The 54,182-nt window shown below is 64.0% G+C and carries 59 protein-coding genes (2 of these 59 only partly in view); 53 read left to right on the forward strand and 6 right to left on the reverse strand.

Annotated elements, in window-relative coordinates:
- The 14 genes from ACODS5_RS13510 to ispD all read left to right on the forward strand — a co-directional run.
- Positions 1–310 carry the 3' portion of an OmpH/Skp family outer membrane protein gene (locus ACODS5_RS13510; RefSeq protein ID WP_023629834.1) on the forward strand. It extends 194 nt beyond the left edge of the window, so only the last 310 of its 504 coding nucleotides appear in the window; the start codon falls outside the window, past its left edge; it ends in the stop codon at positions 308–310.
- A 1-nt stretch (position 311) separates the two neighbouring features.
- Positions 312–1,367: a UDP-3-O-(3-hydroxymyristoyl)glucosamine N-acyltransferase gene (lpxD, locus tag ACODS5_RS13515; protein ID WP_134689528.1), complete on the forward strand. Its 1,056-nt coding sequence runs from the start codon at positions 312–314 to the stop codon at positions 1,365–1,367.
- A gap of 114 nt (positions 1,368–1,481) precedes the next feature.
- Positions 1,482–1,922 carry a 3-hydroxyacyl-ACP dehydratase FabZ gene (gene fabZ, locus ACODS5_RS13520; protein ID WP_003252314.1) on the forward strand — a complete coding sequence of 147 codons (441 nt, stop codon included), beginning with the start codon at positions 1,482–1,484 and terminating at the stop codon, positions 1,920–1,922.
- Positions 1,919–2,695 carry an acyl-ACP--UDP-N-acetylglucosamine O-acyltransferase gene (lpxA, locus tag ACODS5_RS13525; RefSeq protein WP_134689527.1) on the forward strand — a complete coding sequence of 259 codons (777 nt, stop codon included), beginning with the start codon at positions 1,919–1,921 and terminating at the stop codon, positions 2,693–2,695. Before fabZ ends, lpxA begins: the two co-directional genes overlap by 4 nt.
- 1 nt (position 2,696) lies before the next feature.
- Positions 2,697–3,824: a lipid-A-disaccharide synthase gene (gene lpxB / locus ACODS5_RS13530; RefSeq protein WP_489108910.1), complete on the forward strand. Its 1,128-nt coding sequence runs from the start codon at positions 2,697–2,699 to the stop codon at positions 3,822–3,824.
- Position 3,825: 1 nt separating this feature from the next.
- Positions 3,826–4,449: a ribonuclease HII gene (gene rnhB, locus ACODS5_RS13535; protein ID WP_134689525.1), complete on the forward strand. Its 624-nt coding sequence runs from the start codon at positions 3,826–3,828 to the stop codon at positions 4,447–4,449.
- Positions 4,450–4,598: 149 nt separating this feature from the next.
- Complete coding sequence (gene dnaE / locus ACODS5_RS13540; protein ID WP_489108911.1) at positions 4,599–8,123, forward strand: DNA polymerase III subunit alpha; 3,525 nt, start codon at positions 4,599–4,601, stop codon at positions 8,121–8,123.
- Positions 8,124–8,228: 105 nt separating this feature from the next.
- Complete coding sequence (locus ACODS5_RS13545) at positions 8,229–9,176, forward strand: acetyl-CoA carboxylase carboxyltransferase subunit alpha (protein ID WP_489108912.1); 948 nt, start codon at positions 8,229–8,231, stop codon at positions 9,174–9,176.
- Between the two features lie 139 nt (positions 9,177–9,315).
- Positions 9,316–10,599 carry a tRNA lysidine(34) synthetase TilS gene (gene tilS / locus ACODS5_RS13550; protein WP_489108913.1) on the forward strand — a complete coding sequence of 428 codons (1,284 nt, stop codon included), beginning with the start codon at positions 9,316–9,318 and terminating at the stop codon, positions 10,597–10,599.
- 270 nt (positions 10,600–10,869) lie between these two features.
- Entirely contained in the window at positions 10,870–12,498 is a 1,629-nt protein-coding gene (gene pyrG / locus ACODS5_RS13555) for a CTP synthase (RefSeq protein WP_023630712.1), read from the forward strand.
- Positions 12,499–12,501: 3 nt separating this feature from the next.
- Positions 12,502–13,347 carry a 3-deoxy-8-phosphooctulonate synthase gene (gene kdsA, locus ACODS5_RS13560; RefSeq protein ID WP_134689521.1) on the forward strand — a complete coding sequence of 282 codons (846 nt, stop codon included), beginning with the start codon at positions 12,502–12,504 and terminating at the stop codon, positions 13,345–13,347.
- 155 nt (positions 13,348–13,502) lie between these two features.
- Entirely contained in the window at positions 13,503–14,792 is a 1,290-nt protein-coding gene (eno, locus tag ACODS5_RS13565) for a phosphopyruvate hydratase (RefSeq protein WP_003252333.1), read from the forward strand.
- Positions 14,793–14,950: 158 nt separating this feature from the next.
- Entirely contained in the window at positions 14,951–15,232 is a 282-nt protein-coding gene (gene ftsB, locus ACODS5_RS13570; protein ID WP_011535259.1) for a cell division protein FtsB, read from the forward strand.
- Positions 15,229–15,936 carry a 2-C-methyl-D-erythritol 4-phosphate cytidylyltransferase gene (gene ispD, locus ACODS5_RS13575; protein ID WP_489108914.1) on the forward strand — a complete coding sequence of 236 codons (708 nt, stop codon included), beginning with the start codon at positions 15,229–15,231 and terminating at the stop codon, positions 15,934–15,936. Before ftsB ends, ispD begins: the two co-directional genes overlap by 4 nt.
- A 104-nt stretch (positions 15,937–16,040) precedes the next feature.
- On the opposite strand, the gene ACODS5_RS13580 is transcribed toward ispD, so the two are convergent.
- Positions 16,041–16,943 (reverse strand): LysR substrate-binding domain-containing protein, encoded by a 903-nt coding sequence (locus ACODS5_RS13580; RefSeq protein ID WP_489108915.1) that lies wholly within the window; start codon positions 16,941–16,943, stop codon positions 16,041–16,043.
- Positions 16,944–17,052: 109 nt separating this feature from the next.
- On the opposite strand from ACODS5_RS13580, the gene ACODS5_RS13585 reads away from it, so the two are divergent.
- From ACODS5_RS13585 to rpoS, 8 genes are all read left to right on the forward strand, one after another.
- The gene (locus ACODS5_RS13585) at positions 17,053–18,165 is read left to right on the forward strand and encodes an S-(hydroxymethyl)glutathione dehydrogenase/class III alcohol dehydrogenase (protein ID WP_134689517.1); all 1,113 of its coding nucleotides are present in this window, start codon (positions 17,053–17,055) and stop codon (positions 18,163–18,165) included.
- Between the two features lie 9 nt (positions 18,166–18,174).
- Positions 18,175–19,029, forward strand: coding sequence for an S-formylglutathione hydrolase (gene fghA, locus ACODS5_RS13590; protein WP_489108916.1), 855 nt, complete (start codon positions 18,175–18,177; stop codon positions 19,027–19,029).
- Positions 19,030–19,183: 154 nt separating this feature from the next.
- Positions 19,184–19,657, forward strand: a complete 474-nt coding sequence (gene ispF, locus ACODS5_RS13595; RefSeq protein ID WP_134689515.1) for a 2-C-methyl-D-erythritol 2,4-cyclodiphosphate synthase — start codon at positions 19,184–19,186, stop codon at positions 19,655–19,657.
- Positions 19,654–20,712: a tRNA pseudouridine(13) synthase TruD gene (gene truD, locus ACODS5_RS13600; RefSeq protein WP_489108917.1), complete on the forward strand. Its 1,059-nt coding sequence runs from the start codon at positions 19,654–19,656 to the stop codon at positions 20,710–20,712. Before ispF ends, truD begins: the two co-directional genes overlap by 4 nt.
- Positions 20,700–21,449 (forward strand): 5'/3'-nucleotidase SurE, encoded by a 750-nt coding sequence (gene surE / locus ACODS5_RS13605; protein ID WP_134689513.1) that lies wholly within the window; start codon positions 20,700–20,702, stop codon positions 21,447–21,449. Before truD ends, surE begins: the two co-directional genes overlap by 13 nt.
- Before the next feature lie 38 nt (positions 21,450–21,487).
- Positions 21,488–22,126, forward strand: coding sequence for a protein-L-isoaspartate(D-aspartate) O-methyltransferase (locus ACODS5_RS13610; protein ID WP_217854058.1), 639 nt, complete (start codon positions 21,488–21,490; stop codon positions 22,124–22,126).
- 178 nt (positions 22,127–22,304) lie between these two features.
- A complete protein-coding gene (locus ACODS5_RS13615) occupies positions 22,305–23,159 on the forward strand; it encodes a peptidoglycan DD-metalloendopeptidase family protein (protein WP_134689511.1) in 855 nt (284 codons plus the stop codon).
- A gap of 105 nt (positions 23,160–23,264) precedes the next feature.
- On the forward strand, positions 23,265–24,272 hold the full coding sequence (gene rpoS / locus ACODS5_RS13620) for an RNA polymerase sigma factor RpoS (RefSeq protein WP_011535249.1): 1,008 nt from the start codon (positions 23,265–23,267) through the stop codon (positions 24,270–24,272).
- A 547-nt stretch (positions 24,273–24,819) separates the two neighbouring features.
- Here the strand turns inward: rpoS and fdxA are convergent.
- Together fdxA and mutS are read right to left on the reverse strand one after the other, a co-directional pair.
- Positions 24,820–25,143, reverse strand: coding sequence for a ferredoxin FdxA (gene fdxA / locus ACODS5_RS13625; protein WP_134689510.1), 324 nt, complete (start codon positions 25,141–25,143; stop codon positions 24,820–24,822).
- A gap of 139 nt (positions 25,144–25,282) precedes the next feature.
- Positions 25,283–27,865 carry a DNA mismatch repair protein MutS gene (gene mutS, locus ACODS5_RS13630; RefSeq protein WP_134689509.1) on the reverse strand — a complete coding sequence of 861 codons (2,583 nt, stop codon included), beginning with the start codon at positions 27,863–27,865 and terminating at the stop codon, positions 25,283–25,285.
- Positions 27,866–28,069: 204 nt separating this feature from the next.
- On the opposite strand from mutS, the gene ACODS5_RS13635 reads away from it, so the two are divergent.
- From ACODS5_RS13635 to recX, 27 genes are all read left to right on the forward strand, one after another.
- On the forward strand, positions 28,070–28,816 hold the full coding sequence (locus tag ACODS5_RS13635) for a LexA family transcriptional regulator (protein ID WP_134689508.1): 747 nt from the start codon (positions 28,070–28,072) through the stop codon (positions 28,814–28,816).
- Between the two features lie 465 nt (positions 28,817–29,281).
- Positions 29,282–29,638 (forward strand): phage holin family protein, encoded by a 357-nt coding sequence (locus ACODS5_RS13640; RefSeq protein WP_134689507.1) that lies wholly within the window; start codon positions 29,282–29,284, stop codon positions 29,636–29,638.
- Between the two features lie 16 nt (positions 29,639–29,654).
- A complete protein-coding gene (locus ACODS5_RS13645; protein WP_134689506.1) occupies positions 29,655–29,843 on the forward strand; it encodes a Com family DNA-binding transcriptional regulator in 189 nt (62 codons plus the stop codon).
- A gap of 11 nt (positions 29,844–29,854) precedes the next feature.
- Positions 29,855–30,685, forward strand: coding sequence for a putidacin L1 family lectin-like bacteriocin (locus ACODS5_RS13650; protein ID WP_134689505.1), 831 nt, complete (start codon positions 29,855–29,857; stop codon positions 30,683–30,685).
- Positions 30,686–30,747: 62 nt separating this feature from the next.
- Complete coding sequence (locus ACODS5_RS13655) at positions 30,748–31,245, forward strand: hypothetical protein (protein WP_134689504.1); 498 nt, start codon at positions 30,748–30,750, stop codon at positions 31,243–31,245.
- On the forward strand, positions 31,242–31,802 hold the full coding sequence (locus tag ACODS5_RS13660; RefSeq protein WP_134689503.1) for a phage baseplate assembly protein V: 561 nt from the start codon (positions 31,242–31,244) through the stop codon (positions 31,800–31,802). The genes ACODS5_RS13655 and ACODS5_RS13660 overlap by 4 nt, the downstream gene beginning before the upstream one ends.
- A 106-nt stretch (positions 31,803–31,908) precedes the next feature.
- A complete protein-coding gene (locus ACODS5_RS13665; RefSeq protein ID WP_489108918.1) occupies positions 31,909–33,057 on the forward strand; it encodes a lysozyme family protein in 1,149 nt (382 codons plus the stop codon).
- A 127-nt stretch (positions 33,058–33,184) separates the two neighbouring features.
- On the forward strand, positions 33,185–33,511 hold the full coding sequence (locus ACODS5_RS13670; RefSeq protein ID WP_134689501.1) for a GPW/gp25 family protein: 327 nt from the start codon (positions 33,185–33,187) through the stop codon (positions 33,509–33,511).
- Positions 33,508–34,389 carry a baseplate assembly protein gene (locus tag ACODS5_RS13675; RefSeq protein WP_489108919.1) on the forward strand — a complete coding sequence of 294 codons (882 nt, stop codon included), beginning with the start codon at positions 33,508–33,510 and terminating at the stop codon, positions 34,387–34,389. The genes ACODS5_RS13670 and ACODS5_RS13675 overlap by 4 nt, the downstream gene beginning before the upstream one ends.
- A gap of 1 nt (position 34,390) precedes the next feature.
- Positions 34,391–35,002 carry a phage tail protein I gene (locus ACODS5_RS13680; RefSeq protein ID WP_489108920.1) on the forward strand — a complete coding sequence of 204 codons (612 nt, stop codon included), beginning with the start codon at positions 34,391–34,393 and terminating at the stop codon, positions 35,000–35,002.
- Positions 34,995–37,373, forward strand: coding sequence for a phage tail-collar fiber domain-containing protein (locus ACODS5_RS13685; protein WP_489108921.1), 2,379 nt, complete (start codon positions 34,995–34,997; stop codon positions 37,371–37,373). The genes ACODS5_RS13680 and ACODS5_RS13685 overlap by 8 nt, the downstream gene beginning before the upstream one ends.
- Positions 37,370–37,765, forward strand: coding sequence for a phage tail assembly chaperone (locus tag ACODS5_RS13690; RefSeq protein WP_489108922.1), 396 nt, complete (start codon positions 37,370–37,372; stop codon positions 37,763–37,765). The genes ACODS5_RS13685 and ACODS5_RS13690 overlap by 4 nt, the downstream gene beginning before the upstream one ends.
- Positions 37,762–38,646, forward strand: coding sequence for a phage tail protein (locus ACODS5_RS13695; protein WP_489108923.1), 885 nt, complete (start codon positions 37,762–37,764; stop codon positions 38,644–38,646). Before ACODS5_RS13690 ends, ACODS5_RS13695 begins: the two co-directional genes overlap by 4 nt.
- 119 nt (positions 38,647–38,765) lie before the next feature.
- Positions 38,766–39,932, forward strand: a complete 1,167-nt coding sequence (locus tag ACODS5_RS13700) for a phage tail sheath subtilisin-like domain-containing protein (RefSeq protein WP_489108924.1) — start codon at positions 38,766–38,768, stop codon at positions 39,930–39,932.
- A 13-nt stretch (positions 39,933–39,945) separates the two neighbouring features.
- Positions 39,946–40,455: a phage major tail tube protein gene (locus ACODS5_RS13705; protein ID WP_134689495.1), complete on the forward strand. Its 510-nt coding sequence runs from the start codon at positions 39,946–39,948 to the stop codon at positions 40,453–40,455.
- Between the two features lie 12 nt (positions 40,456–40,467).
- Positions 40,468–40,770: a phage tail assembly protein gene (locus ACODS5_RS13710; RefSeq protein ID WP_134689494.1), complete on the forward strand. Its 303-nt coding sequence runs from the start codon at positions 40,468–40,470 to the stop codon at positions 40,768–40,770.
- Between the two features lie 125 nt (positions 40,771–40,895).
- Positions 40,896–43,163: a hypothetical protein gene (locus tag ACODS5_RS13715; protein WP_489108925.1), complete on the forward strand. Its 2,268-nt coding sequence runs from the start codon at positions 40,896–40,898 to the stop codon at positions 43,161–43,163.
- Between the two features lie 9 nt (positions 43,164–43,172).
- Positions 43,173–44,018: a phage tail protein gene (locus ACODS5_RS13720; RefSeq protein WP_489108926.1), complete on the forward strand. Its 846-nt coding sequence runs from the start codon at positions 43,173–43,175 to the stop codon at positions 44,016–44,018.
- Complete coding sequence (locus tag ACODS5_RS13725) at positions 43,993–44,199, forward strand: tail protein X (protein ID WP_489108927.1); 207 nt, start codon at positions 43,993–43,995, stop codon at positions 44,197–44,199. Before ACODS5_RS13720 ends, ACODS5_RS13725 begins: the two co-directional genes overlap by 26 nt.
- A 38-nt stretch (positions 44,200–44,237) precedes the next feature.
- Complete coding sequence (locus ACODS5_RS13730; protein WP_489108928.1) at positions 44,238–45,272, forward strand: phage late control D family protein; 1,035 nt, start codon at positions 44,238–44,240, stop codon at positions 45,270–45,272.
- 320 nt (positions 45,273–45,592) lie between these two features.
- Positions 45,593–46,141, forward strand: a complete 549-nt coding sequence (locus ACODS5_RS13735) for a hypothetical protein (RefSeq protein WP_489108929.1) — start codon at positions 45,593–45,595, stop codon at positions 46,139–46,141.
- 61 nt (positions 46,142–46,202) lie between these two features.
- Positions 46,203–46,412: a Com family DNA-binding transcriptional regulator gene (locus ACODS5_RS13740; RefSeq protein WP_134689488.1), complete on the forward strand. Its 210-nt coding sequence runs from the start codon at positions 46,203–46,205 to the stop codon at positions 46,410–46,412.
- A complete protein-coding gene (locus ACODS5_RS13745; protein WP_134689487.1) occupies positions 46,399–46,950 on the forward strand; it encodes a glycoside hydrolase family 19 protein in 552 nt (183 codons plus the stop codon). The genes ACODS5_RS13740 and ACODS5_RS13745 overlap by 14 nt, the downstream gene beginning before the upstream one ends.
- Entirely contained in the window at positions 46,944–47,444 is a 501-nt protein-coding gene (locus ACODS5_RS13750) for a lysis system i-spanin subunit Rz (protein WP_489108930.1), read from the forward strand. Before ACODS5_RS13745 ends, ACODS5_RS13750 begins: the two co-directional genes overlap by 7 nt.
- Positions 47,445–47,503: 59 nt before the next feature.
- Positions 47,504–47,986 carry a CinA family protein gene (locus ACODS5_RS13755; protein ID WP_489108931.1) on the forward strand — a complete coding sequence of 161 codons (483 nt, stop codon included), beginning with the start codon at positions 47,504–47,506 and terminating at the stop codon, positions 47,984–47,986.
- A gap of 103 nt (positions 47,987–48,089) precedes the next feature.
- Positions 48,090–49,157, forward strand: a complete 1,068-nt coding sequence (recA, locus tag ACODS5_RS13760) for a recombinase RecA (protein WP_134689483.1) — start codon at positions 48,090–48,092, stop codon at positions 49,155–49,157.
- Positions 49,158–49,165: 8 nt separating this feature from the next.
- Positions 49,166–49,636 carry a recombination regulator RecX gene (recX, locus tag ACODS5_RS13765; protein WP_489108932.1) on the forward strand — a complete coding sequence of 157 codons (471 nt, stop codon included), beginning with the start codon at positions 49,166–49,168 and terminating at the stop codon, positions 49,634–49,636.
- A gap of 50 nt (positions 49,637–49,686) precedes the next feature.
- On the opposite strand, the gene ACODS5_RS13770 is transcribed toward recX, so the two are convergent.
- Complete coding sequence (locus ACODS5_RS13770; RefSeq protein WP_489108933.1) at positions 49,687–50,805, reverse strand: LOG family protein; 1,119 nt, start codon at positions 50,803–50,805, stop codon at positions 49,687–49,689.
- 288 nt (positions 50,806–51,093) lie between these two features.
- Between ACODS5_RS13770 and ACODS5_RS13775 the strand changes: the two genes are divergently transcribed.
- Positions 51,094–51,300: a hypothetical protein gene (locus ACODS5_RS13775; protein WP_489108934.1), complete on the forward strand. Its 207-nt coding sequence runs from the start codon at positions 51,094–51,096 to the stop codon at positions 51,298–51,300.
- A 2-nt stretch (positions 51,301–51,302) separates the two neighbouring features.
- Here the strand turns inward: ACODS5_RS13775 and ACODS5_RS13780 are convergent, their stop codons facing one another.
- On the reverse strand, positions 51,303–51,722 hold the full coding sequence (locus ACODS5_RS13780) for a quorum-sensing-regulated virulence factor family protein (RefSeq protein ID WP_489108935.1): 420 nt from the start codon (positions 51,720–51,722) through the stop codon (positions 51,303–51,305).
- A 213-nt stretch (positions 51,723–51,935) separates the two neighbouring features.
- Here ACODS5_RS13780 and ACODS5_RS13785 point away from each other — a divergent pair, with 213 nt between their 5' ends.
- The 3 genes from ACODS5_RS13785 (at position 51,936) to ACODS5_RS13795 (ending at position 53,988) form a co-directional block, all read left to right on the forward strand.
- Positions 51,936–52,646, forward strand: coding sequence for a tRNA-uridine aminocarboxypropyltransferase (locus ACODS5_RS13785; RefSeq protein WP_134689474.1), 711 nt, complete (start codon positions 51,936–51,938; stop codon positions 52,644–52,646).
- Positions 52,647–52,894: 248 nt separating this feature from the next.
- Positions 52,895–53,545 carry a response regulator transcription factor ErdR gene (gene erdR, locus ACODS5_RS13790; RefSeq protein WP_134689472.1) on the forward strand — a complete coding sequence of 217 codons (651 nt, stop codon included), beginning with the start codon at positions 52,895–52,897 and terminating at the stop codon, positions 53,543–53,545.
- A gap of 77 nt (positions 53,546–53,622) precedes the next feature.
- On the forward strand, positions 53,623–53,988 hold the full coding sequence (locus ACODS5_RS13795; RefSeq protein ID WP_134689470.1) for a diacylglycerol kinase: 366 nt from the start codon (positions 53,623–53,625) through the stop codon (positions 53,986–53,988).
- Between the two features lie 3 nt (positions 53,989–53,991).
- On the opposite strand, the gene ACODS5_RS13800 is transcribed toward ACODS5_RS13795, so the two are convergent.
- On the reverse strand, positions 53,992–54,182 hold the final stretch of the coding sequence (locus tag ACODS5_RS13800) for a LysR family transcriptional regulator (protein ID WP_489108936.1). Its footprint extends 736 nt past the window's final position; only the last 191 of its 927 coding nucleotides appear in the window; the start codon falls outside the window, past its right edge; it ends in the stop codon at positions 53,992–53,994.

Raw genomic sequence — 54,182 nt, forward strand, 5'->3', positions numbered from 1 at the left:
CAAGGGCATCCAGGATCGTCTGATCAAGGGCGGCGACAAGATGCCTCAGCCAGAGCGCGAGCGTCTGGAGCTCGAATTCAAGCAGAAGGCCCGTGACTTCCAGTTCCAGTCCAAGGAGCTGAACGAAGCCAAGGCCGTGGCCGACCGCGACATGCTCAAGCAGCTCAAGCCCAAGCTCGATGGCGCCGTCGAGGAAGTGATCAAGAAGGGTGGCTTCGACCTGGTGCTCGAGCGTGGCGCGGTCATCGACGTCAAACCGCAGTACGACATCACCCGTCAGGTGATCGAGCGTATGAACCAAGCGCGTTGATATGACCGTGACAATGACACTCGGCCAATTGGCCGAGGCCCTTGGGGCCAGCCTCAACGGCCCCGAGGCACTGGAAATCACCGGGCTGGCCACCTTGCAGGAGGCCGGCCAGGGTCAGTTGAGCTTCCTGGCCAACAAGCAGTACCGCAAGTTCCTGGACGAGAGCCAGGCCAGCGCGGTGCTGCTCAAGGCCGAGGATGCCGAAGGCTTTGCCGGCAATGCCCTGATCGTGCCCGATCCTTACCTGGCGTATGCGCGCATTTCGCACCTGTTCGATCCAAAGCCCAAGGCTGTGGCGGGAGTTCATCCCAGCGCCGTGGTAGCGGATGACGCACAGGTCGACGCCAGTGCCAGTATCGGTCCGTTCGCGGTCATCGAGAGCGGCGCGCGTATCGGCGCCAACGTGACGGTCGGTGCCCACTGTTTCATCGGTGCTCGTTGCGTGATCGGTGAAGGCGGCTGGCTCGCCCCGCGAGTGACGCTTTACCATGACGTGAGCATCGGCAAGCGCGTGGTGATTCAGTCGGGCGCGGTGATCGGCGGCGAGGGCTTCGGCTTCGCCAACGAGAAAGGCATCTGGCGCAAGATCGCCCAGATCGGCGGCGTCACCCTGGGCGACGACGTCGAGATCGGCGTGAACACCGCGGTGGACCGCGGCGCCCTGTCGGATACGCGCATCGGTGATGGCGTCAAGCTCGACAATCAGATTCAGATCGCCCACAACGTCCAGGTCGGCGACCATACGGCGATGGCCGCCTGTGTCGGTATCTCTGGCAGCACCAAGATCGGCAAGCACTGCATGATCGCCGGTGGCGTCGGAATGGTCGGTCACATCGACGTTTGCGATAACGTATTCGTCTCCGGAATGACCATGGTGACCCGCTCGATTACCGAGCCGGGTGGCTACTCGTCCGGTACGGCCATGCAACCGCTGGCTGATTGGCGCAAGAGCGCCGCGCGTATTCGCCAATTGGACGAGATGGCCAAGCGTCTCGGACAGTTGGAAAAACGTGTCGACACCGTGACCTCGGATGGCCAGCCGACATCAGAAGGCTGATACCTTTTTCCGAGCGAGCGTGAGCAGTCGCTGGCCGGTGTCTCTGTGGATCTGCACGAGACGCCCGTGGCCAGCACCTGCGCTCCCTATTCTTATTACAGGCTTCCCCCCGAAATGATGGACATCAACGAGATTCGCGAATACCTGCCTCACCGTTACCCGTTCCTGCTGGTGGACCGGGTCACGGATCTGGACTTCGAGGCTCAAAGCATTCGTGCCTACAAGAATGTCAGCATCAACGAGCCGTTCTTCAATGGCCACTTCCCGGCGCATCCGATCATGCCGGGCGTGCTGATCATCGAGGCGATGGCTCAGGCGGCCGGGATTCTCGGATTCAAGATGCTCGACGCCAAACCGGCCGACGGCACCCTCTACTACTTCGTCGGCTCCGACAAGCTGCGCTTCCGTCAGCCGGTGCTGCCGGGCGACCAGCTGGTTCTGGAGGCCAAGTTCCTCAGCCGCAAGAGCATGATCTGGAAGTTCGAGTGCCGCGCCCTGGTAGACGGCAAGCCGGTCTGCTCGGCAGAAATCACCTGCGCGGAACGTTCCCTATGAGTTCGATTGACCCTCGGGCGATCATCGACCCCTCGGCCAAGCTGGCCGCGGGTGTCGAGGTCGGTCCCTGGTCGATCGTAGGCCCCGATGTAGAAATCGGGGAAGGCACCGTCATCGGTCCGCACGTGGTGCTCAAGGGGCCGACCCGCATCGGCAAGCACAACCGTATCTACCAGTTCTCGTCGATTGGCGAAGACACCCCTGACCTGAAGTACAAGGGGGAGCCGACGCGCTTGGTGATCGGTGACCACAACGTGATCCGCGAGGGTGTCACCATCCACCGGGGCACTATCCAGGATCGTGCGGAGACCACCCTGGGCGATCACAACCTGATCATGGCCTATGCCCACATCGGCCACGACAGCGTGATCGGCAATCACTGCATCCTGGTCAACAACACGGCCCTGGCCGGCCATGTACATGTCGGCGATTGGGCTATCCTGTCCGGCTACACCCTGGTGCACCAGTATTGCCACATCGGCGCCCACGCCTTCTCGGGCATGGGCACGGCGATCGGCAAGGACGTACCGGCCTACGTCACCGTGTTCGGCAGCCCCGCCGAAGCGCGTAGCATGAACTTCGAAGGCCTGCGTCGCCGCGGTTTCAGCGATGAAGTGCTGCATGCGCTGCGCCGCGCCTACAAGATCGTCTACCGTCAGGGGCTGACCGTCGAAGAGGCATTGAAGGAGCTGGACGAGTTGGTCAGCCAGTTCCCTGAAGTCGACGTATTCCGCCAGTCGATTGCCAACTCCGCCCGCGGCATCACCCGCTGACATGGGCCAGCTTTGTGTTGCGTTGGTCGCGGGCGAGGCCAGCGGCGACATACTCGGCTCCGGCCTGATGCGTGCCATCAAGGCCCGCCACCCTGATGTGCGCTTCATCGGTGTTGGTGGCCCCTTGATGGAAGCCGAGGGCATGACCTCTTACTTCCCCATGGAGCGCCTGGCGGTCATGGGCCTGGTGGAAGTGCTCGGTCGTCTGCGCGAACTGCTCAAGCGCCGCAAGTTGCTGATCCAGACGCTGATCGACGAACGGCCCGATGTGTTCATCGGCATTGACGCTCCCGACTTCACCCTCAATATCGAACTCAAACTGCGCCAGGCCGGGATCAAGACCGTGCACTACGTCAGCCCTTCGGTCTGGGCCTGGCGGCAGAAGCGTGTGTTGAAGATTCGCGAGGGTTGCGACCTGATGCTGACCCTGCTGCCATTCGAGGCGCGCTTCTATGAAGAGCAGGGCGTGCCGGTGCGATTCGTCGGCCACCCGCTGGCCGATACCATTCCCCTCGAGGCTGACCGTGGCGCGGCGCGTGCCGGGTTGGGCCTGGGCGATGGCCCGGTCATCGCGCTGATGCCTGGTAGCCGGGGCGGCGAAGTAGGGCGCCTGGGGGCCCTGTTCCTCGATGCTGCCCAGCGCCTGTGTGAGTTGGTGCCGGGTGTGCGTTTCGTGTTGCCCTGTGCCAACGCTGCACGCCGTGCCCAGGTCGAGCAGATGCTCGCAGGGCGCGACTTGCCGCTGAGCCTGCTCGACGGTCAATCGCACAAGGCCCTGGCGGCCTGTGACGCGGTGTTGATCGCCTCGGGGACCGCCACCTTGGAAGCGATGCTGTACAAGCGACCGATGGTGGTGGCCTACCGCCTGGCACCGTTGACGTACTGGGTCCTCAAGCGCATGGTCAAGAGCCCCTACGTTTCGCTGCCCAACCTGCTGGCCCAGCGCTTGCTGGTGCCCGAGCTATTGCAGGAGGCCGCCACCAGCGAAGCGCTGGCGCAAACCTTGGCACCCTTGCTCAAGGACGGCGCGCAGCAGACCGACAGCTTCGATCAGATTCACCGCACCCTGCGCCGCGACGCCTCCAACCAGGCGGCTGACGCGGTGCTCGCCCTGCTGAAGGACCGCTGACATGCAGATGGGACTGGATTTCAACCTGGTCGAGGACCTGGTCGCCGGTGTCGACGAGGTCGGCCGTGGCCCGCTGTGCGGCGCGGTGGTCACCGCCGCGGTGATTCTCGACCCGACCCGGCCGATCCTTGGCCTGAACGACTCGAAGAAACTCACCGAGGCCAGGCGCGAGGCGCTGTTCGACGAAATCTGCGAAAAGGCCCTGAGTTTCTGCATTGCCCGCGCCGAGGTCGAGGAAATCGACCGGCTGAATATCCTGCAGGCCACCATGCTGGCCATGCAGCGCGCGGTCGAGGGGCTGCATGTCACGCCGAAGCTGGCGTTGATCGATGGTAACCGCTGCCCGAAGCTGGCAGTGCCGGCGGCCCCGGTGGTCAAGGGCGACTCCCAGGTGCCGGCCATCGCCGCGGCCTCGATCCTGGCCAAGGTCACCCGTGACCGCGAGATGAGCGCCTTCGAGCTGATCTACCCCGGCTACGGGATCGGTGGGCACAAGGGTTATCCGACGCCGGTGCATCTCGAGGCCTTGGCCCGGCTTGGGCCTACGCCCATCCATCGGCGCTCGTTCGCGCCGGTGCGAGCGGCATGGGAGGCCCGTGAGGGCGTCTCCAGCTCGTTGATTTGATTGGTTTGCCGCCCATCGCGGGGCAAGGCCGCTCCCACGCTTGATCATCCGGCGTTGGGGGCGGGCTTGCCCCGCGATGCTTTCGATCCCCCTGCGCCATTTACGCTACAATCGCGCCCTTGTCGTTCAGCTCTGCTACAGGATCCTCCATGTCGGTCTCCTTCGTTCACCTTCGCGTGCATTCCGAATTCTCCCTGGTCGATGGCCTGGTGCGGATCAAGCCGCTGGCCAAGGCTCTGGCGGGGATGAACATGCCGGCGGTGGCGATCACCGACCAGAGCAACATGTGTTCGCTGGTGAAGTTCTACAAGACCGCCATGGGCGCCGGCATCAAGCCGATCTGTGGCGCCGACCTGTGGCTTGCCGGGGCCGACCCCGAGGCGCCGCTGTCGCGCATCTGCTTCCTGGCGATGAACCCCAAGGGCTACCGCAACCTCACCGAACTGATTTCGCGCGGCTGGACCGATGGCCAGCGCAACGGCCTGGTGATCATTCAGCGTGACTGGATCGCCCCGGCCACCGAGGGGTTGATCGCCCTGTCGGCAGGCAAGGAAGGCGATATCGGCATGGCCTTGATGTCCGGTCGCCAAGGTGAGGCCGAAGTCCTGCTCGCCGATTGGATGGGCATGTTCCCCGAGCGCTTCTACGTCGAGCTGCAGCGCACCAACCGCGCCGGTGACGAGGAGTACGTGCATGCCGCCGTGGCCCTGGCCGACAAGCTCGGCGCACCGCTGGTGGCGACCAACGACGTGCGGTTCGTCAAGCAATCGGACTTCGATGCCCACGAGACCCGCGTGTGCATCGGCGAGGGCTGGACCCTCGACGACCCACGCCGCCCGCGCGGCTACAGCGACCAGCAGTACCTCAAGTCCGCCGAGGAAATGGCCGAGCTGTTCAGCGACCTGCCGGACGCTATCGCCAACACCGTGGAAATCGCCAAGCGCTGCAACATTACCGTGCAGTTGGGCAAGTACTTCCTGCCTGACTTCCCGACGCCCAACGGCATGGGCATCGATGACTACCTGCGCCACGTTTCCCACGAAGGCCTGGAGGAGCGCCTGGCGGTGCTGTGGCCGAAGGAGACCACGCCCAACTACGAAGAAAAGCGCCAGGTCTACCTGGACCGCCTGAAGTTCGAGCTGGACATCATCATCCAGATGGGCTTCCCCGGTTACTTCCTGATCGTTATGGACTTCATCAAGTGGGCCAAGAACAACGACGTCCCGGTTGGCCCTGGTCGGGGCTCGGGCGCCGGCTCGCTGGTGGCCTACGTGCTGAAGATCACCGACCTCGACCCGTTGGCCTACGACCTGCTGTTCGAACGTTTCCTCAACCCTGAACGTATTTCCATGCCCGACTTCGACGTCGACTTCTGCATGGATGGCCGCGACCGGGTGATCGACTACGTGGCCGAGGCCTACGGGCGCAACGCGGTAAGCCAGATCATCACCTTCGGCACCATGGCCGCCAAGGCGGTGGTGCGCGACGTGGCGCGGGTGCAGGGCAAGTCCTACGGCCTGGCAGACCGCCTGTCGAAGATGATCCCGTTCGAAGTGGGCATGACCCTGGAGAAGGCCTACGAGCAGGAAGAGATCCTGCGCGACTTCCTCAAGGGCGATGAGGATGCCCGCGAGATCTGGGACATGGCCCTGAAGCTCGAAGGTGTCACCCGTGGTACCGGCAAGCACGCCGGTGGCGTGGTGATCGCGCCGACCAAACTCACCGATTTCTCGCCGATTGCCTGTGACGAAGAGGGCGGCGGCCTGGTGACCCAGTTCGACAAGGACGATGTCGAGGCCGCGGGCCTGGTGAAGTTCGACTTCCTCGGCCTGCGTACCCTGACCATCATCAAGTGGGCGATGGAGATCATCAACCGCGAGCAGGCCAAGAAGAACCTGCCCGACGTCAACATCGACTTCATCCCGCTGGACGATCGCAAGACCTACGAGCTGCTGCAAAAAGCCGAGACCACGGCGGTGTTCCAGCTCGAATCGCGCGGCATGAAAGAGCTGATCAAGAAGCTCAAGCCCGACTGCCTGGAAGACCTCATCGCACTGGTGGCGCTGTTCCGCCCCGGCCCGTTGCAGTCGGGCATGGTGGACGACTTCATCAACCGCAAGCACGGTCGCGCGGAGCTGGCCTACCCGCACTCGGACTACCAGTACGAAGGCCTCAAGCCGGTACTGGCGCCCACCTACGGCATCATCCTGTACCAGGAACAGGTAATGCAGATCGCCCAGGTAATGGCCGGCTACACCCTCGGCGGCGCCGACATGCTGCGCCGGGCCATGGGTAAGAAAAAGCCCGAGGAAATGGCCAAGCAGCGCGGCGGTTTCATCGAAGGCTGCGTCGCCAACAATATCGATGCCGATCTTGCCGGTAACATCTTCGACCTGGTAGAAAAATTCGCCGGCTACGGCTTCAACAAATCCCACTCCGCCGCCTACGGCCTGGTGTCGTACCAGACCGCCTGGCTGAAGACCCATCACCCGGCGCCATTCATGGCCGCGGTGCTGTCTGCGGATATGCACAACACCGACAAGGTCGTGGTGCTGGTCGAGGAAGTGCGCAGCATGAAGCTGCGCCTGGACGCGCCGGACGTGAACTTCTCCGACTTCAAGTTCACCGTCAACAACGACGGCCGTATCGTCTATGGCCTGGGTGCGATCAAGGGCGTGGGCGAAGGCCCGGTGGAGGCGATCGTCGAGGCGCGCGCCGAAGGCGGTCCGTTCAAGGACCTGTTCGATTTCTGCGAGCGTATCGACCTCAAGCGGGTCAACAAGCGTACCCTGGACGCGCTGATCCGCAGCGGCGCGCTGGACCGCCTGGGCCCGCATTTCCATGACGAGATCAAGGCCTACCAGGCCAACATCGACATCAACCGCGCAACCTTGCTGTCGGCGCTGGGCGAGGCGGTGAAGGCCGCCGAGCAGGCCGCGCACACCGCCGACAGCGGCCACGTCGACCTGTTCGGCGGCATGTTCGACGCCGCCGACGTGGACGTCTATGCCAACCACCGCAAGGTGCGCGAGCTGACCCTCAAAGAGCGCCTGAAAGGCGAAAAGGACACCCTTGGCCTCTACCTCACCGGTCACCCGATCGACGAGTACGAGACCGAAATTCGCCGCTTCGCCCGCCAGCGCATTGTCGACCTGAAGCCCGCGCGGGATACCCAGACCATCGCCGGGATGATCATTGCCCTTCGGGTGATGAAGAACAAGAAGGGCGACAAGATGGGCTTCGTCACCCTCGATGACCGCTCAGGGCGCATCGAGGCCTCGCTGTTCGCCGACGCCTTCATGGCCGCCCAGGCCCTGCTGCAGACCGACGCCATGGTGGTGGTGGAAGGGGAGGTGAGCAACGATGACTTCTCCGGCGGCCTGCGCCTGCGGGTCAAGACCGTGATGACCATGGAGGACGCGCGGACCAAGCTGGCCGAGAGCCTGCGCCTGAAGATCAGCCATGACGCGCTCAAGGGCGACCGCCTGAGCTGGCTGGGCGAACTGATCACCCGCCATCGCGGTGGCTGCCCGATCACCCTGGAGTACACCGGCAGCGACGCCAAGGCCATGCTGCAATTCGGCGACCAGTGGTGCATCGACCCCGCCGATGGGCTGATTCAGGCACTGCGTGACCAGTTCGGGCGTGAGAACGTCTTCCTGCAATACCGTTGAAACGACGCATTTTAATCTCGACCTTTATGCGCCTGATCCCTTAAGGTAGGGCGCCAAACGGATCCACCGGCCGGCCGCCTGGCCGTAGACCCAAGACGGAAGCCTATGAACCCGAATTTCCTCGATTTCGAACAGCCGATTGCCGACCTGCAAGCCAAGATCGAAGAGCTGCGCCTGGTGGGCAACGACAACTCGCTGAACATCAGCGATGAAATTGCCCGTCTGCAAGACAAGAGCAGCACCCTGACCGAGAGCATCTTCGGCAACCTGACCAGCTGGCAGATCGCCCGCCTGGCCCGTCACCCGCGCCGTCCGTACACGCTCGACTACATCGACCACATCTTCACCGAGTTCGAAGAGCTGCACGGCGACCGTCACTTCTCCGACGACGCCGCGATCGTCGGCGGTACCGCGCGCCTGAACGACAAGCCGGTCATGGTCATCGGCCACCAGAAGGGCCGCGAAGTGCGCGAGAAGGTCCGCCGTAACTTCGGCATGCCGCGCCCGGAAGGCTACCGCAAGGCCTGCCGCCTGATGGAAATGGCCGAGCGCTTCAAGATGCCGATCCTGACCTTCATCGACACCCCGGGTGCCTATCCGGGCATCGACGCCGAAGAGCGCAACCAGAGCGAGGCCATTGCCTGGAACCTGCGCGTGATGGCGCGCCTGAAGACCCCGATCATCGCCACCGTGATCGGTGAGGGTGGTTCCGGCGGCGCGCTGGCCATTGGCGTGTGCGACCAGCTGAACATGCTGCAGTATTCCACCTACTCGGTGATCTCGCCGGAAGGCTGCGCCTCGATCCTGTGGAAGACCGCCGACAAGGCTGCCGACGCCGCCGAGGCCATGGGTATCACCGCCGAGCGCCTGAAGAGCCTGAACATCGTCGACAAGGTCATCAGCGAGCCCCTGGGTGGCGCCCACCGCGACCCGGCCGCGATGGCCGCGAGCATCCGTGGCGACCTGGTCGAACAGCTGGACATGCTCGGCAAGCTCGACAACGACGCGCTGCTCAAGCGCCGTTACGATCGCCTGATGAGCTACGGCCTCTGATGCATTGCGGGGTCGCTTCGCGGCCCTTTCGCGACACAAGGCCGCTCCTACAGGCGACCGCGATCCCTTGTAGGAGCGGCCTTGTGTCGCGAAAGGGGGGCAAAGCGACCCCGGCGATCTCAAGCCCTGTGAGGCCCTGATGTTCAACCTCACCCCTTGGCTCAATGCTCCCGCCTGGTACGTCGCCTTCTCTGGCGGCCTGGACTCCACTGTCCTCCTGCACCAGCTCGCTGATTACTCTCGCAACCATTCAACGCCGCCCCTGCGCGCCATCCATATCCATCACGGCCTGCAAGCCGCCGCCGACGCCTGGCCCGATCACTGCCGAGCGGTGTGTGCCACCCTGGGTGTCGAGCTTGAGGTAATCCCTGTCCGGGTCGCCCCCGGCGCCAGCCTCGAGCAGGCGGCCCGCAATGCCCGCTATGAAGCCTTTGTAAAGCGACTGGGCGCTGGCGCGGTGTTGTTCACGGGGCAGCACCGTGACGATCAGGCTGAGACCCTGCTTTTTCGCCTGCTGCGCGGTGCCGGCCTGCGTGGATTGTCCGCCATGCCGGAGCATCGGGTTCTGGGGCAGGGTAGCCTGGTGCGGCCGATGCTGGGGCTGTCGCGCCAGCAGTTGCAGGCCTACGCCGACACTCACGGGCTGGTATGGGTCGATGACCCGTCCAATGACGACACGGCCTTTGCCCGCAACTTCCTCCGTGGCGAGGCCCTGCCGCTGTTGCGCGGTCGCTGGCCGCAAGTGGACGCCAATCTGGCGCGCAGTGCCGAGCACCTGGGCGAGGCGCTGGGCTTGCTCGACGAGCTGGCCGCCAGCGACCTGGCCCCGGCCTGCGACAATGCGCCGCTGCCCTGGCTCGGCCTGGCCTCTCTTGACCTCGCCGTGCTCAAGGCCCTGTCGCCGGCGCGCCAGCGCAATGCCCTGCAATCCTGGCTCAGCCACCGTACCCGCCTGCCGGACAGTCGCCACTGGGCTGGCTGGAACGACCTGCGTGACGCCGCCGGCGATGCCTGTCCGCTCTGGCGTCTGACCGACGGTCAAGTGCAGCGCGGCCATGGGCGCATCTGGTGGCTGGACGGACAATGGCTGGTAGCGCCGATTGGCGAGCAGGCCTGGCCGAATCCATCGCAACCGCTGGTGCTGCCGGGTAACGGCCAGGTCTGGCTTGCAGCTCGCGCCGAGGGCGCCGGCCTGCGCATCGCCTATCGCAAAGGTGGCGAAGTGCTGGATATTCCAGGGCGCGGCCGGCGCGATCTCAAGCGCTTGCTCAACGAGGCGCAGATCCCGCACTTCGTGCGCTCGCGCCTGCCGCTGCTGTATCGCGGCGAGCAGTTGCTGGCGGTGGCCAACCTGCCCGAGCTGGCATTGGCAGATTGCCAACTGCACTGGCAGCCACCGACGAACGTGCAAGGTTTGAGCTGAAGGGTACATTCAGGTAGACTACCCTCCCTTCTTGATACAGCTTCTGTGGGTTCCGCGAAAACACAGAGGTTGCCGATTACCAAGCAGTTTTTTGCTGGGCTGATTTCTTAAAATGACGAGCGAGCTCCATGCCGGGGATACCCCCGGTCTGTACAGACGCGGCAGTTTTTCGAGATGCACTGTGATTGACGCAGGTGATCGGGGGCTTCGGCCTTCCTTCGCTTTCTCCGGCGGCGCTGACCGCCTTAACGCAGACTTCTAGGGTTTTTCATGACGCGCTACATATTCGTCACGGGCGGTGTTGTTTCTTCATTGGGGAAAGGCATTGCCTCGGCTTCCCTGGCGGCCATCCTGGAAGCGCGGGGCCTGAAGGTCACCATGCTCAAGCTGGACCCGTACATCAACGTCGACCCGGGCACCATGAGCCCGTTCCAGCACGGCGAAGTGTTCGTCACCCATGACGGCGCCGAGACCGACCTCGACCTGGGCCACTACGAGCGGTTCATCCGCACCACGATGACCCAGAACAACAACTTCACCACCGGCCGCATCTACGAGCACGTGCTGCGTAAAGAGCGCCGTGGCGACTACCTGGGCGCGACCATCCAGGTCATCCCGCACATCACCGACGAAATCAAGCGCCGCATCATCAAGGGCGCCGGCGATGCCGACGTCGCGCTGGTCGAGATCGGCGGCACCGTGGGCGACATCGAGTCGCAGCCGTTCCTCGAGGCCATCCGCCAGCTGCGCGTCGAAGTGGGCTCCAAGCGCGCCATGCTGATGCACCTGACCCTGGTCCCGTACATCGCCACCGCCGGCGAGACCAAGACCAAGCCAACCCAGCACTCGGTCAAGGAGTTGCGCTCCATCGGTCTGCAGCCTGACGTGCTGATCTGCCGCTCCGACCACCCGGTCGACGCCTCGTCGCGCCGCAAGATCGCGCTGTTCACCAACGTCGAAGAGCGTGCGGTGATTTCGCTGGAAGACGTCGACACCATCTACAAGATCCCAGGCGTGCTGCATGCCCAGGGCCTGGACGACTTCGTCGTCGAGCGCTTCGGCCTGCAGTGCAACAGCGCCGACCTGTCCGAGTGGGACAAGGTGGTCGATGCCAAGCTCAACCCTGAGCAGGAAGTGACCATCGCCATGGTCGGCAAGTACATGGAGCTGCTGGACGCGTACAAGTCGCTGATCGAAGCGATGAGCCACGCCGGCATCACCAACCGCACCAAGGTCAACCTGCGCTACATCGACTCCGAAGACATCGAGAACCAGGGCACCAGCCTGCTCGAAGGCGCCGATGCCATCCTGGTGCCGGGTGGTTTCGGCCTGCGCGGCGTCGAAGGCAAGATCACCGCGGTGCAGTACGCCCGTGAGAACAAGGTCCCGTACCTGGGCATCTGCCTGGGCATGCAGGTTGCCGTGATCGAATTCGCCCGTAACGTGATGGGCTGGAAAGACGCCAACTCCACCGAGTTCGACCGCAACAGCGGCCACCCGGTAGTCGGCCTGATCACCGAGTGGGCCGATGCCACCGGCGCGGTCGAAACCCGTACCGAAGCGTCCGACCTGGGTGGCACCATGCGCCTGGGCGCGCAGGATTGCCAGCTGGCGGCCGGCTCCAAGGTCCATGACTGCTACGGCAAGGACATCATCACCGAGCGTCACCGTCACCGCTACGAAGTCAACAACGTGCTGCTGCCGCAGTTGGTCGAGGCTGGCCTGCAGGTATCCGGCCGCTCCGAAGACGGCGCGCTGGTCGAAGTGGTCGAGTCGAAGGACCACCCATGGTTCGTCGCCTGCCAGTTCCACCCGGAGTTCACCTCCACCCCGCGTGACGGTCACCCGCTGTTCAGCGGCTTCGTCAAGGCGGCCCTGGCACAGAAGAACAAGGCCTGATCCATGACTCAGAAGATCATTCGCGTCGGTAACATCGAGATCGCCAACGACAAGCCGTTCGTCCTGTTCGGCGGCATGAACGTCCTGGAGTCCCGTGACCTGGCCCTGAAGGTCTGCGAGGAATACGTGCGGGTCACCGAAAAACTCGGCATCCCGTACGTGTTCAAGGCCAGCTTCGACAAGGCCAACCGCTCGTCGGTCAATTCGTACCGCGGCCCGGGCATGGAAGAAGGCCTGAAAATCTTCGAGGAGATCAAACGCACCTTCAATGTGCCGGTGATCACCGACGTGCACGAGCCCTACCAGTGCGAACCGGTGGCCAAGGTGTGCGACATCATCCAGCTGCCGGCCTTCCTGTCGCGCCAGACCGACCTGGTCGTGGCGATGGCCAAGACCGGCGCTGTGATCAACATCAAGAAGGCGCAGTTCCTCGCGCCCCACGAGATGAAGCATATCCTCGCCAAGTGCGTCGAGGCCGGCAACGACCAGCTGATCCTCTGCGAGCGTGGTTCGAGCTTCGGCTACAACAACCTCGTTGTGGACATGCTCGGCTTCGGCATCATGAAGGAGTTCGAGTACCCGGTGTTCTTCGACGTGACCCACTCGCTGCAGACCCCGGGTGGTCGCGCCGACTCCGCCGGTGGCCGCCGCGCCCAGGTCACCGACCTGGCCAAGGCCGGCATGAGCCAGGGCCTGGCCGGGTTGTTCCTCGAGGCCCACCCGGACCCGGACAACGCCAAGTGCGACGGCCCGTGCGCCTTGCGCCTGGACAAGCTGGAGCCGTTCCTGGCCCAGCTCAAGCAACTGGACGACCTGGTGAAAAGTTTTCCGACGGTAGAAACCGCGTAAAGCTCATTTCTCGGGTAAAGTACCGCCCGTTCCACCCCCTGACCTATCGGTCAGGGGGCTCCCTTCCCCAGGCCTGCCCGTGCCATGTCGCCTGGTGAACGGCAAGAATTCCCAAAAGCTGCGTTGTTTTCGTCAATTCTGGAGTGCTTACAACAATGGCAAAGATCGTCGACATCAAAGGTCGTGAAGTTCTCGATTCGCGTGGCAACCCCACCGTGGAAGCCGATGTCCTGCTCGACAACGGCATCATCGGCAGCGCTTGCGCGCCGTCGGGTGCTTCCACTGGCTCGCGCGAAGCGCTGGAGCTGCGTGATGGCGACAAGAGCCGTTACCTGGGCAAGGGCGTGCTGAAGGCTGTCGCCAACATCAACGGCCCGATCCGTGACCTGCTGCTGGGCAAGGACCCATCGGACCAGAAAGCCCTGGACCGCGCCATGATCGAGCTGGACGGCACCGAGAACAAAGCCAAGCTGGGCGCCAACGCCATCCTCGCCGTCTCGCTGGCCGCCGCCAAGGCCGCCGCCCAGGACCAGGACCTGCCGCTGTACGCGCACATCGCCAACCTCAACGGTACCCCGGGCCAGTACTCCATGCCGGTGCCGATGATGAACATCATCAACGGCGGCGAGCACGCCGACAACAACGTCGATATCCAGGAGTTCATGGTGCAGCCGGTTGGCGCCAAGACCTTCTCCGACGGCCTGCGCATGGGCACCGAAATCTTCCACCACCTCAAAGCCGTGCTCAAGGCCCGTGGCCTGAACACCGCCGTGGGTGACGAAGGTGGTTTCGCGCCGAACCTGGCTTCCAACGAAGACGCCCTGGGCGCCATCGCCGAAGCCGTGGAAAAAGCCGGCTACAAGCTGGGTACCGACGTGACCCTGGCGCTGGACTGCGCAGCCTCCGAGTTCTATGAAGACGGCAAGTACAACCTGTCCGGCGAAGGCAAGTCGTTCGACGCCGAAGGCTTCGCCGACTACCTGAAGGGCCTGACCGAGCGCTTCCCGATCATCTCGATCGAAGACGGCCTGGACGAGTCGGACTGGGCTGGCTGGAAGATCCTCACCGACAAGATCGGCGAGAAGGTGCAACTGGTCGGCGATGACCTGTTCGTCACCAACACCAAGATCCTCAAGGAAGGCATCGAGAAGGGCATCGGCAACTCGATCCTGATCAAGTTCAACCAGATCGGCTCGCTGACCGAAACCCTGGAAGCCATCCAGATGGCCAAGGCCGCTGGTTACACCGCGGTGATCTCGCACCGTTCCGGTGAAACCGAAGACTCGACCATCGCCGACCTGGCCGTGGGTACCGCCGCCGGCCAGATCAAGACCGGCTCGCTGTGCCGCTCCGACCGCGTCAGCAAGTACAACCAGCTGCTGCGCATCGAAGAGCAACTGGGTGCCAAGGCCGTCTATCGCGGTCGCGCCGAGTTTCGCGGCTGAGCAAGAGATGGTAAAAAGGCAGCAGCCGGGGCAGCCTGAAAGTTCATACTGAATTTCCAGGCGTTTCCCACGGGTTTCTGTCGACGAAGCCTGGCCTTGGCCAGGCTTCGTGCTATCGGAAGCTCGCTGCGGCGGCCTTTTTTACCCTGGATATCTTCATGCGCAGTCCCTATTGGTTGTTCCTCGTCCTGCTCCTGTTGCTCGGTGGCCTGCAATATCGCCTTTGGGTCGGTAATGGCAGCCTGGCGCAAGTGACCGAGCTCAAGCAGCAGATTGCCGACCAGCATGCGGAAAACGAACGTTTGCTGGAGCGCAACCGCGTGCTCGACGCCGAGGTACTGGAGTTGAAGAAAGGTATGGAGACCGTGGAAGAACGGGCTCGTCATGAGTTGGGGATGGTCAAGGAGGGCGAAACCCTCTACCAGTTGCCGCAGAAATGACCCACGTATTGCCGGCCTTCTGGGCCGTGATTCCCGCCGCGGGCGTAGGTGCCCGCATGGCTGCCGACCGCCCCAAGCAGTACCTGCAGTTAGGCGGGCAGACCATTCTCGAGCATAGCCTCGACTGTTTCCTCGACCATCCCATGCTCAAGGGCGTGGTGGTCAGCATTGCCGAAGATGACCCTTACTGGCCCGGCCTGCGTAGCGCCAGCGATTCGCGCATCCAGCGCGCGCCGGGCGGTCACGAGCGTGCAGATTCGGTGCTCAATGCGCTATTGCTGCTGCATGCCCAGGGCGCGTCGGATGACGACTGGGTGCTGGTGCACGACGCCGCGCGGCCGAATCTGGCGCGTGGCGATCTGGACAAGTTGCTGTCAGCCCTGGCTGAAGATCCCGTCGGTGGATTGCTCGCCGTACCCGCTCGGGACACGCTCAAGCGTGCCGACGGCGAGGGTAGGGTGGCTGCCACGGTCGATCGCAGCACCGTCTGGCAGGCCTACACCCCGCAGATGTTTCGCCTCGGCATGTTGCATCGGGCGTTGGCCGAGTGCCTGGTGTCCGATGTGGCGGTCACCGATGAGTCGTCCGCTATCGAGTGGGCCGGTCATGCGCCGCGCCTGGTCGAAGGGCGCAGCGACAATATCAAGGTGACCCGTCCGGAAGACCTGGAGTGGTTGCGCCAGCGCTGGGCCGGGCGCCGCTGAGCGCCCGACCTGGCACCGCCTCTGTAGGAGCGGGCTTGCCCCGCGAACACCGGCAATGCCGGTGCCAGGCCACGCGCTGGCTGCTTCGCGGGCCAAGCCCGCTCCTACAGGGGAGTGCTGCGATACTCCGGCAACTGCGCCAACCCTTCCTTCAGGTAGTCCACCAACCGCCTGACCTTCGGCGACAGGTGCCGTTGCTGCGGATACAGCGCCCACACCGCAGTGTTTGGCGGCTGGTGACCTTCAAGCAGCGACACCAGCGCCCCGTTGTGCAGATGCTCCAGCACGTAGTAGTCCGGCAGCTGGCACAACCCCATCCCCTGTAATGCCGCATCCAGCACCGCCTGCCCGCTGTTGCAGCGCCAGTTGCCCTGCACCCGCTGGCTGAACTCACGCCCGTCCTGCTGCAGCGCCCATAGATCGGAGCTACCGACCAGGCAATTGTGCCGCGCCAGCTCCGAAAGGCTGTGAGGCCGCCCATAGCGCTCCAGGTAAGCGGGCGATGCGCACAGGTACATGCGTCGCGGCGCCAGTCGCGTGGCCACCAGCCGGGAGTCCTGCAAGCGGCCCAGGCGGATGGCCAGGTCCATGCCCTCATGCAGCAGGTCGAGGGTGCGGTTGCTCAACTCCACTTCGACCCGCAGTTGTGGATACTGGCCCATGAACCGAGTCACCAGCGGCACGATGAAGCGTTCGCCGTAGGCCACGGCGCAGGTCATGCGTAGCAAACCCTTGGGTTCGCTGGCCAGGTCGCCCATGGCACGCAGGGCCTCTTCGCGACCATCCTGCAGGCGCTGGCAATGCTGCAGGAAGGTCTGGCCTGCCTCGCTCAGCGTGACCCGCCGCGTGCTGCGATACAGCAGTCGGGTCTGCAAGCGCTCTTCGAGGCGGGCGATCTGGCGGCTGATATGCGACGAGGACACCCCCAGGCGCTCGGCAGCCGCGGTGAACTGGCCTGACTCGGCAACGGCGACGAACTCGTCGATGCCTTCCCAGCGACTGCTCATTGATTATCCCTGTATGGCAATAATGTTTTGTGATCTGCTGGATTATTCATAAAAAAGCGGTGAATTACACTGCAAGACTGAAATTCCACACCCTGTCTGGAGACCTTTGATGATCAAGTCCCGTGCTGCCGTAGCCTTCGAGGCCAAGAAACCCCTGGAAATCGTCGAAGTCGACGTGGCCATGCCCAAGGCCGGCGAAGTGCTTTTGCGGGTGGTCGCTTCGGGGGTTTGCCATACCGACGCCTACACCCTGTCTGGCGCCGACCCGGAAGGCATCTTCCCATCGATCCTCGGCCATGAAGGCGGGGCGATCGTCGAAGCGGTGGGCGAGGGCGTCACCTCGGTTGCCGTGGGCGACCATGTGATCCCGCTGTATACCCCCGAGTGTGGCAAGTGCAAGTTCTGCCTGTCTGGCAAGACCAACCTGTGCCAGGCCATTCGAGCCACCCAGGGCAAGGGCCTGATGCCTGACGGTAGCACCCGCTTCAGCTACAAGGGCCAGCAGCTGTTCCACTACATGGGGACCTCGACCTTCTCCGAGTACACCGTGCTGCCGGAAATTTCCGTGGCCAAGATCCAGAAGGAAGCACCACTGGAGAAGGTCTGCCTGCTCGGTTGTGGCGTGACCACCGGGATCGGCGCGGTGCTCAACACTGCCAAGGTCAAGCCCGGCGATACCGTGGCCATCTTCGGCCTGGGCGGCATCGGCTTGTCGGCGGTGATTGGCGCGGTAAAAGCCAAGGCGTCGCGCATCATTGCCATCGACATCAACCCGGCCAAGTTCGAGATCGCCCGCCAGCTGGGCGCTACCGATTGCATCAACCCCAAGGACTACGACCGCCCGATCCAGGAAGTGATCGTCGACCTCACCGACGGTGGCGTGGACTTCTCCTTCGAGTGCATCGGTAATGTGCAATTGATGCGCGCGGCGCTGGAATGCTGCCACAAGGGCTGGGGCGAGTCGGTGATCATCGGCGTGGCTGGTGCCGGCCAGGAAATCGCCACCCGTCCCTTCCAACTGGTCACCGGTCGTGTCTGGCGCGGTTCGGCGTTCGGCGGCGTGCGTGGTCGCAGCGAGCTGCCCAGCTATGTCGAGATGTCCGAGAAGGGCGAGATCCCGCTGGACACTTTCATCACCCACACCATGGGGCTGGAGGATATCAACAAGGCCTTCGACCTGATGCACGAAGGCAAGAGCATCCGCAGCGTGATCCACTTCTGAGGCCCTGCCATGACGCTGGAAAACATCTCTTGCCAAAAAAGCTTCGGCGGCTGGCACAAGCGTTACCGGCACAGCTCCAAGGTGCTTGGCTGCGACATGGTGTTCGCCGTATACCTGCCACCCCAGGCCGAGCAGGGCGAGAAGCTGCCGGTGCTGTACTGGCTCAGCGGCCTGACCTGCACCGACGAGAACTTCATGCACAAGGCCGGCGCCCAGCGCCTGGCCGCCGAGCTTGGGCTGATCATCGTCGCCCCGGACACCAGCCCGCGCGGCGAGCAGGTGCCGGGGGATCCGGACGGCGCCTGGGACTTTGGCCAGGGCGCCGGCTTCTACGTCAACGCTACCCAGCAGCCCTGGGCGCAGCACTACCGCATGCATGACTACGTGGTACATGAGTTGCCGGCGTTGATCGAAGCGCACTTCCCGGCGTCCGAACAGCGCAGTATCAGTGGTCACTCGATGGGCGGGCATGGCGCGCTGGTCTGTGCCTTGCGCAACCCGGGCCGCTACCGTTCGGTGTCGGCGTTTTCGCCGATCAGCAACCCGATGGATTGCCCGTGGGGCGAGAAGGCGTTTTCGCGCTACCTCGGTGAAGACCGTTCACGCTGGCGCGAGTGGGATGCCAGCGTGCTGCTGGCCGAAACCCCGTCCGGTGAGTGTCCGCCATTGCTGGTGGACCAGGGCGACCGTGACGACTTCCTCGAGAAGCAGCTCAAGCCTGAAACACTGGAGCAGGCGGCACGCAAAGGTGGTCATGCGCTGACCCTGCGCCTGCAGCCGGGGTATGACCACAGCTACTACTTCATCGCCAGCTTCATCGATGAACACCTGCGCCATCACGCGGTGGCGTTGGGCAGGGGGTAGCCCAGCAGGCCCTGTTCGCCGGCAAGCCGGCTCCTACCGGGTTTCGTAGGAGCCGGCTTGCCGGCGAACGAGGCCCGTACAGCCCCAAACACATCCGCCCAAGCCCCTGCAAAGCAGGTAGAATCACGCCCTGACTCAATCAGGGCGTTCTTCTATGCGTATTGGCCACGGCTACGATGTCCATCGTTTCTGCGACGGTGATTTCATTACCCTGGGCGGGGTGCGTATCCCCCATAAATACGGCCTGCTGGCCCATTCCGACGGCGACGTGCTGCTGCATGCGGTGAGCGATGCCCTGCTGGGCGCCGCGGCGCTGGGCGATATCGGCAAGCATTTCCCCGACACCGACGCGCGCTTCAAGGGCATCGACAGCCGCGAGCTGCTGCGCCATGTGGTGCGCATCGTCGGTGAAAAGGGCTGGAGGGTCGGCAACATCGACGCCACCATCATCGCCCAGGCCCCACGCATGGCGCCGCATATCGAAACCATGCGCCAGTACCTCGCCGGCGACCTGCAGGTCGAACTCGACCAGGTCAACGTCAAGGCTACCACTGAGGAAAAGCTGGGCTTCACCGGCCGTGAGGAGGGCATTGCCGTGCACGCGGTCGCCCTGCTGCTGCGCGCATGAACGACCTGCAACTGCTGGGGCCACGGGCCTCGGGCGAAGCGTTGGGCACTGCGGTGCTCAAGGCCGTGGCCGATGATTTCCAGGTCGACGAAGTGCTCGACATCCCGCTGTCCGGCCAGGGCGAGCACCTGTGGCTGTGGGTCGAGAAGCGCGACCTCAACACCGAGGAAGCGGCCCGACGCCTGGCCCGCGCTGCCGGTGTGCCGGTGCGTGCCATCAGCTACGCCGGGCTCAAGGACCGCCAGGCCCTGACCCGCCAGTGGTTCAGCCTGCACCTGCCGGGCAAGGCCGACCCGGACCTGTCCCGGGCCGAGGACGATACCCTGCGCGTGCTCAAGCAGGTGCGCCACCAGCGCAAGCTGCAACGCGGCGCCCATTCGGCCAACGGCTTCACCCTGCGCCTGACTGCGCTGCAAGCCGATCATGCGGCCATCGACGCCCGTCTTGAGCACCTTAAACAGCACGGTGTGCCGAACTACTTCGGCGCCCAGCGCTTCGGCCATGCCGGCGGCAACGTGCACGACGCCCAGGGCTGGGCCGCGCGCCAGGCATTGCCCGAGCAGCGCAACGTCCGTTCGCGGCTGTTGTCCGCCGGGCGCAGCTACCTGTTCAACCAGGTGCTGGCCGAGCGTGTCGCCGACGGTAGTTGGCAGCGCGCCCAGGTCGGCGACCTGTTGGCCTTCACCGACAAGCGCAGCTTCTTCGTGGCCGGTGAGGCCGAATGCAACGATCCACGCCTGGCCATTCTCGACCTGCACCCGACCGGGCCGCTGTGGGGCGCGGGCGCGGCACCTAGCCAGGGCGCGGCCCTGGCGCTCGAATCCGCGGTCGCCGCGCGCCATCCAGCGCTGTGCGATTGGCTGGCGCGAGCGGGCATGGATCACGAACGGCGCATCCTGCGGCTCCCTATTGGGCGGCTGACGTGGCATTATCCCGAGCCTGATATCCTGCAACTGGAATTCGTCCTTCCGGCCGGATGCTTCGCCACCGTGGTGGTGCGCGAACTCGTCGATCTGGTGCCGGCAGGGCAGACGGACAGCCCATGCGTATTCTGATTTCGAATGACGACGGTGTTACCGCGCCCGGCCTCGCCGCGCTGCATGCTGCGCTGGCGGACTACGCCGAGTGCGTGGTGATTGCCCCGGATCAAGACAAGAGCGGCGCCAGCAGTTCGCTGACGCTGGACCGGCCGCTGCACCCGCAGACCCTGGCCAACGGCTTCATCAGCCTCAATGGCACGCCGACCGACTGCGTGCATCTGGGACTCAACGGCCTGCTGCCGGAAACCCCCGACATGGTGGTGTCCGGCATCAACCTGGGAGCCAACCTGGGGGACGACGTGCTGTATTCGGGCACGGTGGCTGCGGCGTTAGAGGGGCGCTTCCTCGGTGGCACCTCGCTGGCCTTCTCGCTGCTGTCGCGCCTGCCCGACAACCTGCCGACTGCCGCCTACATCGCCCGGCGCCTGGTCGAGGCGCAGTCGCGCCTGGAGTTGCCGCCGCGCACCGTGCTCAACGTCAATATTCCCAACCTGCCGCTGGAGCATATCCGTGGCATCCAGCTTACCCGTCTGGGGCACCGCGCCCGGGCTGCGGCCCCAACCAAGGTGGTCAACCCGCGGGGCAAGGAAGGCTACTGGATCGCCGTGGCCGGCGATGCCGAGGACGGCGGCCCGGGCACCGACTTCCATGCGGTGATGCAAGGCTACGTGTCGATCACACCATTGCAGCTGGACCGCACCTTCAACGACGCCTTCGAGCGTTTCGAGGGCTGGCTGGAGGGCGTGCTCTGATGCGCGAGCAGGACGATCTGATGCGGCGCGGGATCGGCATGACCTCCCAGCGCACCCGTGAGCGGTTGATCCAGCGCTTGTACGAGGAGGGCGTGTCCAACGCTAAAGTGCTCGAGGCCATTCGCCGCACCCCGCGCCACCTGTTCGTCGACGAGGCCCTGGCTCATCGCGCCTACGAAGACACCGCGCTGCCGATCGGCCACAACCAGACCATCTCCCAGCCGTTCATGGTCGCGCACATGAGCGAACTGCTGCTGGAGGCCGGGCCCCTGGACAAGGTGCTGGAGATCGGCACCGGCTCGGGCTACCAGACGGCGATCCTCGCCCAGCTGGTGGAACGGGTGTTCTCGGTGGAACGGATCAAGGTCCTGCAGGACCGGGCCAAGGAACGCCTGGTCGAGCTCAACCTGCGCAACGTGGTGTTCCGCTGGGGCGATGGTTGTGAAGGCTGGCCGGCGCTGGCGCCTTATAACGGCATCATCGTCACCGCCGTGGCGCCGGAAGTCCCCCAGGCCCTGCTCGACCAGTTGGCCCCCGGTGGGCGCATGGTGATCCCGGTGGGCCCGGCGGGGGAGGCCCAGCAGTTGATGCTGATCGTGCGCGAGGAGCATGGTTTCTCGCGCCGTGTGCTCGGGGCGGTACGCTTCGTGCCGCTGCTCAACGGCCCGCTGGCCTGAGCGACCTCGGAATATTTGCACGCGCGACGAATTACTGCGCGCCGGCCCTGTCTATCTGGCGTGGCCACCGCCGAGCGTCGGTCCAACTGCGAGCCACCCCTGGGGCGCAGGCTCGGTTATAATTGAAACAATATTGCATTTCGTATCGTCGTATTCAGGCACCATGAGGGGAGCGCGGGTGGGTCACACAGTCATGCGGCAGCGCAAGGATCGGTCGGGGTTGAAGCTTCTGGTGCTGGCGCTGGCCATGGGGACCTTGCTGGCCGGCTGTTCCAGCACCGGCTCGAACGGCGCGCGCGTGGTCGACCGCAACAACGCGGCGCCCAAGCGCCCGACCGTCACCTCGGGGCAGTACATCGTCAAGCCGGGCGACACCTTGTTCTCCATCGCCTTCCGCTATGGCTGGGACTACAAGGAGCTGGCGGCGCGCAACAACATCGCCGCGCCCTACACCATCCGCCCCGGCCAGCCGATTCGTTTCAGCAGCGGCGCGGGGGGCAGCACCACGGTCGTCAGCAGCCCTTCGTCGTCGAGCAAGACCACGGTCATCCGCCGTCCGGTCGGTACTCCACCGCCGTCCGCAGGTAAGGGCAAAAGTGCCACGCCTGCCTCTTCCAGCGCCTCGCAAACGGTTGCTCAGGTGCCCGCCGCAGAGCGTGCCGTCGGCGGTTGGACATGGCCGGCGAACGGCGTGTTGATTGGAAAATTCGCTTCAAACGGTAGTTTGAATAAAGGCATTGATATCGCCGGTGATTTGGGACAGCCTGTTTTTGCTGCGTCTGATGGAGCGGTGGTCTACGCCGGCAGTGGCTTGAGGGGCTATGGCGAGCTCATCATCATCAAACACAGCGATACCTACGTCAGTGCCTACGGCCACAACCGCAGGCTTTTGGTTCGGGAGGGGCAGCAGGTCAAGGCAGGGCAGACGATCGCAGAAATGGGGTCCACGGGCACTGATCGGGTGAAGCTGCATTTCGAGATTCGCCGCCAGGGCAAACCCGTCGACCCACTCCAGTTCCTGCCACGCCGTTGATCAATGTCCCGGCCTGTTCCTTGGATGTAGAGGGGACAGGCTCCAGCGCTGCCATGGAAGGGTGACGCTCGAGTCTGAGTTCGAACTCAGCAAAGGACTATAACAATGGCTCTCAGTAAAGAAGTGCCGGAGTTTGACATCGACGATGACCTCCTACTGATGGAGACGGGCATCGTTTTGGAAACGGATGTGGTGTCAGACGAACCTGCTGTACCTTCGGTTCGGACCAAGTCGAAACAGGGCGCATCGCTCAAGCAGCACAAGTACATCGATTACAGCCGGGCGCTCGACGCCACGCAGCTGTATCTCAACGAAATCGGCTTTTCGCCTCTGCTCTCGCCAGAGGAAGAAGTGCATTTCGCGCGTCTCTCGCAAAAAGGCGACCCTGCCGGTCGCAAGCGCATGATCGAAAGCAACCTGCGCCTGGTGGTCAAGATCGCCCGCCGCTACGTCAACCGTGGTCTGTCGTTGCTCGACCTGATCGAGGAAGGCAACCTGGGCCTGATTCGCGCGGTGGAGAAGTTCGACCCTGAACGTGGCTTCCGCTTCTCGACCTATGCGACCTGGTGGATCCGCCAGACCATCGAGCGGGCGATCATGAACCAGACCCGCACCATCCGCCTACCCATCCATGTGGTCAAGGAGCTCAACGTCTACCTGCGTGCCGCGCGGGAGCTGACGCAAAAGCTCGACCACGAGCCGTCGCCGGAAGAAATCGCCAGCCTGCTGGAAAAACCGGTGGCCGAGGTCAAGCGCATGCTCGGCCTTAACGAACGGGTGTCGTCGGTGGATGTCTCGCTCGGCCCGGACTCGGACAAGACCCTGCTCGACACCCTGACCGATGACCGCCCCACCGACCCGTGCGAGCTGCTGCAGGACGACGACCTGTCGCAGAGCATCGATCAGTGGCTGGGCGAGCTGACCGACAAGCAACGCGAGGTGGTGGTGCGCCGCTTTGGCCTGCGTGGGCATGAGAGCAGCACTCTGGAAGATGTGGGGCTGGAGATCGGCCTGACCCGTGAGCGGGTGCGGCAGATCCAGGTCGAAGGCCTCAAGCGCTTGCGCGAGATCCTCGAGAAGAATGGGCTGTCCAGCGAGTCGTTGTTTCAGTAGCCGCTGAGCCAGGTACGGCAAACGCCCCGACTTGTTCGGGGCGTTTGCGTTCTGGCCGCGGTACGTTGCCTGGTTTGCCAGCAATAAGGTGTTGCAGGCGCCAGCCTTGCTGGCGAACACTACGGCCAACCCGCCTGAATATTCATTTAGCCACCCTGGCAACAACGTGTGTAAGTATTTGCTTACCAGGTGCGTAAGCCATTGCTGTAGGGATCAGTAAATCAATGTCGTTTTCAATGGTTAATTTTTCATAACTAATTGAAAATTAATGATTTTTTTGATGTTTGAAAATGTATCGCCGGAATCATCCTGACAAACTCGACGCTTGTTCCCTGCCGAGGAATCGCTAGTATCTGAACTGTGTCTACGGACTGACACAGGCTTTCAAGGATGACGGCCAAGGACATCGCGGGACGCGATTCATCAGGACGATGTTTGGGACAAACAGGGACTACGGAAAAAATGTGGGCGGGTCAAACCGCCCCTTTTTTTTGCCTGCAGAAAATGAAAAAAGGCCCTTGCGGGCCTTTTTTGTATCCGGGCGCGCTCAGCGCTGCAGATCGGCGATCTTGCCAGTTTTGCCATCCCACTCTTCGGCGTCCGGCAGGGCGTCTTTCTTCTCGGTGATGTTCGGCCAGATTTCCGCGAGCTCGGCGTTCAGCTCGATGAACTCCTGCATGTCAGCCGGCACTTCGTCTTCCGAGAAAATGGCCTGGGCTGGGCATTCCGGCTCGCACAGTGCACAGTCGATGCACTCATCCGGGTGGATCACCAGGAAGTTCGGGCCTTCGTAGAAGCAGTCCACCGGACAGACTTCCACGCAGTCGGTGTACTTGCATTTGATGCAGTTGTCGGTGACGACGAAGGTCATTTCTAATTCTCTCCTCAGGCGACGGCAGCTTGCCCTTCCTTCCAGGGCAGCGCGGTTCACGGTGGTGGCTGCAGGCCAGGCTAATAACCCGCAGCACTCGCAAACCGCGCCGGATTCTACCAGCTTGCGCGGTGGACCGTTATAACAGGTTTTTCAGTTGATATAGCGTTTCGATAGCTTGGCGCGGCGTCATGTCGTCCAGGTCCAGCTTGCCCAGCTTCTCGATGGCTGGATGCGGCAGGCTGGCGAACAGGTCGCTTTGGTGCGGCACGTGAGGCGCGTTCTTGCTGGCGCTGTCGTTGCGGACGACGGGCGCCTCGTGGGGCAGGCTGGCGGTTTCCAGCCGGCCCAGGTGTTCGCGGGCACGCTGGATCACCACCGCGGGTACCCCCGCCAGTTGCGCCACCGCCAGGCCGTAGCTCTGGCTGGCTGGCCCTGGCAGCACATGGTGGAGGAACACGATGCGTTCGTTGTGCTCGGTGGCGTTCAGGTGCACGTTGGCCACCAGCGGCTCACTTTCGGGCAGCACGGTCAGCTCGAAGTAGTGGGTGGCGAACAGCGTGTAGGCGCGCAGCTGGGCCAGGCGCTCGGCGGCGGCCCAGGCCAGCGACAGGCCGTCGAAGGTACTGGTGCCGCGGCCCACTTCGTCCATCAGCACCAGGCTGCGGTCGGTGGCGTTGTGCAGGATATTGGCGGTTTCGCTCATCTCGACCATGAAGGTCGAGCGCCCGCCGGCCAGGTCATCGCTGGAGCCGATACGGGTGAAAATGCGGTCGACCGGCGACAGCTCGCAGCGCGCGGCAGGCACGTAGCTGCCGATATGCGCCATCAGCACGATCAGGGCGGTTTGGCGCATGTAGGTGGATTTACCGCCCATGTTCGGGCCGGTGATGATCAGCATCCGGGTGCTGTCGTCCAGGCCCAGGTCGTTGGCCACGAACGGCGTGGTCAGTACCTGCTCGACCACCGGATGGCGGCCCTGCTCGATGCGCATGCAGGGTTCGTCGACGAAGCTTGGGCAGTTCAGGTCCAGGTTCAGCGCGCGTTCGGCCAGGTTGCTCAGCACGTCCAGCTCGGCCAGGGCCGCGGCGCTATCCTGAAGCGGCGCCAGGTGGCCGATGAGGGTCTCGAGCAGCGCCTCGTAGAGCATCTTCTCGCGGCTCAGCGCGCGGCTCTTGGCCGACAGCGCCTTGTCCTCGAAGGCCTTGAGCTCGGGGGTGATGAAGCGCTCGGCGCCCTTGAGCGTCTGCCGGCGGATGTAGTCGGCCGGTGCCTGCTCGGCTTGCTTGGTGGGCAGCTCGATGAAGTAGCCGTGCACGCGGTTGTAGCCGACCTTGAGATTGGCCAGGCCGGTGCGGGCTTTTTCGCGGGCTTCCAGGTCAATCAGGAACTGCCCGGCGTTCTCGCTCATGGCCAGTAGCTCGTCCAGCTCGCTGTCGTAGCCGGTCTTGAGCACGCCGCCGTCGCGGATCACCGCAGGCGGGTTGTCGATGATCGCCCGCTCGAGCAGGCCGGCCAGCTCCGGGTAGGTGCCGGTGATGGCGGCCAGGCGCGCCAGGTGCGGGGCTTCCAGCTCGGCCATGGCGTTCTGCAGCTCGGGCAGGGCGCCCAGGGCGTCGCGCAGGCGTGCCAGGTCGCGCGGACGGGCGTTGCGCAGGCCAATGCGCGCCAGGATCCGCTCGATATCGCCGATTTCCTTGAGCTGGGGCTGCAGCTTCTCGAAGCGGTAGCCGTCCAGCAGGCAGCGGATCGAGTCCTGGCGTGCCTTGAGCACCTTGAGGTCGCGCAGTGGGCGGTTCAACCAGCGGGTCAGCAGGCGGCTGGCCATGGCGGTCTGGCAGCGGTCGATCACCGATTGCAGGGTGTTGTCGCGACCACCGGCCAGGTTGATGTCCAGCTCCAGGTTGCGGCGGCTGGCGGCATCGAGGATGACCGTGTCGTCCATGCGCTCGTGACGCAGGCTGCGCAGGTGGGGCAGGGCGGTCCGCTGGGTTTCCTTGGCGTAGGTCAGCAGGCAGCCGGCCGCGCCGATGGCCAGGGTCAGCTTGTCGCAGCCGAAGCCCTTGAGGTCCTGGGTGGCGAATTGCTGGCAGAGGCTCTTGCGCGCCGAATCACGATCGAAATCCCAGGGCGCGCGACGCCGGGCGCCGGCGCGCTTCTCCGCGGGCAGCCCCTGCGGCCAGTCGTCGGGGATCAGCAGTTCCACCGGGTTGATGCGCTCGAGTTCGGCCAGCAGGTTCTCCCAACCCTTGATCTCCTGCACGGTGAAGTTGCCGCTGGTGATGTCCAGCACGGCCAAGCCGAACAGGCGCTCGTCACCGAGCAGGGCGGCGATCAGGTTGTCGCGGCGTTCATCGAGCAACGCCTCGTCGCTGACCGTGCCGGGGGTGATGATACGCACCACCTGGCGCTCCACCGGGCCCTTGCTGGTGGCCGGGTCGCCGATCTGTTCGCAGATCACCACCGATTCGCCGAGCTTGACCAGCTTGGCCAGGTAGCCCTCCAGCGAATGGAATGGAATCCCGCACATGGGGATCGACTGGCCCGCCGACTGCCCACGGGCGGTCAGGGTGATATCCAGCAGTTTCGCGGCCTTCTTCGCATCTTCGTAGAAGATCTCGTAGAAGTCGCCCATGCGGTAGAACATCAGCTGGTCCGGGTGCTGGTTCTTCAGCTTCCAGTACTGCTGCATCATCGGGGTGTGTGCGGAGAGATCAGACATTCAGGGCCTTACAGCGGGTGATCTGGTGGCGAAATTCGAAACCGCTCATGGTACAGGCTTTTTCCCCCCGACGCAGGTCGAATGGGCAGGGCAAATCCACGCAGGTATTTGGCGGCAGAGCGGCGGCGTGCTGGCCTGCAACCAGCCAGGTCGTTCACGCGGGGACCATGCAAGGCATTGCATTTAGTCTGTCGGGGTTGCATTATGCACGCTATGCAAAAACGCAACGTAGCCTCCGTACTCAGAGCACTGCTCGACCGCCACGGCCTGTCCCCGACAGAGCTGCACCGGCGCACGGGCGTCCCCCAATCCACCCTGTCGCGCATCCTCAGCGAGAAGATCGTCGACCCTTCCGACAAGCATGTGTCGAAGATCGCCGAGTATTTCGGCGTGAGCACCGATCAGCTGCGCGGGCGTGCCGAGCTTGGCGAGTCGCGTGAAGCGGCTGCCGCCAACCAGGGCCACGCTGCGCTGAGCGATATCAGTTTGTGGGACGATGAAACACCCGTCGAGGACGACGAGGTGTCCGTTCCTTTTCTCCGTGAGGTCGAGTTGGCAGCAGGATCAGGAAGATTCGTCATCGAAGAAAGCGAAAACGCGCGCCTGCGGTTTGGCAAGCGCAGCCTGCGCCACAACGGGGTGCAGTTCGACCACGCCAAGTGCGTGACGGTGCGTGGCAACAGCATGCTGCCGGTATTGCGCGATGGCGCCACGGTTGGCGTCAACACCGGCAAATGCACAATCGGTGACATCATCGATGGTGACCTCTATGCCATCAATCACAATGGCCAACTGCGGGTGAAACAGGTGTATCGCCTGCCTACCGGTATCCGTCTGCGCAGCTTCAATCGTGACGAGCACCCCGACGAGGACTACAGCTTCCAGCAGATGCAGGAAGAGCAAATCAGCCTGTTGGGCCACGTCTTCTGGTGGGGCATGTACGCCCGCTGACCTTCCCTCGAACCCGAGAAACCCGCCCAGGCGGGTTTTTTTTCGGCCTCAGAAAAGCCCTACAGCCCACATCCGAAAAGGCCCTCATGCATTTCGGCAAATGCCTGTGCATAAATATTTCCATAAACGCATTGACTGCATATGCATGAATGCATATCCTGTGTCTCAAGCCGGTCAGCAACCGGTTGTTACACAGGCAGCGATGAACAGGCCTCGACTGTTCAGAGGGTTGGCAACTGGCCCGGGTGTGCAGCGTAAAGCACCACGATCAGTTATCCGGCGGGCAGGCGGCCGCGGTCGGAGTCACCAATTTGCAGCGCAACCGCACGGCGTCACCAGTCGTGGCCGGCGGTACCCACGCGCATTACTGAAAAGCCTGCGCGGCGGGCTTTTTGGAATGCCGAAATCCCCCAAGACAGGCCTGCTGGCATTTCGCCGGGCGGGCATCACACAGGAGACACGACAGTGACGAACGAGCAACAGACGTTGCTGGAGATGCCGCTTTGGCTGGTGATTGTCCTGGCTTTGCTGGGCGGTCTGAGCGGCGAGATGTGGCGGGCCGACAAGGCCGGCGCCCGTGGCTGGTCGCTGCTCAGGCGGTTGGCGTTGCGTTCGGGGGCCTGCATGGTCTGCGGCGTCTCCACGGTCATGCTGCTGTACGCCAGCGGCATGTCGATCTGGAGCGCCAGCGCCTTTGGCTGCCTTACCGCCATGGCCGGCGCCGATGTCGCCATCGGCCTCTACGAGCGCTGGGCGGCGCGGCGCCTGGGCCTGGGCGAGGCATGCGCGCCGACGCCCCAGGATGAAGAGTCAACGCGCTAACAAGGAAGAGAAGCGGATGTTCAACGAATTCCGTTGCGGTAAATGCAACCGCCTGCTGGCCCGCACTGGTGGGCCGGCGCTGCTGCAAATCAAGTGTCCGCGCTGCGCGACCCTCAACCACATGAAGGCCACGAGCCTCGATGGCCCGCCTGCGAGCGACCAAGACGCGGCCCAGAGCCCGCACACCCTTCAATCGATTCAATAAGGAGACGGACCATGGCCGGTCGTTCGCGTATTCCCTTCAACGGTGTCGGTACTTCGGTGCTGCCCGCCTACCAGACACTCCGCGCAGGCCAATACCTGCTTTCTCCCAACCAGCGCTTCAAGCTGCTACTACAGGGGGATGGCAACCTGGTGATCCAGGACAACGGTGCCACCGTGTGGGTGGCCAATGACAAGCAGCCGTTCAGCTCGACCATTCCCCTGCGCAACAAGAAAGCACCGCTAGCTTTCTACGTGCAATACGGCGCGTTCCTGGATGATTACTCGCGGCGCCGCGTGTGGCTGACCAACAACACCACCTTCACCAGTAACGACCAATGGAACCGCACCCACCTGGTGCTGCAGGACGACGGCAATATCGTGCTGGTCGATTCGCTGCCGTTGTGGAACGGCACCGGCGCGATCCCGCTGGTGCCGGGCGCGGTGGACTCGCTGCTGCTGGCCGCCGGTACCGAGCTGGCCCAGGGCGTGGTGTATGCCGCAGGCGCCAGCAAGCTGGCCTTCCAGGGCGACGGCAATGTCGTGGCCTATGGCCCGAACGGCGCCGCGACCTGGAACAGCGGCACCCAGGGCAAGGGCGCGATTCGCGCGGTGTTCCAGGGTGATGGCAACCTGGTGGTGTACGGCGCGGGCAACACGGTGCTGTGGCAGTCGGGTAGCGCAGGGCATCCCACTGCGGTGTTGCGTCTGCAGGCCAATGGCAGCCTCGCCATCCTCGAGGAAAAACCGGTGTGGGCCCGCTTCGGTTTCCAGCCGACCTACCGCCACATCCGCAAGATCAACCCGGACCAGAAGCCGATTGATATCTGGACCTGGCACTTCTGAGCCGCCTGCCGGGCCCTGGGTGGCCCGGCCTTGACCCCAACGACTGTTGAAGGAGCATCCTCATGAGCGAACTGGCCCAGTTGCAGGCGGCCGTCACCTCCACCTTGAAGACGGCGCTGCCAGCGCTGGCCACGGTCATTGCCGAGGGTGACGACAGTGGCCAGCCAGCCTTGCCGGCCCTGGTGCATGGCGTGTTGCGCATGCGTGGCGACGAGGCGCTGCGGGACGGGCGCTCACTCATGGTCGCGACCCTGCAGGCGCGCATCACGGCCCAGGGCACTGCCGCCCAGGCGCGGATGCACGCTGGCGAACTGGCGGCGCAAGTGATCGACCTGCTGCGCCACCAAGGGTGGGGGCTGGATTGCGTCGAAGGCGCCCGCAACATCCTCGCCGAAGCCGACGGTGCATCCTGGTGGGTGCAATGGGAGCAGCCGGTACTGCTGGGGCCAAGCCAATGGCACTGGCCGGACCAGCCACCGGGCAGCCTGATGCTTGGCTTTGCCCCGGATACCGGCCTTGGCAACCAGGACCATTACCGTGCACCGGAGGACCTGGCATGAGCTATGCCAGCGCCATGCACGACCGCATGCTGGCCTGCCTGGTGATTCCCTGCCGGGTGGTGGCCGTGGACCTGGTCGCCGCTCGCGTGCGGGTCGCCGACGGTGGCGGCTGGACCAGCGCCTGGTTGCGCTGGCATGCCCTGGCCGCCGGTAAGGCGCGCCACTGGCGAGCCCCGAGCCTGGACGAGCAGGGCGTGCTGGTCAGCCCCAGTGGCGAGCCGGCCCAGGGCACCTTCGTGCCGGGCCTGTACGGCAATGCTGGGCCCGCGCCGGACAACCGCGAGCATGTAGAGGTCTGGCGTTTCGAAGACGGCGGCTCGTTGGTCTACGACTGGCAAGCCAAGCGCTACGACATCCAACTGCCCAGCGGTAGCGCGACGGTCAAGGTCGGTGGCAGCACCCTGGTGGTCAGCGACAACGCCATCACCCTGGACGCCGCCTCGATCACCCTTACTGGCCAGGTAGCCATCAACGGCCCATTGACGGTCAGTGGCGACATCAACGGCGGTGGCCGGATCATCGATACCGCCGGCAACACCGCCAATCACAAGCACTGATACAAGCCAACGGCAACGACATCGGCCTCGAGCCGAATCCTGATCGCCTTCGAGCGGCTTTGTCGCACGCGCCTGCGTGCGTTCATTTCGTTCTGAGGGACATGCCATGCAATTGATTGCCAAACCCGTGCGCAGCACTGACGAGAATATCTGTGGAGCAGCGTTTTCCTACACCGGTACGCCTTCGGGCGTACAGGTTGAACAAGCGAGTCAACAACTGACGTTCGCTGCCTTCGAGGATGCAGATTATCCGAGCAGCATCAGCGGCGTATTTGCGCTGGGGCCGCGGGTTGCGAGCGCGATGATTCAAATCGACGCTCGTGTGTCTGTCAGCTTCAATGCCTATGCGTTAGCCGGCTCCAGCGGGGTCGATAGCGATAATGCGCAGGTCTCGATGGTGATGCTTGCAGGTGCCCAGCCGATTTTCACCAAAAGCTATTTCCTGCGTGATCAGGACGCCTCGGGTGCCTTGATCGATACCCGCGAGAGTGGACGCTACAGCGTGGCGGGGTTCGCCATTACGATGCCAACCCGGATGGGCGCCACCTACAGCGCCACACTCAGCAAGCCTGGCACACAGGGCCAGCATATCGACCTGTCGCTGAACGTACCGATTACCGGTGCTGGCTCGGCCAAGGCCACGGCGCGGATCGATTTCCCGTTGGAGGACAAGGCGGCGGGCTTCACCACGGGTGAGTTGCAGGCTCTGTTGCCTGAGCTCAAACAGCATGAGGGCGAGAAGGACTTCATGTACGTGGACTCCGAAGGGCATGTGACCACGGGTGTCGGCTTCCTTTTGGCGAACGAGGACGCCGCCGTCGCTTATCCGTTCGTCGACCTGGACGATGTGCCGGCGACCGAGCAACAGAAGCGCGAAGAGTGGCGACTTATCGCGTCAAAATATGACCCCGCCCACAAACACGGTGCCGACTGGTATGAGGATTACACCAACCTCTATCTGCAGCCCGAATTCATCGACCAGAAGCTTCGCGAGCTGGTGGACGCAGATTTCCACGGCCTGAGCCAGGACTTCCCAGGGTTCGCCGGTTTCCCTTCGGCGGCGCGAATGGCGCTGCAGGACATGCGTTTCAATCTGGGCGCAAGTGGGCTGGTTAACAAGTTCCCGCGCCTGATGGCCGCGATCGAACGTCGCGACTGGCGCGCGGCCGCCGCCGAATCCCATCGCAGCAGCATCAGCGAACTGCGCAACAACTACGTGCGCGACCTCTTTCTCCGCGCGGCCGAATCGCAATAGCAGGGTCATCGGGTTCAGGCCGTCATGGCGCCGTCGTCTGCAACCTCAGGCCGCGACGGCTCAATCTCATCAAGGAAAACACTATGCCGACCTCTCCTCGGGAGCTCTGCGTGTCTGGCGGTGCCCCATGATTGGCATGGACCGCCGCACAGGCCTGCCCTTGTCGGGCGTGGCCCATCTACGTCAATCCATCGAAGACATCCTCACCACCCCGCTGGGCAGCCGGCGCATGCGCCCGGAGTACGGCAGCCAGTTGCGTCGCTACGTCGACCTGCCGGTCAACGAAGGCTGGAAGAGCGCGGTGCAGGCCGAAGTGGCCCGTGCCCTCGGGCGCTGGGAACCGCGCCTGCAACTGGAGCGGGTCAAGGTGCTGGCCGTGCTCGACGGCCAGGTCAGCCTGGCCCTGAGTGGCCGCTACCTGGGCGACGACGCCCTGGTGGAGGTGACCGTATGAGCCAGGTCGATCTGTCGAAACTGCCCGCCCCGCAACTGCTCGAAGACCTCGATTTCGAGGTGCTGTACCAGGAGGACCTAGCCAGCTTCCGCGCCCAGCTGGGCGAAGGCTGGAGCGCCAACCTGGAAAGCGACCCGGTCACCAAGCTGCTCGAGGTCGGTGCCTACCGCAAGCTGCTCAACCGGGCGCGCATCAACGACGCGGCCAAGGCGGTGCTGCTGGCCTATGCCCAAGGCAGCGACCTCGATCAACTGGCGGCCAACGTCAGCCTGCAACGCCTGGTGATCCAGGCGCAGGACCCGACCACGCTGCCGCCCACCGCGGCGATCCTCGAGTCGGACGATGCCCTGCGCGAGCGCGTGCAACTGGTCTATGAAGGCCTGACCACCGCCGGCCCGCGCAACAGCTACATCCTCCACGCCCGCAATGCCTCGGGGCGTGTCGCCGACGCGACGGCCGAAAGCCCTTCGCCGGCGGTGGTGGACGTCACTGTCCTGAGCCTGGACAACGACGGCGTGGCCAGCCCGGAACTGCTGGCGCAGGTGAAGGACTACCTCAACGATGACGATATCCGCCCGGTCGCCGACCGGGTCAATGTGCGCAGCGCCGAGGTGTTGCCGTACCGCGTCGAGGCGGTGCTGTACATGGCCGACAACGGCCCGGAGTACGAGACGCTGCTCAGCGAATGCCGGCGTCGTCTGCAGGCCTGGGTCAACCCGCGCCGACGCCTGGGTGTCGAGGTCGCTCGTTCGGGCATCGACGCGCAACTGCATATCGATGGCGTCGGCCGGGTCGAACTGCTCGGCTGGCAGGACATTCGCCCGAGCAAGGCCCAGGCCGCCTGGTGCACCGGCATCGACCTGCAGCGGGGTGAGTGACATGCACAGCCTGTTGCCGCTCAACCGCACGCCGCTGGAGCGGGCTATCGAGGTGGCCGCCGACGAGGACCTCAAGGTCGCCCTGCGCACCCTCTACAACCCTGAAACCTGCCCGGCGCACCTGCTCTACCAGCTGGCCTGGGCCTGGTCGGTGGATCGCTGGGACGACAGTTGGAGCGAGGCGATCAAGCGCTCGGTGATCCGCTCGGCGTTCTTCGTCCATGCCCACAAAGGCACCCTCGGCGCCTTGCGCCGGGTGGTCGAGCCGTTCGGCTACCTGATCGAGGTGCAGGAATGGTGGCAGGCCGAGCCTGCCGGGGTGCCGGGGACCTTTGCCTTGAAGGTAGGGGTGGTGGACAGCGGCATTGACGAGCAGACCTACCAGGAGCTGACCCGTCTGATCGAGGATGCCAAGCCAATCAGCCGGCATCTGGTCGGGCTCGATATCAGCCTTGAAAGCCATATCCCCGCCTATCAGGCCATCGCGCTCTACGACGGTGAACTGCTGGAGGTACATCCCTGGCAGGCCTCGGACATCGACGTGCACCTGGGTGCTTACAACCTAGTGAACGATCACACCACGGACATACTGGATATTTACCTAAATGGCTAACTTAACCACCCAATTCGGTGGGTTCCTGACCAATGTGGGCATTGCCCAGCAGGCCAACACGGCTGTGCTGGGGCTGCCTTGGAACATCACCCACATGCTTATCGGTGATGCCGGTGGCGAGCCTTCGCAAACGCCGGATCCCACCCCCAAACCCACCCAGACCGCGTTGCTGCGCCAGGTTTATCGAGCGCAATTGAACGCGCTCTATCAATCACCCGCCGATCCCGGCGTGCTGGTCGCCGAGCTGGTGCTGCCGCCGGAAACCGGTGGCTGGTGGATTCGCGAACTGGCGCTGGAGGATGCCAACGGCAACTTCATCGCCGTGGCCAAGCCTGCGCCCAGCTACAAGCCTCTGTTGGCGCAGGGGTCCGGACGTACCCAGACCATCCGCATGCATGTGGTGTTCGGCAATCTCGCCAACGTCACGCTGAAGGTCGACCCCAGCATTGTGCTGGCCACCCGCGACTACGTCGACAAGGCCCGCGAGGCCGCCGAGCTGTACGCTCGCAACCAGATCAAGGCGCATGTCGAGGAGCCGGACCCGCACCCGCAGTACCTGCGCCGCGCGGACGTGGCCAAGGACGCCGGGCCTCTGGCCTGGCTCGGCGCGGCCGGTGGTACCGCTGATGCCTTGGTGCTGTCGCTCAAGAGCAACGAGGCGGCGCTCGGGGCCTACGCGGCCGGACAGCGCTTTCAGTTCCAGGCGACCGCCACCAACACTGGCGCCGCCACTGCGAAAATTGGCGGTTTGGCGGCCGTGGCCGTGAAGAAAACCGGTGCCGCCGGCCTGGTCGACCTGGTGGGCGGCGATATCCGCGCCGGGGCGCTGTATGACCTTAACTACGACGGCGCCTATTTCCAGTTGGGTGGCGGCGTCGGCGCCGGTAAAGCCTTCGAGCGGTTCTCGTTCGAAGCCTCGGCCGGGCAGCTGGTGTTCAACGTGCCGCATGTGGTGGGTAGCACGCTCGTTATGCGTAACGGCCGGGAAGTCACCGGCTATCTGTCGGACGGCCAGAAAATCACGCTCAAGGCGCCGTGTAACCTGGGCGAGTCGGTCGAGGTGTTGGCGTTCAGCTCGTTCTCGGCGGCAAACACCTACACCAAAGCCGAAGTCCAGGCGCTGCTGACTACCGCCTCGGCACTGCCGGTGGGCAGCATGTTGCCGTTTCCCAAGGGCACGGTGCCGCCTGGGTTTCTAGAGGTTGACGGCAGCGTGCAGACCGCAGCGGTTTACCCTGACTTGGCCGCTTACCTGGCCGGTTCGTTCAATAAGGGGGATGAGCCGGCGGGCTACTTCCGGTTGCCGGAATCACGGGGCGAGTTTCTGCGTGGCTGGGACCACGGGCGGGGTATTGATAGTGAGCGGGTTATCGGCAGCTGGCAGGCTGACGAACTCAAGTCGCATGCTCACTTGTTAGGTGTTCCAGTATCAGCCTCTATTGCTTCCGGGGCCAACGTTGTCGGCACTGCCGCACAAAACACCTTGCCCTCGACCTTGACTGGGGGTGGCGAGACTCGCCCGCGCAACTTGGCGGTGATGTGGTGCATCAAAGCCTGGAATGCACCGGTCAATCAGGGAAGCATCGACATCGCCGCACTGGCTGCACAAGTTCAAGAAATCTCGGATAAAGGAACCATTGTTGGGAGCACCCGCAATGGGAAAGTTTTTATCGGCGTGCCATCTTCATCGGCTACGTATGTAGCAGACGAGTTGGTTTTAGTTAGTGCGCTGGGCGGGAAGTCATATCGAATATCGAGCTTCACCAAATCCCTAAATCTTGCAGTGGTTGGTGCGGGAGGAATGGATGCCGGTGCTGCTCCAGCTAATGGTTTTGTGGCGATTTACGCAATTTATAACCCGACAACCGCTGAGTCTGCACTCCTGGGTGTAAATGCTACATCGGCAAGGGTCCCGGAGGTATACGGCGGGGTCAACATGCCGGTTGGCTATACGGCATCTTGCTTGCTGACCGTGGTCCCCATCGTATCTTCTAAATTTAGCCCTTGCGCGGTGCGTGGGAGAGAAGTGCATGTCGGTAGTTTCTACGTCTATATAACAAATACTATCGTGACGAACATTCTCGTATCTGCCGCCACGTTGGTCCCATTCAACGCAGTCTCGATGATCGGCACCATGGAGGCGACATGTACAGCGGCAGCGCAACTGGGGATATTGCTTACGGATGGGTACTTGCCAGGTTTGGCTGGGTTGAAAATTATGACTGCGGGGGTAGTTGCGACAGGCACCGTTACTTGTCCTTTTGGAGGCCTACTGCTGACCGATAGCAGAGAGTTTGCAATATCAACTTCTTTTGCGGGTGCTAGCGGAACTCCAACGTACAAGATCGCAGTATCGGGGTATGTGATATGAAGTATCTTCAAGTTGTCGATGGCGTGGTTATTTCGGCGTTCGCTGGTCCTCAAGACCCAGAGCGCTTTCCGGGCCTCGTTGAGGTGGAAGACGATGATCCGCGTTACTTGGGCCTCATTGCTTCTGTTACACCGGAAAAGCTTGTGCTGGAGCCAAGCGCCTTAGAGCGCCAGTGGCGCGATGCCCAGTTGGTCGAATTGGTCTGGCTGCGTGATCGTCACCGCGATCAGCTGGAGATTGGCGCCACCACCACACTGACCGCTGAGCAGTTCGCAGAGCTGCTGGTATTCATGCAGACGCTGCGCGACTGGCCTCAGTCCGAGGCGTTTCCTGACGAGTCAGCGCGGCCGGTGCCTCCGGTTTTCCTTGAACAATTAGGGGGTGATCAATGAGTCGCGCCGATGATCTGGCCGCGATTGAGCGCGGCTTGTTGGCGGTGCGGGGCCTGAACAACGCCCCGATCACTGCCAACAAAGTGTTGACCGAGCAGGATACCGGCGTGGTACTGGTCGATGCTTCGGCCGGCGCGGTGCTGATCGTGCTGCCGGCGGCGAACAAGCCGATGGATATCCGTGTGCAGCGGGTCGACAACAGCGGCAATAGCCTGACCGTGCGGGCTGCTGGCGGCGAGTCGGTCAGGTTTCATACCCATCTGCGCCCGGCCGGCTATGGCCACTTTGTGCTGATGGGCGCCGGTGACTTTTGGCATTTACGCAGTGATGGCGCTGGGAGCTGGCTGCTGCTCGCCCGGTTCGATAACACGCCGCTGGGACGCATCGCCTTTGAAACCACGACAGCCACCAACCCAGGCGGCTGGGGACGGCCTGACGCGCGGTTGCTGGGGCGTGGCGACTGGCCCTGGTTATGGGACCACGCTCAGCAGTCCGGAATGCTGGTAAATGATGCTCAGAGGGCCGGGATGGAAGGTGGATGGACCCGTGGTGACGGGACCAGCACTTTCCGTATTCCAGAGCTGCGCGGTGAGTTCATGCGCTCGCTTGACGAGGGACGCGCAGTGGATCCGACACGAACGCCTGGTTCATACCAGTCCGCTTCGCTGGTACATGGGGAGATCGTTGATGCAGTTTCGTCATTCCGGCGAATGCAAAATATGAAACCCAAGTTCTTCGATGTCGCTGACACAAACGAAACCGTGGCTGTGTCGACGACGACGGCGTCCGTCACTACACAAACAATTGCGGCGAACAGTATCTACTTTGGTGCTGTAAGACCTCGCAACATAGCCTATCCAAGCCGTATCAAACTGATCTGAATCGGCTTCGCATGAATCAATAGACACCTACCTACACAGGGCTGCTCTCTACCTGAGTCAAGCCCGTCCAGGCCCCGCACCCGCGGGGCCTTTCATACCTGAACCTGGAGCAAACCTACATGAGTGGATTCTTCCACGGCGTCACCGTGACCAACGTCGACACCGGTGCGCGCAGCATCGCGCTGCCGTCGTCCTCGATCATCGGCCTGGTCGACACCTTCACCGAAGGCCCGGGCGCCAGTGCCAAGGCCAACGACCTGGTGCTGATCACCAGCGAGCGCGAAGCGGTGGCGGCGTTCGGCCAGGACGCGGCGATCACCAAGGCCTGCCGCGCCATCTATAGCCGCGCCAAGGCGGTAATCGTCGCCTGCGGCGTGGCCAAGCTCGAAGACTCCGCCGAGCAGACCTCGGCGATCATCGGCAACGTGCTGGCCGACGGCAAGCGCACCGGCCTGCAGGCGCTGCTCGACGGCAAGAGCCGTTTCAACGCCCAGCCACGCCTGCTGGTCACCCCCAAGCACAGCGCCACCCAAGCCGTCGGCAGCGCCCTGGTGGCTCTGGCCGACAAGCTGCGCGCCATCGCCATCATCGATGGCCCCAACAGCACCGATGAAGCGGCCATCGCCTACGCCAAGAACTTCGGCGCCAAACGCGCGTTCCTGGTCGATCCGGGCGTGCGCTACTGGGACAACGCCGAACAGGCCACCGTCGACGCGCCAGGCTCGGCCTGGGTCGCCGGCCTGTTCGCCTTCACCGACCGCGAGTACGGCTTCTGGGCCTCGCCGTCGAACAAGGAGTTCGTCGGCATCACCGGCACCAGCCGCGCGGTGGAGTTCCTCGATGGCGACGACACTTGCCGCGCCAACCTGCTGAACAACGCCAACATCGCCACCATCATCCGTGACGACGGCTTCCGCCTGTGGGGCAACCGCACCCTGTCGAGCGACCCGAAATGGGCCTTCGTCACCCGCGTGCGGACCATGGACATCGTCATGGACGCGATTCTCTACGGCCACAAGTGGGCGGTCGACCGTTCCATCACCGCCACCTACGTCAAGGACGTCACCGAGGGCTTGCAGGCCTTCATGCGCGACCTGAAGAACCAGGGCGCGATCATCAACTTCGAGGTGTTCGCCGACCCGGAGCTGAATACCGCCAGCCAACTGGAGCAGGGCAAGGTGTACTGGAACATCCGTTTCACCGATGTGCCGCCTGCCGAAAACCCCAATTTCCGCGTCGAAGTCACCAACCAGTGGCTGACCGAAGTCCTCGATTCCGCCGCTTAAGGAGCGCACCTACATGGCAATGATTCCCGAAACCCTGGCCAACCTGAACCTGTTCGTCGATGGCGTCAGCTTCCAGGGCGATGTGCCCAGCCTGACCCTGCCCAAGCTCACCCTGAAGACCGAGGAGTACCGCCCCGGCGGCATGGACATGCCGGTCGAACTGGACCAGGGCATGGAAAAACAGGAGGCCGCCTTCACCACCACCGGCGTGCGCCGCGAGTCGCTGAAGTTCTTCGGCCTGGCCGACGGCACTGGCTTCAACGGCACCTTCCGCGGCGCCTTCAAGGGCCTCAAGGGCAAGATCAACCCGGTTATCGTCACCCTGCGCGGCGCGCTGAAGGAAGTCGACATGGGCGACTGGAAGTCCGGCGACAAGGCCGAGATCAAGCACAGCGTCGCCGTCACCTACTACAAGCTCGAGGTCGATGGCCGCCTGGTCTACGAAATCGATGCCCTGGGCATGAAGCGGGTGATCGACGGTGTCGACCAGCTGGCCAGCCAGCGCGCGGCACTGGGTCTTTAAGGAGAACGAACAATGGCTCAAGTGAAAAAACAGCCGCAATGGCTGGCGGTCGATGCCGAGCGAGTCACTGTGCGCTTGTCGCGCCCCAGCGAGGCCAACGGCGTGCAGGTCGATAGCCTGTCGTTGCGCGCGCCGACCGTGCGCGACATTCGCCAGGCTCAGGCCGGCGGCGCCGGCGACGATGAGCAGCGCGAGCTGAACCTGTTCGCCTCGCTGGCCGAGGTGGGCGTCAAGGACCTCGAAGGCCTGGCCCTGAAGGACTACAGCCGCCTGCAGGCTGGCTATTTTCGCCTGGTGCAGGACGACGAACTTTGATCCTGCCCGGCAGCAGGCCGCCGCCCGGCGGCTGGCCAGGGAGCTGAACTTTTCCGCCAGCGAACTCATGAGCATGTCGTTCAGCGACATGCTCTGGTGGCTGGCGGAATGACAAGGAGGAACGCATGGCGAACACACAGGTGTTCACCCTCGGGCTCGGCATCAGTGCCGACCAGCCGCTGGGCGCCGCGTTCGATACGCTCCGCCAGCGCATCGGGCGCCTGCGCAAGGAAGCGGACGGCACTCGCCTGGGGCGGCTGATCGGTGAGGTGATCCGCCTGGGCCTGGAACTGGACAAGGTGGGGCAGGCCGGCAGGAAGTTGGCTTACGAGCAGGCAGGGGGACACGAGGCGCAGGTCGAGCGCTTGCGCGACGAAGGCGCGCGTGTCGCTCGGTTGCAGCAGGCTTATGTGCAGCTGGGCCGGGTAATCGCCGGCTTGCCGCGGCTCAGGCCCGCCGATGTGCGGCCGGCCTGGCACCCGCCCTTGCTGTTGCCGGCAGCGAACGGCAAGGCAACGGCTGTGGCACCGGCCAAGCCCTCGACACCGGCCAAGCCCATGGCCACGCCGCGTAGCGCTGGCGAAAAAACCAGAATCGTCATGGCCGGGCTGGGCGGGCTTACCGCAGGTGGGATCGCGGCGTACAAGGCCAGTCGGCGCCTGAGCCCTGAACAGCGGCAGCGGGCGGTCAAGGCGGTCAGCGTTAAGGCCGAGATGGGCGCGGCCACGGCGGCGCTCAAAAGTGCCGAGGCCTTGGTGACTGGCGAGGATGGTCGAGCAAAGGCCAAAGGCGTTGGTGCCGCCGTCGGTGAACTGGCCGGCAACCTGCTCGGCGCGGCCCTTGGCGCGGCGAAGGGAGGGGCTCGCGGTGGCCAGCGAGGGGAAGACTACGCCAGCCTGATTGGCGGCTATCTGGGTGAGAAGCTCGGGGGGCGCGCTGGCGAGGGGCTGTACGACTTCTTCACCGATAGCAGCGACGACAAGGGCAGGATGCCCGAGGCGTCGCCGGCGAGTGCCCAGGCTGGAGCGGCCGCGCCTGCGTCGTCGCTCCAGTTGGCAGGGCCCCAGGTCGACCTGTTCGAGGCACAGGTCGACAGTGGGGCGCTACCGGCCCTTGGCAGTGCCTTGGGCGAACTCGAGCTCGGTGCCACGCGTGCGGGGCAACGCCTGCTGGCGCTGGGCGCGCCGGCCCCTGCCGCCACAGCGCCAGCGCAGACGCCGGCCAGCGCGGTGTTGCAGGCCTTGGCGGATAAACCCAAGTCTGCCCCGCCTTCCGCGCCAGGCATCGCCCCCGTGGCGAGTGCCGATGCGCCCAAGGGGGTATTCGCCAAGATCGGCGGCGCGGTCAAGTCCCTCGGTAAACCAGCTGTGCTGGGAGCCGTGGGCAAAGGCCTGGATACCTTCACCAGCGACAAGTCCGACAGCGACAAGGCCGAGGGCTACGGCAGCGCCGTGGGTGGCCTGGTCGGTACGCTGGTTGGCGGTGCGCTGGGCTCGGTGGTACCAGGCCTGGGCACGGTGGTCGGCTCCACGGTCGGTGGCATGCTGGGCGAGGCGGTGGGGGGCTGGGTCGGCAAGACCTGGTTCGGCGGTGACCAGCAGGCTGCCCCGACGGCCAGCAGCGAAGCGGTATCCGCCCAAACGCCCGCCGCCGAGGGCAACGCAGCGGCCACCAAGCCTGCGAGCGCCAGCAAGCTTGATAGCGCGAGCGGGCCCGCCAAGCAGGGCGCGCAACCTTCGCCAGCTGCGCAAGCCCCAGCCGCTGCGACACCTGCGGTGGAACCCAGGGGCGTTGGCGCGGCGATGAAGGTACTGGCCAAGCCAGCGCTCCTGAAAGCGACCCAGCAAGGGTTGACCACCTTCACCAGCGACAAGCCCGCTGGCGAAAAGGCCGAAGGCTACGGCAGTGCCGTCGGTGGGCTGGTCGGCACACTGATTGGCGGGGCGATTGGTTCGGTGGTGCCGGTGCTCGGCACCACCTTCGGCGCCGCGCTTGGCGGGATGGTCGGCGACCAGCTCGGCGGTTGGCTCGGTAAAACCTGGTTTGCCGGCAAGGAGCAGCCCAGCCAAGTGGGCACGGCAGCCAAGGGCGGTGCGGCCACGCCTGCGCAGGCACAGGCCGAGCCCGGCGATGTGCTGCGCTCGATCAGCAGCCCGGCTCCAGCCGCGCCGACTGCGCCTGCCGGCACATCGACCCCGCCCGCCACGCCACCTGCACCGGTCTACAACCAGCAATTCACTTTCACCTCGAACATGCCCGTCACCGTCAGCAACAGCCTCGACGACCCAGGCACGCTCGCGCAACTGGAAGCCATCGCCCGGCGCCAGTTGGAGGAGTTGATGCGCCAGGCCCGTTCGGTGCAGTTGGCCGACACCCCACACATTGCACTTTAAGGAGCAAGCATGACCTATCTGGAGCAGCTGCAAGCCACGCTGCACGCCCTGGTCAAGGCGGGCGAAGCAGGGCGTCGGCGTGCCGACGCCATGCTCGAGCCGATGAACGAGGCGATCGGCCACGTGCAGGGCGCGGTAGCCGAGCTGGAGGGCCTGCCCGTGGTCGGCCCAATCATTGGCGCCAAACTGCAACGCACGATGCGGGCGATCACCACGGCCCAGGCGCGGGTTGCCAAGGTAGTCGCCAAGTACGACCAGGCGCTCGGCGTGGCGCGCCAGGTGCGTGAGCGCATCGACGCTTTTGCCGGGCACGTGGTCAAGGCCAGCGCGGCGATCCGCCGGGTGGTGGGGGAGGTGCGCTCGACCGTCAATGGCGTACTGTCGACCCTGGGCTTCGCACCCGAGGCGACCCCCGCGCCCGAAGCGGTCAAGCCGTTTCCCCACCTACTGGTGTTGCAACCGCTCAAGGCCGGTACTTCGCCTTACTACTTCAACCTCGACACCGCCGCCTTCGACCAGTTGCGCCGGCAGACGCGTTTTCGTTGGGCCGGGCAGGAACGCCTGAGCCGTGAGAGCGCCCAGCAGGCGGTCAGCCTGGGCGAGGAAAGCATCACCCTGAGGGGGGCGATCTTCCCCGGTTTCAAGGGCGGGATCGGTCAGTTGCAGACCCTGCGCAGCATCGGCCGGCAGTTGTTGCCGTTGTCCTTGACCACCGGTTACGGCGAGGTGCTTGGCACCTGGTGCCTGACCAGCATCGAGGAAGAACAAAGCATGCTGCTGGCCGGCGGCATCCCTCGCAAACAAGGTTTCTCACTGGAGTTCGTCAGCTATGGCCAGGATTTGCACAACGTCTGAGGGCGATCTGCTCGACACCCTCTGCCAGCACTACTACGGGCATCTCGTTGGCACGCTCGAAGCAGTGCTGGATGCCAACCAGAGTCTGGCGGACGAGGCCCAGCCGTTTCGCGCCGGAGTGAGGATCCTGCTGCCGGAGCTGCCCGTGGCGGCGAGCAGCAGCCTGCAGTTGTGGGATTGATGACGCCCTCCCTTCACATCAACACCTGAGGCCTGACCATGCAGCCCCAATTTCGCATCACCGCGGACGGCCACGACATCACCACGTTGATCAACGACCGTCTGTTGCTGCTGCGCACCACCGACAAGCCCGGCCTGGAGTCGGACGAATTCGAACTACGCCTCGATGCCCGCGACGGCGCCTTGGCGCTGCCCGCCCGCGGCGCATCGCTCGAGGTGCACCTGGGATATGCGGGCCAACCCTTGAGCCGTCTAGGCCGCTATACGGTGGACGAGGTGGAGCTTTCCGGCCCGCCAGACACCTTGCTGATCCGCGGCAAGGCCAGCGACCTGCGCGGCACTGGCAAGACCATCCGTAGCGGTAGCTGGGAGCAGGCGACGTTACAACGCATCGTCACCGAGATCGCCGCCCGCAACGGCTGGCAGGCGGTGTGCCCGGTGACCGTGCAGATCCCGCGGGTCGACCAGTACAGCGAATCGGACTTCAACTTCGTCACCCGCCTGGCGCGCCTGCACGATTGCACCGCCAAGCTTGCCAACGGCCAATTGCTGGTGCTGCCGCGCCAGGGTGGACAGAGCGCCAGTGGCAAGCCCCTTGGCGTGGTGACCATTGCCCGTAGCGACGTTAGCCAGTGGCAGTTCCGCCTGGCCGACAAGAGCACCCACAAGGCGGTCAGGACCCGCCACCAGGACTGCGCCAGCGGGCGCCTGCAAACGCTGGAACTGGAAAACGGCGAGGCCCCGGACGGCCTGCAGCCGGTGTACACCGACCGCCACCTGTACCCCAATCGAGCCGCCGCCGAGCAGGCCGCCAAAGCGCGCCTGGCCAGCTTCAACCGCGATACCGCCAGCGTGCGCCTGGACCTGCCCGGGCGTACCGACCTGTTCGCCGAGTGCAGCATCGAGGCGAGTGGCTTTCTTCCAGGGCTCGATGGCACCTACCTGGTCGAGTCGGTGGAGCAGGTGTTCACCAGCAGTGGCTGGCGCACCACCTTGCAGTGCAACGGTGGCCGCCAGGGCAAGGCCAGGGCCAAGGGTTGCGCTGCGCGCCGTACCGGGCTGTGCAAGGCCTGAGGCTGTCCGGGAGAGCGTTTCCCGGTGCCTGTCGATGAATGCCGTTTCTATAGTCGTCGCTCAATCGACGCGCCTGACTATGGGGGGCAGCAAGGATGTCTGCAGTACTCGCTTACCGTGATATTTGCGTGATCGACAATGCGGCCCAGGGTACGCATGGAACTGCTTGCGCGAAGCCCTTGCTGATCACTGCAATTTCCTACCCCCAGGTGGATATTGGCCCGATTGAGTGGGTGAACCCACGACAGACATATTTTGGCTGGGATCGTTATCACTGATGGCGATTACCCCTTGTCTTGTCTGAAGAGGAGAAACGACCTGTGACGCTCAACATCTCATTTCGCGATGAGCGACCTGCAAGTACACCCAGGCGGCGCCTGCTGGAACTGTTGGTGTTTACCTTCTCTGGTCTGGCCGTGGCGTTGTTGTATTCCAACGATCGCATGGTCTACGTGCCTACCGATCTCGAACAGTTGCGCGAAATCGAGGGTGGGGTCAGTGGTTACTCGGACACCTGGAAAGTAGGTGGAAGGTCAGTCGTGCTGTTCGCAGTGTCTTACCGCTTGCAAGACGGCGTTCACCACCAGGGCGTTTTCAGCTATCGCGAGGGGTATGAGGGCGCAGGCTTGCGCGTCGCCAAGAAGGTATTGCTGACAGTCGAAGCAGGGGCTGAGCACAGCATGGTGCGCGAGGTGGCCACGGTGGATGGAGAAGTCCTTTTCGACGACCGGCTCTATTGGAGGGTCGTCAACTGGCACAACCGGCACGCGGATTTCATGATCGGGTTCGGCGCCTTTCTAGGCCTGGTGGGCGCGTGTCTGATGCTGTGGTCCGCCTGGGGCGATCGTCATGTGCTGTTCCAGCGCTGAATCGCGTTCATTTATCCGCATGCCGGGCGTTCCTGGCCGCTTTACCACCAGGACTACCCCCATGTTCATCGACTTCCGCTGTGGCCAATGCCACAAGCTTCTGGCCCGTATCACCCCGGTTTCCGAGCTCCAGATCAAGTGCGGCCGTTGCCGCACCTTGAACCATGTGAAAGCCACGCGCTTCGAGCCATCGCCTGTGAGCGAACCACCGGCGGCCTGCGCCGCCCTTCGATCAGACAGCCATGGAGAATGTATCGATGCCGCTCACTGAACAGCAGCTTCGCCAGATCTACCCACTCGCCGGGCAGCGCGCCGCGACTTTTCTGCCAGCCCTCAACACGGCAATGGCCAACTGGGAAATCGACCATCCCAAGCGCATCGCCGCCTTCCTCGCCCAGGTCGGCCATGAGTCCGGTCAGCTGCGCTACGTCAAGGAACTGGGCAGCGACCAGTACCTGGCGCGCTACGACACCGGCAGCCTGGCCCTGCGCCTGGGCAACACGGCGCAGGCCGATGGTGATGGTCAGCTGTATTGTGGCCGTGGCCTGATCCAGGTGACCGGGCGCAATAACTACCAGGCCTGCAGCCGCGCGCTGTTTGGTGACGAGCGCCTGCTGGCGCAGCCGCAGATGCTCGAGCAACCCCGCTGGGCCTGCGAGTCGGCGGCCTGGTTCTGGCACTCGCGCGGGCTCAATGCCTTGGCCGACCAGGGGGAGTTCAACCGCATCACCCGTCATATCAACGGCGGTCTCAACGGCCTGAGCGAACGCACGGCACTGTGGGCTCGGGCCCGCGAGGTGCTGTGTTGAGCCGCTGGCGGGCGGTGCTGTGCTTGCTGCTGATGGCAATGAGCGCCGCTGCGGCCTGGCAGGCCCAGGGCTGGCGCCATGGGCGCCAGCTGGCGGTGCAGGAACAGGCGTTGGTGCAGCAGCGGTTGGACCAGGCCAAGGCCTTGTACGAGCTGCTGCTGGTCGAACGCGAGCAACGCCAGGGCCTCGAACAACGCCTGCGCGACAGTGAATCGAAACATCATCAGGAACTCACCAATGCCCAACACGCTCAAGCACGCCTGCGTGATCGCCTTGCTACTGCCGATCTGCGCCTGTCGGTCCTGGTCGAGCGCGACGCCAGTTGCGCCGCAGTGCCTGCCGCCGCCGGCACCGGCGGCGTGGATCATGGCGCCGTACGCGCCCGACTTGACCCAGCGCATGCTCGACGAATTATCAGCATCACCGACGACGGCGACCGCGGATTGATCGCCTTGCGGGCCTGTCAGGACTACGTGCGAAGCCTGGCCCATTGAACCCTTGCCAGCGCACCGGGGAATGGTAGGGTAGGGCGCTGTCTTGTCAGGAGCTCGCCATGGACCCGATCACCGAACTTTCCACGCGCCTGGGCGAACACCTGCGGCGCGTCAACGCCCAGGTGAGCACCGCCGAATCCTGCACCGGTGGCGGCATTGCCGAGGCCATCACCCGTATTCCCGGTAGCTCGGCCTGGTTCGAGGCTGGCTATGTCACCTACTCCAATGCCCAGAAGACCCGCCAGCTCGGCGTACCCGAGCCCTTGTTCGCCCAGGTTGGCGCGGTCAGCCAGGAGGTGGTCGAGGCCATGGTCCGTGGTGCCCAGGCCGCCAGCGGGGCGCGCTTTGCCGTGGCGGTGAGCGGCGTGGCCGGGCCGGATGGCGGCTCGCCCGCCAAGCCGGTGGGCACGGTGTGGCTGGCCTGGGCCGACGGCAACCACGTGAGCAGCGAGCGGCTCCACTTCGACGGCGACCGCGAAGCGGTGCGCCGACAGACGGTGATCGCCGCGTTAGACGGCTTGTTACAGCTTGGCGCGGAGTAATTCACTCGACGGGGGTTTGCGGAAACGAATCCCTGTGGAATAATACTGGCTACTTATACAGTTGTTCCGGCCCCAGGGCCAAGTCGATCACGTGAGGATTTCAATGGACGACAACAAGAAGCGCGCCTTGGCTGCGGCCCTGGGTCAAATCGAACGCCAATTCGGCAAGGGCGCGGTCATGCGCATGGGCGACCACGAGCGCCAGGCGATCCCGGCCATCTCCACCGGTTCCCTGGGCCTGGACATCGCTCTGGGCATTGGCGGCCTACCGAAGGGCCGTATCGTCGAGATCTATGGCCCGGAATCCTCGGGTAAGACCACGCTGACCCTCTCGGTCATCGCCGAGGCCCAGAAAAACGGCGCCACCTGTGCCTTCGTCGACGCCGAACACGCCCTCGACCCCGAGTACGCCGGCAAGCTGGGCGTCAACGTCGACGACCTGCTGGTCTCGCAGCCGGACACCGGCGAACAAGCCCTGGAAATCACCGACATGCTGGTGCGTTCCAACGCGGTAGACGTGATCATCGTCGACTCCGTGGCAGCCCTGGTACCCAAGGCCGAGATCGAAGGCGAGATGGGTGACATGCACGTCGGCCTGCAGGCCCGCCTGATGTCCCAGGCGCTGCGCAAGATCACTGGTAACATCAAGAACGCCAACTGCCTGGTCATCTTCATCAACCAGATCCGTATGAAGATCGGCGTGATGTTCGGCAGCCCGGAAACCACCACCGGTGGTAACGCCCTGAAGTTCTACGCCTCGGTGCGCCTGGACATCCGCCGTACCGGCGCGGTCAAGGAAGGCGACGAGGTGGTCGGTAGCGAAACCCGCGTCAAGATCGTCAAGAACAAGGTCTCGCCGCCGTTCCGTCAGGCTGAGTTCCAGATCCTCTACGGCAAGGGTATCTACCGCAACGGCGAGATCATCGACCTGGGTGTTTCCCAGGGGCTGGTGGAAAAATCCGGTGCCTGGTACAGCTACCAGGGCAACAAGATCGGCCAGGGCAAGGCCAACGCTGCCAAGTATCTGCAAGAGAACCCAGCCATCGGCGCCGAAATCGAGAAGCAGATCCGCGAGAAACTGCTGACCTCGGGTGCTGTTGCAGCTGCTGCCAAGGCTGCTGCCGCCGAGGCCGATGCCGACGACCTAGCCGACGCCGACGCCGGTTACTGATTGAACCCATGTCCGTCGTACTCGACACCCCCGTCGCCGTTCGGCGGACAGCCATGGACCTGCTCGCGCGCCGCGAGCATGGTCGCGTCGAGCTGACACGCAAGCTGCGTCAGCGCGGCGCGCCGGATGAGCTGATCGAGCCTGCGCTCGATCGGCTTGCCGAAGAAGGGCTGCTCAGTGAGGCCCGTTACCTCGAAAGTTTCATCCGTTACCGCTCCAACGCCGGTTACGGCCCCGCGCGTATCCGCGAGGAGCTTGGCCAGCGTGGCTTGAACCGTGGCGATATCGACCAGGCCCTGCGCGACAGTGAAGTGGACTGGGCTACGCAGTTACGGGATGTCTGGCAACGCAAGTTCGCTGGGCAGCGGCCTCAAGACCCGCGTAGCCGGGCACAGCAAACGCGATTTCTCGCCTACCGTGGGTTTGCCATGGACATGATCGGCCGGCTGCTCAGCGGTCGCGATCTTGACGATTACTGAAGGCCTGTGGGCTGGCTCGAGCACGAGCCAGCCCACAGGCCTTTTTGCGTTCAGTTCACGCGCAAGGCATCCCGGGCGCGTTGGGTGGTACGCATGGGCTGGGGCTTGGCCCAGTTTTCCGATAGGTTGATGAAGTCCACCAATTCTCGCAGGCGCCCTTGGTCGCGGCCGTTGAAGGCGAACGTCAAGCGTGTCAGGTGGCTGAAGTCGCCTTGCTCGTGCTCGGCGCCGCTGTCGGGCTGCTGGTGGTACCTGCCACTCAGGCGCAGGTCGGCAAAGCCTTCCTCCACGTCATGCAAGGCTGCTTCGCTGAGTGGGTGATGCATGCGGATCACGAACTGGTTCTTCAGCCAGCGGCTGGAGTGGTAATTGCTGTAGAACTGGTTGATTTCCTCTACCGCTTCGTCAGCACTGTGCACCAGGCGCACCAGCTTCAGGTCACTGGGCAGGATGTAGCGGTTTTCCTCGAGCTGGCGGCTGATGAAGTCCAGCGCGTCGCGCCAGAAGCTGCCGCCGGGCGAGTCGAGCAGCACCACGGGCACCAGCGGGCTCTTGCCGGTCTGGATCAGGGTCAGCACTTCCAGGGCCTCGTCGAGGGTGCCGAAACCCCCTGGGCACAGTACCAGCGCGTCGGCCTCCTTGACGAAGAACAGCTTGCGAATGAAGAAGAAGTGGAACGGCAGCAGCTTGTCGGTGCCATCCACCGTGGCGTTGGCATGCTGCTCAAAAGGCAGGGTGATGTTGAAACCCAGGCTATGGTCGCTGCCTGCGCCCTCATGGGCTGCGGCCATGATGCCGCCGCCGGCGCCGGTGATGACCATCAGCTCAGAGCGGGCCAGGGTGGCCCCCAGCTCCCGGGCCAGGGCATACATCGGGTGCTCCAGCGGAGTGCGCGCCGAGCCGAACACGGTGACCTTGCGCCGCCCTTTATAGCGCTCCAGGGTGCGGAACGCATGGTCCAGTTCACGCAGTGCCTGCAAGGTAATCTTGGCGTTCCAGCGGTCACGGTCGTCGTGCGCCATGCGCAGGACGGTCAGCATCATGTCGCGGTACAAGGGCAAGTTGGGGCTGTTCGGTGCGACCAGTTGCAGTTGCTGGTCGATATGCGCCAGGTCGATGCCATGGTCACGGAAGTGGTTGAACAACAGCTCGTTCGGTTGGTAAGGCATTCAACGTCTCCTTCTGCAGCAAAACCTCTGACCGGGTCGATGGCAGGTCCCGGCCGCGACACTGCGTGTGTCGCTGGCTGCTGTGGCTCGAGCGTGCGCCCCGAGCGTTGCAGTAGGCCTTCAAGGCCATGTTGCAGTGGCAGTTCCATCGCGTTGTCGTTGTTATGGACACTCGTTATCAATCTAGACGCTGGCGCGGCTTCGTGCCGCCTGTCAGATCGGAGCGAGACTCTGCTCGGCTTTGGTTTACTGGAGGCGACCAGACGCGCGGTGCAGGGAGGTGGTGGTATGCATCGGTTGGTGCTGGAGGTGGACGGGCAGCTGTTGCAACTGCTCGAACGAGAGGCGCAGGCTCATTGCCTGAGCCTGGAGGCTGAGTGCCTGCGCCGCCTGCAAGGCCACGAGCGGCATTCGCGCTATCTACAGGCCTTGTTGGCCGAGCTACGCGCCGAAGATGAGCAACGGCGCGCCAGTGACGGCAACCAGGTGGCCTGAAATCACTTCTTCTTGTTGCCGGCCGTGCAGCTGGCGGCATCGAAGGCCTGGTCCATGACCGGCTGGTTGGTCTTGTAGACGCTGAAGCGGTAGACCATCACCGCGCCCTTGGACATCAACTGGCGATAACCGTTGTTGCGGCAAACACTGTCGCCCAGCTGGCTGCGCACCTGCGCGGGGTTGGCCTGCATGCGCGCGGCATGCTCCTGACGCACGCTCAGGTGGTTGACCAGTGCCTTGCCTTCGACGGTATAGCCCTGGTCAAGGATGTCTTCGTTGATGGCCCGTGGGGTGCCGACGCTGCTTTCCTTGGCGACCTTCTGCAGCATCTGGGTCAGCTCGTATTCCTGCTTGGACGCGGCCTGGGCCGCCAGGGGCAGGGCGAGCAGCAGGCTCAGGGTCGGGGCGATAAGACGCAGCATGAATCTCTCCTGGTTCGATGACTGGCGCTTTGACCGGCGCCGGCGGGCGGCGTTCCATGAAACCGCTGGGTTTCCAGGCCGCCAGAACCTGGGATTATAAAGGAGCCATCGGCCAGGCTGCACGGCAAATGACGCATGCTCTGGTAGACTGCGCCTTTGTTTTTACCGAGTTATCGCCGTGCCCCGCCCATCTTCCCTCCAAGGCCTGCTGCCATGAGTCACGCGGTAGCGCGCTTGCGCGCCGAGCGCCTGGCCCGCAGCAACAAGCCGTTCATTGCCCGTGGCTCGCGCGCCGAGCGTTGCCCGGATTGCCGAGTGATCGCCAGCCACTGCCTGTGCGCCTGGAAACCCAAGGTCCAGGCCGAGGCCGGCGTGTGCCTGCTGATGCATGACACCGAGCCGTTGAAGCCGACCAACACCGGCTGGCTGATTGCCGACCTGATCGAGGACACCTCGGCCTTCGGCTGGCTGCGCACCGCGGTGGACGAGCGTCTGCTGGCGCTGCTCGACGACCCGCGGTGGCAACCTTTCATCGTCTTCCCCGGCGAGTTCGTCGCCCAGGAGCGGGTAGTCAGCGAGGTGCTGCGCGAGCCGGGCAAGCGCCCGCTGTTCATCTTGCTCGACGCCACCTGGACCGAGGCGCGCAAGATGTTCCGCAAGAGCCCGTACCTGGACCGTTTCCCGGTGCTGAGCCTGCAGGCCGAGCAGATGTCGCGCTATCGCCTGCGCCGCTCCAAGCGCGATGACCACTTCTGTACCGCCGAGGTGGCCGCCATGTGCCTGGAGCTGGCCGGCGACAGCCAGGCCTCCCAGGCCCTGGACGCCTACCTGGATGTGTTCAGCCTGCACTACCTCAGCGGCAAGCGTCGCCTGGCGCTGGATGCGCAGGATGAGGTGCATCAGCGTTTGCATACCTTCCTATAGTCCAAGGGGCAGGCCCGACGGTTTGGTTCATACTGTCGGGGCTGGCAGCCAGGGTGGGCGGAGTCGACCGGCTTGACCACCCGGTTCGTGCTCGGCATCCTTGGCGCCGCTTCAGGCACGACGAAGCTGCTGTTACCCCGGACTTCGCCGTGCCATCCCGGCCGGCGGCCCTGCCGTTCGCGCCATGAGTTGCCTGCCAGGCGCGCCCGTACCCCAAGCGCCCGGCACAGAACAGGATCCATAGATCGATGGCCACATACGAAATCCTGATTGCCGATGACCACCCGTTGTTTCGCAGTGCCCTGCGCCAGGCCGTTACCCTCGGCCTGGGCCCGGACGTGCGCCTGGTGGAAGTGGCGAGCATCGCCGAACTGGAGGCCAGCCTCGCGGAAAAGTCCGACTGGGACCTGGTCCTGCTGGACCTGAACATGCCAGGCGCTTACGGCTTCTCCGGGCTGGTCCTGTTGCGCGGCCAGTATCCGCAGATCCCGGTGGTGATGGTGTCGGCGCAGGAAGAAGCGTCGGTGGTGGTGAAGTCCCGCGAATTCGGTGCCAGCGGCTTCATTCCCAAGTCCAGCGAGCTGAGCAAGATTCAGGAAGCGGTGCGCAACGTGCTCGACGGCGACGTCTGGTGGCCGCCCCAGGCGTTCGAGAAAGTCGACGTGTCGGCGGAGGCCAAGGCCGCCAGCGAAGGGCTGGCTAGCCTGACCCCGCAACAATTCCGCGTGCTGACCATGGTCTGCGAAGGCTTGTTGAACAAGCAGATCGCCTATGAGCTGAGCGTTTCGGAAGCGACCATCAAGGCCCATGTGACAGCGATCTTCCGCAAGCTGGGCGTGCGCACCCGCACCCAGGCGGCGCTGCTGTTGCAACAACTCGAATCGGTTTCGGCTACTTGAGGGGCGCAGCTTCACGCTTTTTTGACCCCGACTGGTCTAGTCTGCTGGCCTTTTTCTCGGTGAAGTGACACACACGCATGTCGCCATTCAAAGGCCAGACCGGCCTCAAACGTATCGTCAATGCCGCGGGCTACTCGTTCGACGGCCTGCGCACCGCCTTCAAGGGCGAGGCGGCTTTTCGCCAGTTGGTGCTGCTCAATGTGCTGCTGATTCCCATCGCCTTCTGGTTGCCGGTCAGCCGCGGTGAGCGGGCGATCCTGATTGCCGTGTGCCTGCTGGGGCTGATCGTCGAACTGCTCAACTCGGCGGTGGAGGCGGCCATCGACCGTATCTCCCTGGACCGCCACCCGCTGTCGAAGAATGCCAAGGACATGGGCAGCGCCGCGCAATTGGTGGCAATGACCATGGTCGCGTTGGTCTGGGGCGTGATCCTGCTCGGCTGAGCCTCAGGCGATCGGCGGCAGGACGATTTCGTCACTGCGGCGCACGCCTGCGGTGAAGCTGCGGCACAGCTCGAGAAACTCGCGCATGGCCGAGGTCTGGTACTTCTGTTTGTGCCAGATGAAGTAGAACTGCCGCGACAGGTCCAGCGCCGGGGTTTCCACCGGTACCAGGCTGCCGCGACGAAATGCGTCGC

It is taken from the genome of Pseudomonas sp. FG47 (assembly GCF_057809115.1).

What these genes read in the sequence shown, in the direction of transcription:
- kdsA (WP_134689521.1), top strand. Translation starts at nt 12,502, where the DNA reads ATGACTCAGAAGATCATTCGCGTCGGTAACATCGAGATCGCCAACGAC.
- fghA (WP_489108916.1), top strand. Translation starts at nt 18,175, where the DNA reads ATGACGCTGGAAAACATCTCTTGCCAAAAAAGCTTCGGCGGCTGGCAC.
- ACODS5_RS13725 (WP_489108927.1), top strand. Translation starts at nt 43,993, where the DNA reads ATGGCCAGGATTTGCACAACGTCTGAGGGCGATCTGCTCGACACCCTC.
- surE (WP_134689513.1), top strand. Translation starts at nt 20,700, where the DNA reads ATGCGTATTCTGATTTCGAATGACGACGGTGTTACCGCGCCCGGCCTC.
- tilS (WP_489108913.1), top strand. Translation starts at nt 9,316, where the DNA reads ATGTTCAACCTCACCCCTTGGCTCAATGCTCCCGCCTGGTACGTCGCC.
- ACODS5_RS13755 (WP_489108931.1), top strand. Translation starts at nt 47,504, where the DNA reads ATGGACCCGATCACCGAACTTTCCACGCGCCTGGGCGAACACCTGCGG.
- ACODS5_RS13680 (WP_489108920.1), top strand. Translation starts at nt 34,391, where the DNA reads ATGCACAGCCTGTTGCCGCTCAACCGCACGCCGCTGGAGCGGGCTATC.
- ACODS5_RS13685 (WP_489108921.1), top strand. Translation starts at nt 34,995, where the DNA reads ATGGCTAACTTAACCACCCAATTCGGTGGGTTCCTGACCAATGTGGGC.
- lpxB (WP_489108910.1), top strand. Translation starts at nt 2,697, where the DNA reads ATGGGCCAGCTTTGTGTTGCGTTGGTCGCGGGCGAGGCCAGCGGCGAC.
- ACODS5_RS13660 (WP_134689503.1), top strand. Translation starts at nt 31,242, where the DNA reads ATGAGCTATGCCAGCGCCATGCACGACCGCATGCTGGCCTGCCTGGTG.
- ACODS5_RS13585 (WP_134689517.1), top strand. Translation starts at nt 17,053, where the DNA reads ATGATCAAGTCCCGTGCTGCCGTAGCCTTCGAGGCCAAGAAACCCCTG.
- ispF (WP_134689515.1), top strand. Translation starts at nt 19,184, where the DNA reads ATGCGTATTGGCCACGGCTACGATGTCCATCGTTTCTGCGACGGTGAT.
- ACODS5_RS13670 (WP_134689501.1), top strand. Translation starts at nt 33,185, where the DNA reads ATGATTGGCATGGACCGCCGCACAGGCCTGCCCTTGTCGGGCGTGGCC.
- ACODS5_RS13740 (WP_134689488.1), top strand. Translation starts at nt 46,203, where the DNA reads ATGTTCATCGACTTCCGCTGTGGCCAATGCCACAAGCTTCTGGCCCGT.
- ACODS5_RS13720 (WP_489108926.1), top strand. Translation starts at nt 43,173, where the DNA reads ATGACCTATCTGGAGCAGCTGCAAGCCACGCTGCACGCCCTGGTCAAG.
- ACODS5_RS13715 (WP_489108925.1), top strand. Translation starts at nt 40,896, where the DNA reads ATGGCGAACACACAGGTGTTCACCCTCGGGCTCGGCATCAGTGCCGAC.
- erdR (WP_134689472.1), top strand. Translation starts at nt 52,895, where the DNA reads ATGGCCACATACGAAATCCTGATTGCCGATGACCACCCGTTGTTTCGC.
- recX (WP_489108932.1), top strand. Translation starts at nt 49,166, where the DNA reads ATGTCCGTCGTACTCGACACCCCCGTCGCCGTTCGGCGGACAGCCATG.
- pyrG (WP_023630712.1), top strand. Translation starts at nt 10,870, where the DNA reads ATGACGCGCTACATATTCGTCACGGGCGGTGTTGTTTCTTCATTGGGG.
- truD (WP_489108917.1), top strand. Translation starts at nt 19,654, where the DNA reads ATGAACGACCTGCAACTGCTGGGGCCACGGGCCTCGGGCGAAGCGTTG.
- ftsB (WP_011535259.1), top strand. Translation starts at nt 14,951, where the DNA reads ATGCGCAGTCCCTATTGGTTGTTCCTCGTCCTGCTCCTGTTGCTCGGT.
- ACODS5_RS13690 (WP_489108922.1), top strand. Translation starts at nt 37,370, where the DNA reads ATGAAGTATCTTCAAGTTGTCGATGGCGTGGTTATTTCGGCGTTCGCT.
- ACODS5_RS13650 (WP_134689505.1), top strand. Translation starts at nt 29,855, where the DNA reads ATGGCCGGTCGTTCGCGTATTCCCTTCAACGGTGTCGGTACTTCGGTG.
- ACODS5_RS13785 (WP_134689474.1), top strand. Translation starts at nt 51,936, where the DNA reads ATGAGTCACGCGGTAGCGCGCTTGCGCGCCGAGCGCCTGGCCCGCAGC.
- rpoS (WP_011535249.1), top strand. Translation starts at nt 23,265, where the DNA reads ATGGCTCTCAGTAAAGAAGTGCCGGAGTTTGACATCGACGATGACCTC.
- mutS (WP_134689509.1), bottom strand. Translation starts at nt 27,865, where the DNA reads ATGTCTGATCTCTCCGCACACACCCCGATGATGCAGCAGTACTGGAAG.
- ACODS5_RS13645 (WP_134689506.1), top strand. Translation starts at nt 29,655, where the DNA reads ATGTTCAACGAATTCCGTTGCGGTAAATGCAACCGCCTGCTGGCCCGC.
- recA (WP_134689483.1), top strand. Translation starts at nt 48,090, where the DNA reads ATGGACGACAACAAGAAGCGCGCCTTGGCTGCGGCCCTGGGTCAAATC.
- ACODS5_RS13580 (WP_489108915.1), bottom strand. Translation starts at nt 16,943, where the DNA reads ATGAGCAGTCGCTGGGAAGGCATCGACGAGTTCGTCGCCGTTGCCGAG.
- ACODS5_RS13795 (WP_134689470.1), top strand. Translation starts at nt 53,623, where the DNA reads ATGTCGCCATTCAAAGGCCAGACCGGCCTCAAACGTATCGTCAATGCC.
- dnaE (WP_489108911.1), top strand. Translation starts at nt 4,599, where the DNA reads ATGTCGGTCTCCTTCGTTCACCTTCGCGTGCATTCCGAATTCTCCCTG.
- ACODS5_RS13770 (WP_489108933.1), bottom strand. Translation starts at nt 50,805, where the DNA reads ATGCCTTACCAACCGAACGAGCTGTTGTTCAACCACTTCCGTGACCAT.
- ACODS5_RS13675 (WP_489108919.1), top strand. Translation starts at nt 33,508, where the DNA reads ATGAGCCAGGTCGATCTGTCGAAACTGCCCGCCCCGCAACTGCTCGAA.
- ACODS5_RS13655 (WP_134689504.1), top strand. Translation starts at nt 30,748, where the DNA reads ATGAGCGAACTGGCCCAGTTGCAGGCGGCCGTCACCTCCACCTTGAAG.
- lpxA (WP_134689527.1), top strand. Translation starts at nt 1,919, where the DNA reads ATGAGTTCGATTGACCCTCGGGCGATCATCGACCCCTCGGCCAAGCTG.
- ACODS5_RS13775 (WP_489108934.1), top strand. Translation starts at nt 51,094, where the DNA reads ATGCATCGGTTGGTGCTGGAGGTGGACGGGCAGCTGTTGCAACTGCTC.
- ACODS5_RS13695 (WP_489108923.1), top strand. Translation starts at nt 37,762, where the DNA reads ATGAGTCGCGCCGATGATCTGGCCGCGATTGAGCGCGGCTTGTTGGCG.
- ACODS5_RS13780 (WP_489108935.1), bottom strand. Translation starts at nt 51,722, where the DNA reads ATGCTGCGTCTTATCGCCCCGACCCTGAGCCTGCTGCTCGCCCTGCCC.
- ACODS5_RS13745 (WP_134689487.1), top strand. Translation starts at nt 46,399, where the DNA reads ATGCCGCTCACTGAACAGCAGCTTCGCCAGATCTACCCACTCGCCGGG.
- ACODS5_RS13710 (WP_134689494.1), top strand. Translation starts at nt 40,468, where the DNA reads ATGGCTCAAGTGAAAAAACAGCCGCAATGGCTGGCGGTCGATGCCGAG.
- ACODS5_RS13635 (WP_134689508.1), top strand. Translation starts at nt 28,070, where the DNA reads ATGCACGCTATGCAAAAACGCAACGTAGCCTCCGTACTCAGAGCACTG.
- eno (WP_003252333.1), top strand. Translation starts at nt 13,503, where the DNA reads ATGGCAAAGATCGTCGACATCAAAGGTCGTGAAGTTCTCGATTCGCGT.
- ACODS5_RS13700 (WP_489108924.1), top strand. Translation starts at nt 38,766, where the DNA reads ATGAGTGGATTCTTCCACGGCGTCACCGTGACCAACGTCGACACCGGT.
- ispD (WP_489108914.1), top strand. Translation starts at nt 15,229, where the DNA reads ATGACCCACGTATTGCCGGCCTTCTGGGCCGTGATTCCCGCCGCGGGC.
- ACODS5_RS13705 (WP_134689495.1), top strand. Translation starts at nt 39,946, where the DNA reads ATGGCAATGATTCCCGAAACCCTGGCCAACCTGAACCTGTTCGTCGAT.
- ACODS5_RS13610 (WP_217854058.1), top strand. Translation starts at nt 21,488, where the DNA reads ATGACCTCCCAGCGCACCCGTGAGCGGTTGATCCAGCGCTTGTACGAG.
- ACODS5_RS13665 (WP_489108918.1), top strand. Translation starts at nt 31,909, where the DNA reads ATGCAATTGATTGCCAAACCCGTGCGCAGCACTGACGAGAATATCTGT.
- ACODS5_RS13730 (WP_489108928.1), top strand. Translation starts at nt 44,238, where the DNA reads ATGCAGCCCCAATTTCGCATCACCGCGGACGGCCACGACATCACCACG.
- ACODS5_RS13545 (WP_489108912.1), top strand. Translation starts at nt 8,229, where the DNA reads ATGAACCCGAATTTCCTCGATTTCGAACAGCCGATTGCCGACCTGCAA.
- fabZ (WP_003252314.1), top strand. Translation starts at nt 1,482, where the DNA reads ATGATGGACATCAACGAGATTCGCGAATACCTGCCTCACCGTTACCCG.
- lpxD (WP_134689528.1), top strand. Translation starts at nt 312, where the DNA reads ATGACCGTGACAATGACACTCGGCCAATTGGCCGAGGCCCTTGGGGCC.
- rnhB (WP_134689525.1), top strand. Translation starts at nt 3,826, where the DNA reads ATGCAGATGGGACTGGATTTCAACCTGGTCGAGGACCTGGTCGCCGGT.
- fdxA (WP_134689510.1), bottom strand. Translation starts at nt 25,143, where the DNA reads ATGACCTTCGTCGTCACCGACAACTGCATCAAATGCAAGTACACCGAC.